The sequence below is a fragment of the Leisingera sp. ABM4_103 genome, from assembly GCF_056158685.1.
In genome coordinates, this window is the sequence record NZ_JBSWTU010000012.1 from 1 (window position 1) to 41014 (window position 41014).

Consider the following 41014-nt stretch of genomic DNA (forward strand, 5'->3'; position numbering starts at 1 on the left):
ATTTGCCTTGGCTTCGGCGGTCTCAAGCTCCGCCTGCAACTCCGCCACCCGGTCAGTCAGCCAGGTTGTCGCCTGTTCGGTGGCCTCGAATTTCACCTCGATCTGGTTGAGGATATAGAGGTCAACGATGGTGTCGGCGATCAACGCGGATTTGCGGGCGGATTCCGTTTCCACCGTGATCCGGAACACCAGTGTCTGCGGCAGGTTGCGCACCGATACCTTGTTCTGAAGGGCGGACACCACACTGTCCCGGATGAGCTGCTGCACTAGGTCTTGCGGCATTTCCGCAGGCGGCGGCTGCAGTCCAAGCAGCGATTTGATCTGCGATTTCACCGTCCAGACCAGTTTTCTCACAGCAGAGGGTTCAGCCAATGTACCGTTGAATTCCGGATCCTCCAGCAGGCTGAGCTTGTCCACGACCTTGCTCATCAGCCCGCGGGATCTTAGAACCTCCAATTCAGAGTTGACCTCAGCAAAATCGCCGGACAGGCCACTGACAACGCTTTGCAGATCGACCACACTTTGCTGCTTGGTCTCCAGCATCACCACGGCGCTGGAGGTATAGAGCGGCACCGATGCAACAAATGCATAAAAGCCGCCAATGAAAATGGTCGCTATGGTTGCCAGCAGCATGATCCACTTGCCGCGCCACAGGGTGGCGAACAAGGCACCGAGATCGATGACATCGTCTTCCGGCATTTGGGCGGTCGCAGAACGTTGCACCGGGAAAGAAGCTTCCTTCAAAGGCGTTTGTTTCATGAGTACTCGAATACCGTAATAATTGATGCGCGCCACGCGCGCGCATCATCCCCCGCATACACGCGGCGGCTTCAAGAAGAAAGGCCTGTAAACCGGTTCCGGAGCCGTGCGGGGCGATCAGCGGCCGGTTCTGCCCAGAACTGCTGCTCCTGTGCGGATGATGATTTTCATATCTTTGAGGAAGCCGCACCGGGTCAGATAGGCCACATCCAACGCCACCCGCTCTTCATAGCTGATGTCATTGCGGCCGGAGACCTGCCACAGACCGGTGATGCCGGGTTTCTGGGCCAGATAGGCCGGGAGGCTGCTGCCGTACTTGGACAGTTCTTTGGTGACGATGGGGCGCGGACCGACAAAGCTCATCTCGCCCTTCAGCACGTTCCAGATTTGAGGCAACTCATCCAGGCTAGTCTTGCGCATGAAATAGCCCAGCCGGTTGATGCGCGGGTCATTGGTCAGCTTGTGGTCGCGCGCCCATTCCGCAGCGGCCTCGGGGCTGGAGTCCAGATGGGCCTGCAGCCGTGCTTCGGCGTCCACCACCATGCTGCGGACCTTCCAGCATTTGAACGGTTTGCCGCCCCGACCCACCCGGGTATGGCCGAAAAAACCCGGGCCGCCATCGCGGCGCACGATGCCCCACAACAGCAGGATGACAGGCACGAGAACGGGCAGCAGAAACAGGGCAAAACTGACATCGAAGACCCGTTTCCCAATTCTTGAGTAAAAGCCGGGCAGGTGGTGATCAGTAGATCCATCAATGGGATACGCGGTCAGTGCAAAATCCTGCATCATCAAATACCCTGAAATTTAATACGTCTTTAACAGCCCCACCCGCCAAGCGGGATGGATAGGCATTCAATACACCCAAGTTGCAACAAACTTAAGTAATATTTTCTATACTTTTGAGACTTGGTTAATGCTTGTGGGCGAAGCAGGGAAGCAGTGCCCCGACGATTGGTGTAAGTCCCGACGGTAGCGCGGGCTGAGCGGAGCCTTCGTGTAGCGAAGCGAGACCTGCGCGGGCCGCTTGGCAGCTATGGCCGTTAGGTCACTCCGGCCCGCCGCCCGCATCGGCAAAATGCGAAAAACCGTCCTTCTGAAGTCAGAAGAGCCAGCCAAGTGTCAGTGCGCCGCGCAGGGATGCCTGTGGCACAAGGGGTTTTGTGGCGCCGGGGCTCAAGACCGCGGCCGCATACATGTCCAAGAACATTTGCGAAAACAAAAGCATAATTATTTCAATGTGTTAGCCTGATAAGAATACTCTTGCATCCCGCACGGGACCTTCCTATTGGGCGCCCTCTCGAGAGGAACGCACAGTGACCCAAGACCCTTCTGCAGACGACCTTCCAACCCCTCACCTACCGGAGTGGGCGCCCTTCGCCCGGGCGCTGATCGACCGTCTCCCCAAAAGTGCCGACCCGCCTGCCCATCCCGACGCACCCGATGATGCCAAAACTTCCGGCCGGGCAGGAAAGCAGCCAACAGACGATGAAGTCACGGCAGCTCACCCTGGCCGCCTCCTCATGCTGATCCGCTGGGCTGCGACCTGGAGCTCGGATCAGTCCTTTCGGGACCAGGTTCTCAGCCCCGGAGCCGTGACGGTGCTGACCGGCATCAAGCCACGCGAGCTGAGCAGTCTGGAGGTCCTTTTGAAAAGCAGTCTCGCGCCACCAGACATGCGTGTCTACACCCGCAGCCCCCTTCGACCGACCGAACCCGTTCTCCAACTTTGTGCGCCACAGCTCCGGAGCTCTGGATACCTCTCGGAGCCTGCACGCGACGGTTTTGAAGGCGCGATCCGGGAGACGCTCCCGTTTATGGCACCGGTACTCATCCTGGTGCCAGACGGGGTGGCGCTTTCTGAATCTCTTCGACGGGTATTGCCCGAAGCGCGGCGCCTTTTCCCTGTCGATCGTCAGGTCCTGCTGATGCTGCTCACCTCCCGCTACGGCACGACCTGTGAGGCCGAGTGTGCGGCCATCGCGCGCCTGCTGCCCGACGAGGCGGCCCTCGCGCAGCTCGAGTACCCGGCATTGCTCATGGCGCTTCGGGGGCCCACGGCGCGGGACGCGGCACGCAAGCTTCGAAAGGTGACACGGTCCGGTCGCCGTGGCCGGGGGGAGGCCATGACGCTGGAGGAGATTGGCGGCACGTCCGCAGCCCACCAGGCCGCGGCGGCCCTCGTCGCCGACGCGCGGGCCTGCATAGAGGGCACCGCAAGCTGGTCCGGCATTCCGCGCTCACTGCTCCTCTTCGGCGAGCCGGGGACCGGCAAGACCGAGCTCACCAGGGCTATCGCGCGTTCGGCCGACCTGCCGATCATCATCGCGAGTGCCGCTGAGTGGCAGGCGCGGGGACACCTTGGAGATATGCTTGGCGCCATGCTCGGGACATTTTCCGAGGCGGCCGCACAGCGCCCTTGTATCGCCTTCATCGACGAGATCGATTCATTTGGCGCGCGTGACAGTCGCGATCGGAACAACAGCAACTACCGCCGGCAAGTGATCAACGCGCTGCTCAAGGAAATAGACAAGCTGCTTGCGCTTGACGGCACCCTCCTCTTAGGCGCGTGCAACGACGTGGGCACGCTTGACCCGGCCATCCTCCGGCCCGGTCGCTTTGACCTCCACCATGAGCTCAAGCGGCCGCCCCTCGGGCAGATCGCTCATATGCTCCGGAAAGTGTTCCCGAAGCCCGGGGACGTGATGGCCCCGGCGCGCCTCTGCGCCGGCCAGACTCCAGCGGAGATCGACGCGATGGTCCGCGCGGCGAGGGCTGCGGCCCGTAACGAAGGTGTCGCTTTCGATGCCGGTTATTTTGCCACACACCTGAAATGCAGCCGACCGCAGCGCCCCGCCCTGGAGCAGCGCATTGCGCTGCATGAATCCGGCCACGCCCTGGTCACCGCATTGCTGCTCGGCGCAGCGGCCGTCGATCGCATCGTGATCAAGAAAGATTCAGGGATGACGACCCGGGGGTCTGCGATCATTGAGGGCACCACCCGCGAGTTCGAGGGCGAGATGACAATCCTCCTCGCCGGGCGTGCCGCGGAGCACCTGGTGCTCGGAAATATCAGCGCCGGCAGCGGCGGCGGTCCGGGCAGCGATCTCGAGCGTGCAACCCGCCTGCAGCTGCATTGTGATCGGGTGCTCGGTCTCGGCATCCATGGCCCCGCATGGCTCGGTGAGCCCGACATGGCGCGGCTTTCCGAAGCTGATTGGGACCGTGTGCGCGTCAGGCTCCAACAGTTCGAGCAACATGCACGAGACCTCCTCACGCCGCACCGGGATCTGCTCGAAAGCCTTGCCGGTGCGCTGATCCTCCAGCGCGAAATGAATGCTGAAGAGCTGCGGCCTTGGCTCAGCCAGCTCACCCGCCGCGAGTAGTTCCACCATCCTTTCTGTTCAAGAGCAGGAGCACACCGCGTGTCCTTCTATCAGGCTTTGCCCTTCAAACCTTTCCTCGACATTTATTGCATTCCGCGTCGATATCTTGACAAGTGGCGGCCTCGCGGGGCTGGCCTCTACGCATTTCACGCCGATTATCGAGTATACCTTGGAGAATCTGCGGCTCTGGCCGGACGGTTGATGGGCAGCCTGTGGCGACAGGGGTTCGGCGACACTATTATTTGCATACTGCTTAATCCGCAGTGGTTCCCGTCAAAAGAAGAGCGGCGCGATCTGGAAGCGCTGTGTATTTCGGCTCTCCACACCCTCGTCTGGGGGCACGGCACTCCTTTATTTCTGACAAACGAAAAGCATGTCAAAATACTAGAGGGCGTGGCATGGCACGCCGACCGCCCCGAAGATATTTCCATAGCGATCAGTATCGCGAGAACCATCCTCCACGCGATTGGCATGCCTTCGGCTTGGCTCGTCCTCCCATACCGTTGGGTGCTTTATACTAATTTCCCTGCGCTTCTTGCCGGTCGCAACAAGAAAGACTGGCCGCTCGTTCTCAACAGGGCGGCGTGTCACCGCCGGGGCAAATTCGAGCAAGCCGCCGCTCTCGCCGGTTCCCCACGGTATTCTCTGAATGCGGTTTTCGCCCAGTTTCATGCGGAAGACAGGGCAGCCCGGATGGGACATGCAGCGGGAGTGCTCTGCCCCTGAGCAACCATGACTGAGACAGGGTCATCTGTCTGGCACCCGGCCTGCGGAAAGCGCCCGGCCGGTCTGATGGCCACCGAAGCAAGCCAGTTAAAATCCGCAATCTCTGCAGCAGAATTCCTGTTCGCGGGAGAGCCTGTAGATGAAAAGGGGCGAGGCTTTCGCCGAAATCGACGCAGAGGAGACGGAACCCATTCTCAGCCTATCATCCCAAGCCGAATGACCATGACCTCAGGCCATCTGGGAAATTACACGAGCTTGACGGACGTGACCATAAACAGCGGACCGCCTGGCCGCCAAAAGCGGAAAAATGGAGGGGGCCACGGTGGAGTACTCCTGCCTGGGATACAGTACTCCTGTGCAGGATAATTCGGAGTACTCAAGCCTGGTTTGCTTAGAGACCTAACCTCGGCATATCACTCTGCGGTTGTTACCTGCGCTTCTTGCTGTCCCCACTGGACAGTCAAATCGAGCGTTGATAACCTATTGATGACACGGTGCTTAACTGCACCTCGGGTCCCGACACATAGTAACGAGCGGGTCGCCTTAAAGGTCATCTACTGATTGCAATAAGCGGATCATTTTCCGGCTGGAACTTGGTGCGAGCTTTGGATCGCAGTTCTGAGTGGTCCCGCGATATGCAGCGTCGATGCCCTAATCCTGTCCGTTTCCGGCCAGCCTGACCAAGCATCCCTGCAGTTCGCGTTCGTCAGCTTTTGAACACGGATCTGCCATGGATTTCTTCATTCCTGCCGCAAAGGCAGCCCAAGCAAACATCAGCGGAAGCACTTGCGAAAAAAGATCGGGACAGTCCCTGGGTTCAGCAAGGACAAAGCGAAACCGGGATGCGATCCGGCGAGCAATGCTGCAGGCAGCGGGTGGCGCTCATGACGCCGCCGCCCTAGCGGAGAAAGCTGGAAAACCCGCCCTGCAAGATCCTGCTGCTATCGGCCTCACGCTGCGGCAACTCGAAGATAACCGCTGGCGCATCTCGCCTGCGGTGGCCAAGGAAAAACTGCTTCAGACCGGTCTGCCGTACGAAGGTCGGCGAGCAGGCCTGATCTACAGCTGGGCTTCGATCTTCCGTGCGGAAGGTATCCCAGCAGAAATTGCGAAAAACACTACCCGGGAAGAATACCCCGATCTCTACTGCGACTTGCTGGATACATCTGGCGCGGCAGAGTTGCTTGGGTACCGGAACCCCTCGTCGATCCGGAAACTCGTCGGGTCAGGGGGCATCCCTGAAACCGCCTACATCACGTTCGGAACCCGGGGCGTCTACCGGTTCCGGCGCGGGCCTTTCATGTCGCTGCAGAAAGCAGTTTCTGCCGGACGGATCGTTTGATGCCGGGCCTGCGAAAAACAGAACCGGAGCTGCATAATTCGCATAAGCGTTCTCAATTCCCGCCAACGCAAAATAACACGAACAGTATAACTTGGTCCCCATGCACCACCAGATGTGGCTATTCATGTTATTTCTGCGTTCCAACCCGAATATACGTGCAAAAACTGTTATTTGCGTTCCAATCTGATCCCGAAATTTGAAGGGAATAACACATGTTCGATCAACAGAAATTTACCGCACAGAATGCTCTTGACCTGATCGAGACAGGCACGCCTCCGCTGCGGTTTGAGACCGGTGCAGCCGTCTATCGTGCCGCAGTGAAGCGCATCGCAAAAACCGCCGTTCCTGGGATGATCACCTGCGACCTCTCGACCATTCCGATGGACCTTGCCTTCGTAGACCTGCTGTTCGAACGCCTGAACCGGCAGCCCCCCGCATCGAAGAAGGAGCGGCAGGCCCGGGCTCAGTGGAAGAGCCGCCTCCGGACGATTGCTCGCCGTCTCGAGGACGTTCCGGTCGTTTGCACGACCGCCCCCTGGGAAAACTGCTTGGATGCCATCAGGCAACTGGCGGCAGGCCGCGGGATGAATGATCAGAGCCTGATCCCGATTACAAGCTCGCTGCGCGCAGCAGCCGTTGAAGATGGCCTCGAACCGTCCGGTCTGACGGGGCAGTGGCTGACCGCTGTCCTCAAAAGGTCCAGCCGGAAGCGGCGCAAAAGCCTCAAAAGCGCGGCACAGATCTTCGACGATTTTTGGCCTGAGCTGCCGTCCCCCCTGCGCCCGCTCGAGCGATTTGGCTCCATTGAGATCAATTCTAGCATGCGAAGAGGCCGCCCTTTGCCACCGCGCGTTGCCGAGGAGCTGGAAGCCTATCTGTCTCAACGCGTTGCGGGAAAGACTGCCGAAGGGTTCACGCGCTCGGTGACAGTCCAAGCCGGGATCAAGGAACAGGAAAGCACAAACATCTACCGCCAGGCCACGGGATGGCTCTTCGACGCTCTCTGCGAAGCGGGAGAACTGGACCCGGATGCCAACATCGGGATGGCCGACCTCGCTCGGCTGGACTGGCTGGGCAGGATCGCCTTTGAGGCGCTTGCAGATGCAAACACAGACGATGGGGAGCCACGGGCATTTTCTTGGCGGCCCATTGCGCCCAAGACGATCTACAACCGGACGGCAAGCCTCATCACAATGTTCCGCACGTTGCATCCTGATTTTCTAAAGCAGCAATACGAACTACATGACCCGAGCTCCCCTGCCCCGGAAGTTATTGGTGCCGAAGGCCTGGGAAAAATCCTGAGGGGGCATTTCAAGCAGGAAATGACCGATGCGCACCGCGCATTCTGCCGTACTATCATCCTCGATCAAAACAAACAGCGCCTGCTGCTGAACATGCACATGATCTGCTGGTCTGAAGCGCAGGAGCGCTGGAAAGGCTACGGCGCACAAAGGTATCACGAACAGATGCAGACGATGAACCTCTGCATCTTATCGGCGATCCTGGCCATGGTCGTTCACATTCCCTTTCGAGCCCGGACTGTGACCTCCATGGTTCTCGAGGGAAAACAACCAGATCTATCTTTACCTACAGGGCAAAAGCGGATCGAATTTCATGTGGCCCCCGCAAGGATGAAGGTTCCGAAAACCTTCGACGCAATCCTGGCCGATACCAAGCAAAGTCGACCCCGCCAGATCCTCGACTGGTTCATTGCGGGCCCGCGCCGGGAACTTCTGCATAACCCTCGGCTCCTTTGGCCTGAGAATAGAAAGCCAGACCTGCTCTTCTGCGGTATTGGCCGCGCCCGCTACAACCGTGTGCTGGCCGAATGGACGGAGGATGTCGGCCTCCGGATGACGACCCACCTGTTCCGCCATGCGCTCGCCTCCATCCTTATCAACTGTTGCGGCTGCCCCCTGGAAGATGCTGCTCGGATGCTGGGCAACTCGGTCGCAACGGCGGAGCGCCAATACGTTTTCCAGGATCTCATGCGCCGCCGGGAAGAAACCATGCGGCAACTGGCCGGATACCGGGAAAATCTGACTGAAACACACCATCCAGGACGAAAGCGGAAGCAATGACACGACAGAATTTGCCCTCAGACACGCCCATCACGAGATTGAGGTCCTATACCCGTAAGATCACTGAAGAATACATGCTTGTGCGCGGCGGGCTGGAACATATCACGCCCGAGCTGCTGCACATCTTTTCTGAAGGTAAGGCCGAAATCCTGCAGCGGGTGGCTGCCGGTCTCAGTGCAACATCTCCCGGGCACCCAGACCTGCCGATCATCTATTCCGTAGCACAAGAGATCAAGCAATCTACCGCCCCCCTGCGCGCTGTCCATGGCCCAGGAAAAGGCCGGACGCCCGTTTACTCAATCCCTCTGGATGCCGTGCCAGAATCACTTCTCGAAGTGATCAAACGCAGCCATTACAAGGCACGTCTCAAAAAGGACCTCACCTATGCACTGAGAGAGATCCTTGGAGCGGCCCAGCGGGCCGGGTTTCCGCAAACTCTGGACCGGAAAAGCTTGACTGCGTACAGCGCTGAACTTGAAGCTCGCGGGCTTTCCGCGAAATCCAGGGTTCGGAAGTTTCAGGATATCAGCCGTCTCGGCGGCCTGGTAGCACTGAATAAAGAGACCATGCAGGTCGTCAGGAATGAGCTGCGCTCTGCGAAACTAGAAGCGGCTCGTGAACCCTCACAGCGCAATGCCGCTTTTCGTGCAGAGCCTCTGTCACCACTGGACTATGCACGGATAGCGCGCATGGTTTCGGAAGAGGCGTATGCAACCAAAGGCAACCGGCAGACAGTACAGCGCCTTTTCATCACGGCGGCGGTTCTTTCTCTGCTGTCATTCCTTCCCGAACGGGTTTCCGACATTCTCGGGCTGGCGGTCGGAAGAGATGTGACGCGGGACGCCCGCGGGTGGTCTTCAGAGTACTTTTCAAGAAAGACGGGCGTTGATCGTTCTTTTGAATACCTACCGGACCAGCTGACGCCATATCTCGACGACCTGATCCTCCTCGGGGCGGAACCGGGGCCGCAAGGCCGTGACTTCGCCAGCCTCTATCGCCACCGGGTGACCGAGAGGAGCCCCCTGTTTGCACGGACCGACCTCCGCCGCGCGTATAGTACAAATCGCATCTGGGAATTGGTGAAAGAACGAACCGGTCACGGCCCCCATGCAGCGCGCAAGGCGATGACGGACTATCTGGCCGAGATTGGAAGCGACCCCAAGGATGTTCTGGATCTTCTTGGCCACCGGCAGATGTCCACATCGGAGGTTCACTACGCTGTTCGCGCCGCCGCGATGAAAAGGAAGCGGACCATGTATAAAATTGGGCATCTCAGGGAAGAACTGGCAAACACGGGCCAATTCCGTCTGCCAACGGGGCGGCTGATCGACCTCGACGAGATTGCCAAAGACTTGGATCGGGCGTGAGACAGTTACGGTAGCGCATGAATGGGATGGATCTGTCACGCTTACCTACCTCGATTATCGAAGGGCGTGTCCCTCCCTTGAAGCCGGACTCCTACGAACGCGGTCGGCAAGCCGCGCCAGGTTGGGACGTGCATTACCTTGAACGCGAATGGCGGGACTGGATCATTGAACCGCCACGCGATGCCGATGCGGCGTTTGTCGGTTTCTGCCGGAAGTGGTTCGAGAAGCGCGGAAGGCCCTAGATAAATCCAAGGTCCGCCAAGCGCTGGGTCCGTGGTTCCGAAAACGCACCAAGGCAGTAAAGCCAATGCCTTGGTGCTGCCGGCGTCCGGAAGGGGATCCTTCAACGGACGATTGACACGCAAGAACCCGCAGCGGTGTTTTCCGCACCATCCGGTTCTCATTTGACTGGTACGGTTATATTCTCATTGAAGGGGTCTTTTGCGTTGCACAGCGCGCGGAGGGGACGGCCGTTGGACAGGTCCGGCCCAGGGGAGGTGTTGATGACTGGTATCCGCATCGGATATGCCCGCTGTTCCACGGACAAGCAGGATCTGGCGGCGCAGCGCGCGGCGCTTCTGGGCCTTGATGTGCCGGGGGACCGGATCTACACCGATCATGGCCTGACCGGGACCAGCCGCGCGCGCCCCGGCCTGGCCCAGGCGCTGGCAGCGGTGCGCGAAGGCGACACGTTTGTGGTGGCCAAGCTCGACCGTCTGGCGCGCTCGGTCCCCGATGCCCGGGCCATCGCCGCGGAGCTGGAAGAGCGCGGGGTCAGGCTGGCGCTTGGCCGCAGCGTTTATGACCCCGCCGATCCGATGGGCAAGATGTTCTTCAACATCCTCGCAACCTTTGCCGAATTCGAGGCGGATCTGATCCGGATGCGCACCCGCGAAGGCATGGCGATCGCGCGGGCCAAGGGCAAGCTGAAGGGAAAGAGGCCGAAGCTTTCGCCGCGCCGCCAAGCGGAGCTGCGCCGGATGTATGACACCGGGAATTACTCTATCAGTGATCTGGCCGAGCTGTTCGACGTGTCCCGGCCCACCGTCTACCGCGTCCTGCAGCGGACAGCCGGAACGGATGAGCCGTAAGCGGACCGCCTGCCCCTGCCCTCTCTGGCGTCTTCAGCCGCTGTCCACGCGGGGACGCCTGGCGGCAAGCCATCCGGAGAGCCCCGTTTCAGGCGCGGCGGCGGTTCACTTCCCACGCGAGGATTAGGGCTGCGCCAACTGCCGCCAGCGCCAGCAGGCCGGCACTGGCATCGATTTCCGGCACATTATTCGCATTGCCGTTTCCCCATCCATTGCCGTTTCCGTTTCCGCCGTTGCCGCCGTTGCCGTTTCCCCACGCATTGCCATTACCACGCCCGGCAAAGGCGGCAGATAGTGTCATGCAGTTTGCAAAGATCGCGGTGCTCACGGCAGTCAAAAGAGATTTCATCAGCTTGGCCTCAAAGGGTAACGGGCAAATTCGCACTGAAGACGCGTAACACTTTCTCGACCGTTGCTCAACATGCCGCCCGGATCGGGCACATTTTGCCGTCTGGCTGTATCCTGGCAGCACCGCAGGCCGCGCTTCAGGCTGGCTGCAGACGCACGGTCAGGAACTGCGGCGCGCTGCCATCCAGGCAGACCGCAGACAGGTTTCCGGTGGCATAGGCGCCGGTATCAACGGCAATCCGGCCGCGCTCGGCCGCGGGCCTGTCGACGATGGTGTGACCATGCACGACCCAGATCCCATCCCGGCGTGGTGTGCGGAAGAACTCCCGGTGCCCCCACAGTAGCGCGTCCTCCTCTTGCTGATCCGCGGCCACGCAAGGGTCTGCTCCCGCATGAGCCACCAGCACGGTCCCTGACAGCACCGACGTCTCCAGACTGGCAATCCAAGCAATCAGCGCCTCCCCCATCGCCGCCTGCAGGCGATCGCGGCAGCCGCGCAATTCATCCGAACTCATCTGCTGGCGAGCGCCGCAGATGCCGAAGGATGCCAAGGTCTGCAGTCCGCCGTTCCTGATCCAGCGCCCGCCCTCGCCGGCGGGGTTCTGCAGGAAGCGCAGCAGCATGTTCTCGTGATTACCCATAAGGCAGGTCAGATCCGGGCGCGCGCTGAGATAGCGCAGCACCTCGGCGCTCTCCTCGCCACGGTCAATATAATCCCCGGCCAAGATGATCCGATAATCCTGCGGCACTTGTGCCAGCATGTGCTCCAGCAGCGGCAGACAGCCATGCACATCTCCGATCACACAGAGCGGCACCTCGGGGGCGGGGTCCGCAAAGGCAACGCCCTTTCCGAACTTCCGGAACAAGGATGACAGCACGATGAGCAGCTCTCCCGGTGGCCTGTTGGGCGCAGTACTCCCTGGCACGTGGCTAAGCGCCGGGGCATTTGCAGTCAGGCCAGTGATAGCCGCCTGCCCGCATTGGGGCAAGCAGGCCCGCTCAGGCGCTGCCGCAGGACTCCACACCCATTCGGATGATTTCGCTGCCCTTTATTTTGTAGATGCCGGAGATCCGGTTGCGGCCTTCCGCCATGAACCAGTCTTTCAGCGGCTTAGGATAGTGATCGGCCATCACCCGGCTGAAATAATCGAAATCCTTCTGCGCCAAGCGGCGGCCGCTGCGCGAGGGGCCGTGAAAGCCGAAGGTGGTGCTGGGGTTGACACAGGCCCCTGGCAAACCGAGGAACATGGTGCAGGTGGAATAGCAGACCCGGCCGCGGATCTCGACCCGCACACCGTTTTTTTGCAGGTTGTTCAGCTCGATCAGCCGGTCATGCAGATAGCCGCCGCGGTCGCTGCCCACCACATAGGTCTGCTGAGCGGCAGCCGCCTGCGGCTGCAATGGCAGCAGCGCCAGTGCAAGGGCGGCCGCTGCCCGGGCGCGTTTCAGCAAGACGGTGGCCGGGAAGGCGGATTTCAGTGCCGGCATGGTCAGATCTCCAAAGCAAAGGACTGGCGTTGGAGACCGGACTAAAGAACCCTCAAGGGGGCGCCGGGGAGGGGATGTGGCAAAAATTAGTACATTATCAATACTTTAGATCTTAGCTTAAATAAATTTTAAGGGTCTGTCCGGGGAGGCGCTGCCGGGGATGGCATGCCCCAGCCCCCTGCCCCTCCCGCCTCCGGAAGCGCGGCGAGACTTTTATGGTATCCAGCGGAATTCAAATTGGTACCACTGGGGCGTCAAGCCCCCGCTTCCGTGTTGCGGGGCATGCCGGAGCAGAGCCGGGTCAGATCAGCTCATAGTTCATGGTGGCCAGGGCCACGGCGGCAATAATGGCATTGGCCAGCATATGCGCCTGCACCGCGCCGCCCGGCTGGCGGCTGCGCAGATACAGCAGCCCGAAGGCGGCCCCGGCCAGCAGCCCGGCCAGCCAGCGGTCGTGCAATGCCGCAAACAGCAGGCTGCTGACCACAAGCCCTGCCAGCGGCCGCCAGGGCGCCGCGGCCGGGCCTCCGGCGATGCGCTCCAGCACATAGGCGCGGAAGAACAGCTCTTCGATCACCGGCACCAGCAGCACCGTGCCCAGCAGGCGGCAGAGGATCCAGAAGGGATCAGGTGCCGCGGCCGCGCTGGCGGCGCTCTCCGGCGCCAGCCAGAGCCACAGCACCGCCACGGCGGCTCCCGTCAGCCAATCGCCCGGCCCGGCCCGCCAGCCGAAGGCCTTCAGCGACGGCCAGAACAGCGCCAGCCCCAGCAGCATGAATGCCACCCGCAGCGGGTAGCCATCGGCGGGATTTTCCCAGAGCAGCGGGGTGAGTGTGCCGCTCATCATGAAGAGGATGAAAGGCACGATTCTGGCAAACAGCGGATCCGCCGCCAGGGGCAGGTCTGTCCGGGCGCCAGGCGCGGCAGTTCTTGCCTGGAAGAACGCCATGTTGTGGACGGCGGCCAGAACCGCAAAGGCCAGAAGCGAGAATAAAAGCCAGCCGGCATAGGAATGGAACCCGTCCACCGCCAGCTGCGGCGAGATATTGGCACCCAGCCAAATCAGAAGGGAAATGCGGAGGACATTGAAAGCCCAGCTTAGAAGAAGGGCGGCGGGGAACAGCAGAAACCAATAGGGTTTCATGCGTAGTGTACCAATGGAAAGCAGGGCATAGCCCCCCATGAAGAGAGTAATCAGCGCAAAACCTTCGACACCGGAGCATGGATCACCGACATGGACAGCAAAATCATTCAGAGCAAGAATGCGCTCTTCAGGCAAACTCGTAGCGTTTGCCTGGAATACTGACAGGAAATGCTCAATTGTAGAAAAGGTGAGCCAAGTCAGGAGTTGATTATCGCCCCAAAGGAAGCCGGTTGCATCGACGATATCGGGCAAGAAGAAAAAGGCCGCCACAGTGAGCGGCAAAAACGGTCCGTTCCCGAACAGCCCCCGCCACCAGTCCTTGAGCGGCATGAGCCACAGCAGCGCTCCCAATGCTGCGCAAAGAGCGCCCAGCAGAAGGGCAGATGCCACGTGTGAAAACTGGGCCTCCAAATCCGTGAATGGAACCCACCAAAGCGGCATGAATATGATGGCCAAGCCTGTGAAATGCAGCAAAGCAGCTTTTGGGCGGACTAATGAAGCGGGGGGATGGGAAAGGGAACCCCGCCAGAGCGACGGCTTCAGTGCGACAGAAAATACCAGAGCCAAGCTAACATAGACCGCGCGAAGAGGCAGAGTGGTCATCCAGAAGCACAGACCGGGGGCAGTGGTTCCGGCACAGGAAAAAAGCTCTCTGTACTGAAAAAAAGACCGGATAGCGTATACTTCGGCCAGAATGACGATCACAAAGACCGCAAGCCTGGGGAGAAACGGTCCTCTCAATATCACTTGCATCAAACACCTCTGCTCAACGGCACCTAGCAATACGGCCTCTGAAAGAGAGGGGCATAACCGTTACCCCCCTACTCCGTCAGAGATACTCCTTCTCAAGCAAGGCGACCGCATGTTCAAGGGTCTCACCTAGGCCCCAACCGTTTGCATCGGCCACCTTGTAAAAGGCCTCGATGGTTTCCGGCCGCGCCTTGATGTTGAACTGCGCATTGCGACCAGTGCGGCGGCGGCGCGGTAGTTTGGCTGCTGCTGGGGAGGCCGCGGGCTTGGGCTCGCGGCTTTGGAAACCGGCGGCCTCGGCCGCCCGGGCCGTCTGGGAGCTGTCCACCTTGGGGGCGGATTTGGGCTTGGGGGCGAAACTGCTGAGGTCGCCCAAGGCGTCGCCAAAGCCTAGGTCTGCACGGGTCTTGCTCATCAGGCGGGCACCTCCTGCTTCAGGCGGGCCACCACTTCGCCGGCAAATTCGCGGGCATTGATCCGGGCCTTTTCCACATTGCTGACCTGGGCGGGATCCAGGTCCGCCAGCGTGCCGCCATAGTCGAACAGGTCGCGGTAGGCGGCGCGTTCGACGATCGGCACCCGGCAGACCTCGATGCCATTGGCTTCGAGCTGCTCCTGCACATTCTTCAGCGCCCTGGAGCGCACCGCGGCGCTGGTGCGGGTCAGCACCACGCAATGGGGAATGGCTCGGCGCGCCATCTTGGCCTGATTGGCGATCAGCCGGATGGTCTTGGCCCCTCCCCTTGCATCCATCGAAGAGCCCTGCGCCGGGATCAGCACCAGATCCGACATGCCGATGGCGTTGGCCACCATCAGGCTGGCGGTGCCCTCTAGGTCGACGATGACGAATTGCGCCGCGGCCGAGGCCTCCTCGATCTGGTCGACAATGCTTTCCTCGGTCACGCCGCCGATGATGGTGATGCTGTCCGGCTTGCCCGGCAGCGCCCCCCACTGCGAGATCCAGCGTTCGGGATCGGCATCGATGATCGTGACGCTGGCGCCGTTTTCCGCCAGCTGAGTGGCCAGGATCAGGGCTGTCGTGGTTTTACCCGCCCCGCCCTTGGGGTTTGCAAATGATATTACCGGCATGTCTGCTCCGCCTCTTTTTTTCTTCACAGTATCAGATAGCAGACAGATATCTACAGGTACTATCCGACTATCTGAAAGCTATCTGATATCTATATAGTACCAGTTAACGCGGCCTGCTGGAGTTGCACGCCGCCCGCCAGCCCCGGGCGGCACCAGGAAGCTACCGGATAGCTGCAAGATATCCACAAGATACCACTCTGCCCGCGCAAGCCGCTCAAAGCGTTGCGGCAGAATGCCATCCGCCGCACGCCCGGTTTTGCCAGCCTTAATCCGGATCCTTCAGTATTCGGGCAATCGGAGGAAGCGGGACGCAGGTTTCAGCAGGTCTGCAATTTCTGGAGTACACACATGCCTCAAACCGATCCGTTCGCAAGCCATCGCCGCGGGCTTGAAAGCCCGGCTGCGACCCATTTTGAAATTACCCCCCAGGATGGTGCCGACCTGCCGGTGCGCCCGCGCGTGCTGCGGGTTGTCTCCGGCGGGGATCTGGCCGTCCGGGATGCTGCGGGGACGGTCGTTGTCTATCCGGTCGCGTCAGGCGAGACTTTTGCATTCTCCGCGGCCGGGATCGAAGCAACCGGCACGACGGCAAATGTCGCGGGGTGGTGCTGATGCTGGATGTTGGCCTTTCAATGACTGGTGCCGCCGTGCAGGGCCGCTGGTCGCCGCCTGCCGCCCTGATCGACCTGGACTTCCGGCAGGACCGGTATACCGTGGCGGGCGCGGCTAGACGCTTTGACGAGGTCTTCGCCTACAGCGGCACCGGCCCGCGCACCTTCACCGGGCAGGCGGGGGACTGCCTTTGGGCCGCGCATAACCTGGTGCTGAACAGCGAGACCCCGGCCAGCCAGACGATCAGCGTCGCCGCCGCGGCCGGCTATACGGTTGCCATAGAGGGGGATGGATCCGTCGCTTTGTCCGGTGCCGCCGCGGGCGTGGCAACGGAGGGCAGCCCGGCCGTTGTGACGGCAGGGTCCGCCGCCCTGACGCTGACTGTGTCCGGAGCCGTGACAAGAATGTGGGCGTACCGCTCCGATCTCGGCGGCATGGCGGACAATCCGGACAACCTCCTGGGGGCGGGGTTTGAAACCTATGTGCCCTCCGGCGGCACGCCGGCCTTCACCGCGCGCCGGAAGGCCTATGCGGCTGGCGCACCGGCAGGGGTGCTCATCGAGGATGAGGCCGCAGTGAATATCGTCGCGCAGAGCCATGACTTTTCCGATGCATACTGGCTCAAGAACAATCAGCTGGCGGTGGCAGCCTCCGGCACCATCGCGGGGGTTCCCGCATGGGAGCTGACGGACAACAGCGCCACGAACTTCGCAAACTGCATCGCAGACATCGGTGCAATCGCTGGTGTTCACACCGTCTCCTGCCTGGTCCGCAAAAACCCGTCCCAAACATCCTTGTTCAGCACGCGACTGTCTGTCGGGGCGAACCAGTATTGCGGCATCTCCTTCGATACCGTGACCGGCGTCATCAAGGACCACTGGAACAGCGGGCTTGCGGAGCACCCCGGCGGAGCCAAGATGCGGGGTGTCATCAGCATGGGAACATACTGGCTTGCCTGGTTCACCTATGACCCGTCCCTGCTGAGCGGCCTGAATGACACTGCCGAGTTGCAAGTGTTCCCGGCCCACGCTGCGGTGAACCTGTCATCCGGATCGCAAGTTACGGGATCGCATGTCTGCACGGCCATCCAAGTGACGGCGGGGTATACGCCCGGCTCCTTCATCCCCACAACCGGCACCGCGGCCGTCCGCCCGGCGGAGACGCTGGCCGTCCGCGCATCGGTGCTGCCTGCAAGCATGCCGGACGCGGTCTCATATACCCTGACGGGCCGCATCAGCTTTGCAGACACCGGCTCCAGTGCCGCGGCCCGGTTCTTCGACTGGCGGGCCAATGGCAGCAACTTCCTCAGTGCGGATCTGAACACCGGCGGTGCGGCAACCGGCCAGATCCAGGTTGTCAGCGAACAGTCCGGTGCCGCCAGTACGGCCGCCGGGGCGATTTCCGCCTATGCGCCCGGCCATTATGTGCCGGTCCGTTTCGCCGCCCGCCACCGGGCTGCCGTTCTGGAACTGGCGGTAGAAGGGAAGACCGTCCTGGCGGCGCCCGCGCCATCGGCCCTGCCGGATCTGGCGGCAGCCGGTCTCAGCCTTGCCCCGGCCTTCAACGGCAGCCTTGGCATAGAGCGAATACCGGTATGAGCATCAGCCTGGCTCCGCAGATCGCCGCATCCGGCGGCCAGGCTCTGCTTTCCCGGCCGCCGGATGAGGATACCAGATAGCTACTGGATATCCTGTTGATGCTGGACCCTGGCAACCGGGAATGCGCCGCGCCGCTCACTGCCCGCCCGGAGCCGCCGGATAATACCCCCGGTACCAGTCAACGAACTGCGCCACGCCCTCGGCCACCCCGGTCCTGGGCGTGTAGCCCGTCAGCCGCTGCAGCAGCGCCGCATCGGCCCAGGTGGCGGGCACATCGCCTGCCTGCATCGGCATCAGGTTGCGTTCGGCCTTCCGCCCGGTGGCGGCCTCGATGGCGTCGATAAAGTCCGTCAGCTGCACAGGCATTGAGTTGCCGATATTGACCACCCGGTGCGGCGCCACCGGCGACAGGCTGTCGCCTTCCTCCACCACGCCGTCCACCGGACGCTCCGGCACCGCGTCCAGCAGCAGCCGGACCGCTTCGACCAGATCGGTGACATAGGTGAAGTCGCGCTGCATGTTGCCGTGGTTGTAGACGTCGATCGGCTGGCCCGCGAGGATCGCCTTGGTGAATTTGAACAACGCCATATCCGGCCGGCCCCAAGGTCCATATACGGTAAAGAAGCGGAACATGGTGACCGGCAGATCGAACAGATGCGCATAGGAATGCGCCATGTTCTCGGTCGCTTTTTTCGAGGCGGCATAGAAGGACATCTGATGATCGGCCTTCTGGGTCTCTCTTTACGGCATGCCGGTATTCGCCCCGAACGCCGAGGAGGTGGAGGCCAGCAGCATGTGACGGGGTGGATGGGCGCGGGCGGCTTCGAGGATCTCGAAGCCGCCGGTGATGTTGCTTTCCAGGTAGGAGAGGGGGCCCGATCGAATAGCGCACCCCGGCCTGCGCCGCGAGGTGGATCACATAGTCCGGCTTGTGTTCCGCAAAGGCGCTCAGGACGACGCCGGGGTCCTCAACGCTGTGGTTGATGACGCTGAAGTCCGGATACTGCTCCAGCATCGCCTGCCGGTCCCGTTTCAGCTGCACGCTGTAGTAATCCGACAGGTTGTCGATACCCACGACGCGGAACCCGTCCTCCAGCAGGCGCCGGAACACCTGCCGAGCTTCTAGGAAAACCGGGCAAGGAAATTCTTGCCCCGGAGGTTCAACTCTGCAAAGCAAACGGGTAACTTGTGAGGAGACCGCATTTATCAGACGCACGGTCAGGCCACAGAGAAGACTCAGATAACGTGTTTTCACCCACCAAACGTGTTTTTACACACTTGGCAACATGTCTCTATACAGCATGAGGACCTGAAAACGCGTTCATATTTATCCGCTGCAAGCGACGCTGGCAAACTCAACCATGGTGGTGCCGATTTTCTGTTCCTACGGGAGCCCCCAGAGACCAGCGGAGTCTTAGGCGCGAGTGTTTCAGGCTGGTCCGCCCTCTAGTTCAGCGGGCGCCTAGGCATTCCGGTACGGTCCTTGCTTCTTACAGAAGGCTAGAAAGTGCTTGTCCGCATCTTTCACGTCGATCGCTTTTTCATACACCCAAGCCCTCCAATCGCTTTCCAGGGCATATACGTCCCAGCCCGGCGCCAATTGCTTGGCTTCATCGAGGGTGTCCGGATTGCGGAACCTGAGAGCCTGGAAGGGCAGAGAAACCACCGCTTCAGCAGTCTTGGGTCGGAAGACGACATTATGCCCTTCGATCATCATGGCATAATCCGGCAAATGGTTGTGGGCTGCGTCATCGGCAATGATTTTCGACAGCAGGCGCCGGAACTCCTTGGTGGTCGAGCCTGATCCGCATTTTTCCCGCAACAGCTCGAGGCCGCACTTCCATTGGGGCTGCGCCCCGCAGTGTTTACGCGCAAGCTCATACAACCGCCTTTCAAGCGGCTTGCGCAGGAAGAAGTACTGCTTGCTCAGAGTGAGAACATGATTGTTCGCGATGGCGTCAAAAACCCAGTCCGACAGGGTGATTTCAACATCCTGCATACGCCCGTCACGGGTTTCGCGCACAATTTCGGCAGACTCGATCAAGCCGAACACCCGGAAGTATTCCTTACCGCCTTGGCGGATGTTGGTTTCAATCTGTGTGCCCTGCAGCCGCCGCAGCGCATCCTTCAAAAGATGATAGCCATGGCCGGACGTCTGCCGGTTGGTTGCCACCAGGAGGTCATGTGCCTTGAACCGCATTGACCGGCTGACCTTGCGGCCTTCGTTGAGCGCGGCCATACACTGGCTGATGCAGTAGATCAGCACATCGCGATCATGCACCGTGGCCAAGCCATAGCGGGATGGCGAGACCTCAATGAAGTTTTCGCCATTCTGATACCGCCTGGGCTTCATGTCCGGCTTCGTGGACAGCGTGAACACCGGATGTTCCATCGAAGCCATATCCCCCTTTGGCACCGCATCCACGATATCGCAAACAAAAAGATCTTTTTGCGGATGGCGATCTGGCAAGAGGGGAGACCGCACATTCGTCATTTCACACACCATCCACTAAGGTTCGTCATTTCACACACCATTTATCGTCATTTCACACACACCCCGTCAAGACACGTCATTTCACACACCTGACGGCCTGTGGATAACTTTGCCTGCCTTTCGTCATTTCACACACCAGGATTCGTCATTTCACACACCAAGATTCGTCATTTCACACACCAGGCCGTCAGGAAGGTTATTTTAATTCAGATGCTTACCCGACATCTAGAGAGGCGTAACTAGATTCTAACTCTATTTAACTCCCAGCGACGGATCTTCATACACTTTGAGACCCCCTGTAGTTCCGGAAAACGGCCCGGCAATACCGGCAAGGAGGTTGATTTACTCGCCGTACTTGAACAGCCATCGCCCGGACGACATCTGCCGCCTCGTCACATCCCATCGTTTTGTCTTTTACAACAAAGCATCTGCAATGCAGAGCTTGAGCTCGCATTTAAACCTCATGATGAAATTTTTACTGCGGTACAGCTCTTAGGCTTGTCACCAAGAAGGTCATTCTCTAGGACCGGACTGCGACCGAACTTTGATCGAGTATTTAATCATGTTGATTACCCCCGTCCTCCTATGCGGAGGTTCCGGAACCCGTCTTTGGCCCTTGTCGCGGAAGAGCTATCCCAAGCAATTTGCACTAATCATGGGCGAAGAGTCCTTGTTTCAGGCCTCCGCCCGTCGTTTATCCAGCAAATCAGACAACCTGCGGTTTGCTGGACCGATGGTGCTGACAAATTCCGATTTCCGTTTCATCGTGACAGAACAGTTGCAGGCGGCAGGCATCGACCCAGGTACGATCCTTATCGAACCGGAAGGGCGAAATACCGCACCTGCCGTACTGGCAGCCGCCCTTCACGCATATGCTGAAGATGCAAGTGCAGTACTGCTGGTGGCCCCGTCGGACCATGTCGTCCCCGATACGGACGCCTTCCACGCCGCTGTTACCCGCGGCCTCGAGGCGGTGGCGCAGGGCCAGCTGGTGACCTTCGGGATCACCCCCACCCATGCCGAAACCGCCTATGGCTATCTCGAGCTTGCCACCGCACCGGAAGCAGTCGGCGCCGCGGTGCCGCTCAAGCAATTCGTCGAAAAACCCGACGCCGCCCGCGCCGCGGAAATGCTGGCGGCCGGCAATTTCAAATGGAATGCAGGCATCTTCCTGTTTCGGGCTGCGGATATCATCGCCGCCTTCAGAGCGCATGCGCCAGCGCTGATAGCTCCGGTAGAGGCGGCGCTGGAGGCCGCCAAATCCGACCTCGGCTTCCTGCGCCTGGCGCCGGATCCCTGGGGCAGGGCCGAAGACATCTCGATCGACTATGCGGTGATGGAAAAAGCCGCAAACCTTTCCGTGGTGCCCTTTGATGCAGCCTGGTCGGATCTTGGCGGCTGGGACGCGGTCTGGCGTGAAAGCGGTCCCGACGCAGAGGGCGTTGTCGCCACCGGCCGCGCCACGGCGATCGACTGCCGCGACACGCTGTTGCGTTCGGACAGCGAACGGCTGGAGGTAGTCGGCATCGGGCTGGACGGCATCATGGCGGTGGCGATGAATGACGCGGTGTTGGTCGCCGACAAGTCCCGCGCCCAGGACGTCAAGAAGGCGGCTGCCGCACTGAAGCAGAAGGGCGCCGCCCAGGCCACCCAGTTTCCCAAGGATCACCGCCCCTGGGGCTGGTTCGAAAGCCTGGTGGTGGGCGACCGGTTCCAGGTCAAGCGGATCCAGGTGCATCCCGGCGCGGCGCTGTCGCTGCAAAGCCATGTCCATCGCTCCGAGCACTGGATCGTGGTGAAGGGCACCGCAAAGGTGACGGTCGACGGTGAGGTGAAGCTGGTGACCGAAAACGAAAGCGTCTACGTGCCGCTAGGTGCGGTTCACCGGATGGAAAACCCGGGCAAGGTTCCGATGGTTCTGATCGAAGTGCAGACGGGCGTTTATGTGGGCGAGGATGACATCGTGCGCTATGAGGACGATTATGCGCGAGGCTGATCCTATGAGAATTGCAGTTGCAGGACTGGGCTATGTCGGTCTGTCCAATGCCGTCTTGCTGGCGCAGCACAACGCGGTCACGGCGGTTGATGTCTCGGAAAGCCGGGTCAGGATGGTCAACGCCCGCCAATGCCCCATCGCGGACCCTGAGCTGGAGGAATTCCTCGCCAACCGGCAGCTGGACCTCACCGCTACCTTGGATGCAGCAGCAGCCTACCGCAATGCAGATTACGTGATCGTGGCTACACCTACGAACTATGACCCCAGATCGAACTATTTCGACACCTCCTCGGTCGAAACGGTGATCCGCCAAGTGATGGAAGTGAACCAGAACGCCGCAATCGTCATCAAATCGACGATCCCGGTGGGTTTTGTGACCACGATCCGGGAGATGCTGAAGACTGATCAGGTGCTCTTCTCTCCCGAATTCCTGCGCGAGGGGCGGGCGCTTTACGACAACTTGCATCCCAGCCGCATCATCGTCGGCGAACGCTCCGAGCGGGCCAGTGTTTTTGCGGCCCTTTTGCGGCAGGGCGCGGAAGAGGATGACATCCCGGTCCTGTTCACCGGCCCGGATGAGGCCGAGGCGGTCAAGCTGTTTGCCAATACCTACCTCGCGATGCGGGTGGCCTTCTTCAACGAACTGGACAGCTATGCGATGGCAGGCGGCATGGACACCCGCCAGATCATCGAAGGTATCAGCCTCGACCCGCGCATTGGCGGCCATTACAACAACCCCTCGTTCGGCTACGGCGGATACTGCCTGCCCAAGGACACCAAGCAGCTTTTGGCGAATTACAATCATGTACCGCAGAACCTGATCCGCGCCATCGTCGATGCCAACCGCACGCGCAAAGATTTCCTCTCTGACCAGATCCTAATGCGGGGGCCGAAAACTGTCGGCATCCACCGCCTGGTGATGAAGGCAGGCTCCGACAATTTCCGCCAGTCCTCGATTCAGGGGATCATGAAGCGGTTGAAGGCCAAGGGCATCGAGGTCATCGTCTACGAGCCGGTTCTGGAGGAGGATTATTTCTTTCATTCCCGGGTGATCCGAGATCTTGCAGCTTTCAAAGAGGAAGCGGATCTGATCGTTGCCAACCGCATGGCTGACGAGATCAGGGACGTGGCCGAAAAGGTCTTCACCCGCGATCTGTGGGGAGCGGATTGAGGCACCTGAACTTGCCTTTGCGCCCGGTCACCGAAGTAGTCGGAGCAGTTATTCAGGAGCTGAAGGACAAACTATGAACGAAACACGTCAGCAAACCGCACTTGTCACCGGCTCTTCAGGGTTCATCGGATTCCACCTCTGCCACCGCCTGCTACAGGATGGCATGCGGGTCGTCGGCATCGACAACCTGTCGGATTACTATGATGTGAAGCTCAAGCGGGCACGCCAGGAAATGCTGATGCAGCATCCTGACTTTACTGTCATCAACGGCAACATTGAGGACCGCGGGCGGCTCATGCAGCTGTTTGCCGATCATAGTCCGGACTACGTAATCCACCTCGCCGCCCAGGCCGGGGTTCGCTACTCGATCGACAACCCGCGCTCCTACCTTGAAAGCAACATCGGCGGCACCTTCGAGCTGCTGGAAGCCGCTCGCGCGCATCCGCCGCGGCACATGCTGCTGGCCTCCACCTCCTCGGCTTATGGCGCCAATACCGAGATGCCCTACCAGGAGACCCAGAAGGCAGATTATCAGATGTCCTTCTACGCGGCGACCAAGAAGGCCAATGAATCGATGGCGCATTCCTATGCCCATCTCTACAATCTGCCGACCACCATGTTCCGCTTCTTCACTGTCTACGGTCCCTGGGGGAGGCCCGACATGGCGCTGTTCAAATTCACCAAGGCGATCCTCGAAGGAAAGCCCATTGACGTCTACAACTACGGCGACATGAAACGGGACTTTACCTATGTCACCGATCTGGTCGAGGCGATCCGGCTGCTGCTGAAGGCGGTGCCCGAGCGCCCCGAGGGCGGCGTGGTGCCCGAAGGCGACAGCCTGTCGCCGATGGCGCCCTGGCGGGTGGTCAACATCGGGAACTCCGGCAGCATCCAGCTTACAGCCTTCATCGAGGCGATCGAGGCCGCCACCGGCCTGACGGCCGAGCAGAACCTGATGCCGATCCAGGCCGGCGACGTGCCTGCCACCTGGGCCGATGCCTCGCTGCTGCAGCAGCTGACCGGCTACACCCCGAAGACCGAGGTGGCCGAGGGCGTAGCTCAGTTCGTCAGTTGGTACCGCACCTACTACGGCAACCTATCCGGTCAGGGGAGCGCGGAATGACCACCCGGCTGCTTTACATACATGTGCCGAAATGCGGCGGCACAAGTTTGGGCTCTGCAGTGCGGATGGCCTATTTTCATTCTCAGGCCACCATCAGCCTGCGGCAAACAAATCAGGTCCGGAACGCGCTTTATCCCGCTGTTGGCGAAACCGAGCGGGACCTGCGTAACCAGGAAATACGTCAGATCGTGCTGGCGGGCCTTATGGCCCGCAAGGTGAAATGCGTCTCGGCGCATGTCTATTACAACGCCAGGGTGCATCAGGAAATTGATCCTGAGCGCAAGGTGGTCACCATGCTGCGCGATCCGGTAGCCCGGTTCCTGTCGCATTACGCCTATGTTAAGCGCAACCATCCGGATCCCGGGCGTGCTGAAAGTCTTGAGGCGTTTCTGGAGACCGAAGCCGCTATGCGTTATGGCTCGACCTACCTGCTCTACTTTGCCAATACCTACCAGCATGTTACCCAGGATCTGGCGGCGGACATGGAGCTGGCCCGCCAGAATCTGTCCCGCTTCAGTGTGATCGGCAATCTTGATCGGGCCGGTGCCTACCGCACGGCTTTGCGCAAGCTGACCGGCCGTCCTTTGCTCAGCTGGGAGCGCAATAAACGGCCGGGCAGAAAGCCGTCGTCTGCCAAAGAGATCCCTGCTGAACTGCGGGCGCGGATCGAACAGATCTGCGCGCCGGATATCGCCCTTTACAACTTCGCCCAAAAGCTGCCGTCCAGCGTGTAAGACAGTAAAGGAAGCCCCATGCCGCATTCCGGATCTAAACTCGCTGGCGTGCAATACATGCGTGCATTGGCATCGGGGATGGTGCTGATCGGCCATGTCATCGCCGAGGCGGAGCACTACTTCAAGACCGACCTGCCTGCCAATCTCATTCCATGGACCCGGGGCGTCGACGTCTTCTTTGTGATTTCCGGCTGTATCATCATGATCTCGGGGCAGAAATACTTCGGCCGTGCAGGCGGTATGGTGCAGTTTCTGCGCAATCGCTTCCTGCGAGTGGTGCCGCTCTACTGGTTCTTTACCACGCTGATGCTGGCGGTGCTTCTGATGATGCCGGGTGGTGCCAAGGATACGGTGCTGGACTGGGGGCAGGTGGCAGCCTCCTATCTTTTCATCCCCTATGAGCGCTATGACGGGCGGATCGCCCCGGTGCTTTCGCTCGGCTGGACGTTGAATTACGAGATCTATTTCTACGCACTGTTCGGGCTGGTGTTCCTGCTGCCGCGCAAGAGCGGTCCGCTGCTGCTGATTGCTGCCATGGCCGTTCTCACGCTGGCTGGCCGGGTGGCGGGCTTCTCTGCATCCCCCCTCAAAATCTGGACCAATCCGCTGATCCTGGAGTTTTGCTTCGGGGTGCTGCTGGGCCATTTCTATGCCCACCATTGGAAAGGTGCATCCGGGCGCAACGGACTGGCGCTCTGTCTGCTGGCGCTCGGTCTTGGGCTGATGACTGCACTCAATACATTTGAGGGGCTGCACCGGACCGTTTCCAGCGGCCTGCCCGCCGCTCTGATGACAGGCGCGATGCTCTTTCTCTGGAAGCAAGACACCACGCAGAATAGACTGTCGCGTCTCGGTATGCTGCTGGGGGATGCTTCCTACGCGCTCTACCTGTCCCACCGTTTTGTTCTGCGTGCCCTTACAATTGTTATCCTGCCGCTACTGCCCGCAGGGGTTCTGGGCGGCTGGATCTTCGTTGCAGCCGCTTCTGCGAGTGCCTTGGCAGCCTCGTTCCTTGTCTACTTCTGGATCGAGAAACCGATGCTGCGGTGGAGCACGCGCCGGTCTCTGGCAGCACCGGCCTGAGCCATGTCTGGTAGCAAGGTGAAAGGTCAGGCACTCTGGTCGGTGTTGCTGCAGTTTTCCCGCTTTGGCGGCAATGCGGTGGTTTTTCTGGCCATGGCGCGCTTCCTGACCATTGAGCAGATCGGCGCCTTCGGAATGGCCTACGCACCGATCCGCTGGACCCAAGGCATCTACAAGACCGGCATTGCCCACGCTGTTGTCGTGACCCTTCGACAGCCCTCGACAGCAGGCAACGCCGCCGCACAGCGCGCTTTTACTGCGTTGTTCTGGGTCGCTCTGATGGCCAGCGCCGGAGTGATTGCAGTGGTTGTGCTGATTGCAGCGGCGTTGGCCCAATGGCACGGCAGCAGCCAGCCGGTGCCACAGATGATGCTGGCCCTGCTGCTGGTGCCGGTCTCCTTCGGTCTGGCCAGCGTCCCCGAGGGATTGCTGCAAAAGAACCTGCAGATCAAGGTGCTGGCCCTGCGTACGCTGTTCGTGCAGCTTACGGCTGCGGCGGCAGCAGTTCTGCTTGCACTTGCGGGGGCTGGTGCCTGGGCTCTCGCAGGATTTGCCATCGTCAACGCGCTTCTGTCGAGCGCGGTGTCCATCATCAAGGCGGGCTGGCGTCCCTCCGGCGGGCCGGACCTGTCGGAAATCCGGCAGCAACTGCCGCAGGCAGGCGCCATTACCGGCCGCATGCTGGTGGCCGGCACTACTTTGCCCCTTATGCAATTCACTATTGGCCTGGTTATCGGGCTAGAGGCCTCCGGCGCGTTCCAAATCGCACAGAGGGTATATCAGATTCTCGATGCCCTCTGCTTGGCCCCTGTCCGGTTTCTGGTGCTGCCGCTGTTTGCCAAAGCGCGCGAGACAGGCTCGCTTTCCGGCGAGACGGTTTTGCGCGGACTGCGGATGACAGGCGTGATTTCTGCGCCTTTCTACCTTGGCACGCTGATCATTTCAGGCCCTGCTCTGACTTTGGTTGTCGGTACCCAGAATGCGCCGTCAAGCGTTCCGCTTCTGCAGATCCTGTGCCTGATGGGAATAAATATCTCCAGCGTTACCATCCTGACCCAAGCGGTGACTGCTGCCGGGCGTGCCGAGCTTGCATTTCAGCGCGCGCTGTGGACGCTGGGTGCAGCCGGGCTGGTGCTAGGGCCTGCGCTGCTGCTTGGCACCTGGGCGGTGGCTGCCAGCCTGGTGGCCGCAGCCTATTCCGCGCTGCTGTTTTTTTACACCCGGCTGCATCCTGTGTTCGACATCTCACCGCGGCAGATGTTTGCGGCCGTGGCGCAACCCTACCTAGCTGGTCTTTTGGCGGTTTTGCCGCTGGCTTGGCTTGTCATCCAGGCGGAGGCGGAAGGATGGCTTTTGCTGCCGGCAATCATTGGAACCTGGATGCTCTACGCCGCTCTGCTGCCGCTGATGGCGCCGACGGCCTGGCAGGAAACCGCGGGCGCCCTGCGCCGGAAGCGGCGTGATTAAACGAAAAAGAGGTTACCCGGCATGAAGCAGTTCATCCTTGGCATAGGCGGCCAGAAATGCGGCACAACATGGCTTTATGACTACATCATCGCCGACAGCCGGTTCAAGCGGGGAGCCATCAAGCCCAAGGAGCTTCATGTCTGGGACCACAAGGAAATTCCAGAGTTTTTCCCAAAGAGACGCCGGCTCAGCCAGGTGCTCAACCTGTCCCGCTACCACCTGTGGCGGATGGAGCGTTCGGATGACTACTACTTCGACTATTTCGCCCGGCTGCTGGAAACCGGCGGCACCGCGGTCGACATCACGCCGTCCTATAGCGGCCTGTCCCAATCTACCCTGGAAAAAATTCAGGAGGGGTTCGCACGACGCGGCGTGCCGGTGAAATGCGTCTTTCTAATGCGCGATCCGGTGGCCCGCTGTGTGTCGGCATTCGGCCACAATAAGGTCCGCGCCCGACCAGGGGAAGTCCGGATGGGCGTTGATGATGCTAAGGAGATCGGCGTTGCCTTCCGCGCGTTCTTTGCCTCTGAGAGCTGCCGATACCGCACGCAGTACGAGGTGACAATTGAACGCGCGCAGGCGGCATTCGGGGCAGAGGATTTTGCCTCCTTCCTCTATGAGGAAATCTTTAGCGGAGAAGCGCTGCAGCCGTTGTCGGCATTCCTCGGCCTGTCTTGCCAGACCGAGCGCTTGGGAAAGAAGTCCAATGTGGCGCGGAAGTCCTACGACATGGATACCGAAGCGTTGCAGGACTGCGCGCGTTTCTATGAAGACACCTACCGCAGCATTGCTGCATTTCACCCGGCAGCGTTACAGCTTTGGCCGGGAATGCGCGGTCTGAACCTCTAAACCGCCCGCTGCTTAGACTGCTTTTCTGCGCAGCGCCTGCCGCGCCAGATGCCCCAGTTTGCGGGGGATGCCTGCCAGCACCCACTGCGCCCAGCCCACCGCTAGGCTGGGCAGCACTTTCAGCAGCTTGTAGCCGGTGCGCCGTCCGTCCGAGTACTGCGCCATATGTGTCCGGCATAGGAAGTTGATACTGGCAATCTCGGTGCTAGTCAGTTCGCTTTGCCAGGCTGAGAGCCGCTCTGGACTCGGCGGAGCCTTGGTCAGCGCGTGCTGCCACATCTCCTTGTCCGGAGTGACGGCGCTCTTGTAATAATCCAGCATCTGCGGATCAAACGGCACTTCCAGCCCGGAGCATAGGGCCCGCAGGCTGTTTTCAGTATCCGAAATCAAATCATGATAGCGCACCGCGAGCAGGCGGCTGTCCGCCTCGAACTGCGCCTGAGCCTGCACCGCCTTGTTCCAGCGGCGCGCCACCCGAATGGTGTTCAGGAAACTGTTGAAACCGCCGTCACGCTTAATGAACTTCTTCTTTTCCGAGGCTAGCACTGCCCGTGGATCGCGGATGATATGTATCACTCGGGCCTGCGGGAACAACGCCCAAAAGGCGGGCAAATGCTCGATCGAATTGGGGTTCTTAACTCCGGTAAGGCTTGCGCCGGGCTTGTATTTGCGCCGGTAGACGTCGCAAATCAGGCGGATAGATTCGGAAAAGCCAACCGGCCCTTCCGCGGTTTCGAACCCGGCGCGGATCTCCGCCGGGCTGAGCTCCCAGAACTCGAACCGGTTTACATCCATTAGATCTGTCAAAAACTGTTCCAGATGCACCCTGATGTCCCGGGTCTGCCCATAGGTCCCGGCGAGAACCTCAAAAAAGTCACATTCATACCCCACCGCAAGCTGCGAATGGGCGTTCAGGATGGTACGCAGGAGCGTTGTGCCGGAGCGCTGACAGCCCACGACCAGAAGCGGATCTTGGCAAGTGTCCCTGGGAATATCGCCGGTCATTTTGCTCTCTCGTTACAAGTCCGGATGCTGCGGCTCCGGCAGGTGGGAACAGATTGGATCAAAGAATATGCCCCAACAGCTGGTCGGCGCTTGCAGCCCAGGAATACCGCCCGGCCTGCGCCTTGCCAGCCGCAGCCAGCGCCGATTGTTCCGCCGGGCTGCGGGCCAGGAAGCCGCGCAGGCTGCGGGCGATGTCTTCGGGTTTTTCGGGGTCGAAGTAAGCCACCGAATCGCCCAGCACTTCGGGCATGGCGGTGCTGTTGGAGGACAGAACGGCGGTGCCCAGCGTCATCGCCTCAAGCGGTGGAATGCCAAATCCTTCGTAGAGCGAGGGCCATAAGAAAGCCTTGGCGTTGCTGTAAAGGCTCCGCAGCTCAGCGTCTGAAACCCTGCCCAGCAGCCGGATCCGCGACGAGGCGGCAATATCCGCCTGCGAGACACCAGGGGTAAATCCGCCCGCCACCACCAGAGGCAGAGATACGTTCTCCAGATGCGCGAGGGCATCGATCAGCCGGGCGATGTTCTTGTTGGGACTCTGATTGCCGGCGGCAAACAGATAACCACCCTCCTCCAGCCCGTGGCGGGTCAGCGTTTCCGCGTCGCCGGTCGCCGTCAGCATGTGTTCGGCGCTGTTGTAGATGACATCAAACCGATCGGCTGACACCCCTAGGCAGCGGCCCAGCTCGCAAGCTGAAAAGCGGCTGACGGTGGCAAGCTGCCGCACCCGCCGGGCCAGCAGCGGCCGCATGGTCTTATGAAACAGCCGGTAGCTTTTGGTGAAAGCTTCGGGGAAGGTCCAGATATTGGCGTCATGGATCACCAAGATCTGATCTCGGCACAGCAGCGGGCCGGATCCGCAGAGACTGATGAGCGTGCCTTTGCGGGTGCGGCGGCCCAAAGTGATCTGCTCCCAAGCATGCCCGGTCCCGCCTGCCAGCGGCGCTGGCTTCAAAACCTTCCATTCCGGAACCGCAACCAGCTTCTCCCCGGCCGGATACCACACCGGAACTGGCCCAAGCCGGGCGGCGAGTTCAGGGTTTTGCGCCAGCTTCTGATCCAGCGCCCCCAGCAGCTCGCGGGCATAACGCTGTACGCCTGAGAGGGGCTGCGCCAGAAAGCGGCCGTTCACATGAATGCTGCGATGGCTCATCTGGCGGCCTCCGCTACAGGCGCTGCCGCACCCTTTGCCGCTATCGCCCCCTCATATAACGCGGTCGTGCGGGCACCCAACCGGTCCAGGTCCCAATCTGAGACATCGGTTCCGCGGGCGCCTTGCGCCAGCCGCTGCAGTGCCGCGCGGTCTAGAAGAAGATCGCGCATCTTGGCCGCGGTGTCCGAAATGTCCTCGGGGTCGGAGACCAGGCCGTTGACACCGTCCTTCACGATTTCCCCGATCCCTGGCAGATCGGCAACAATTACCGGGCGGCCGGCCGCTATGTACTGTACAACCACCCGTGGCAGCCCCTCGCGTTTCGAGGTCAGGATACAGAGGTCGGCCAAAGCGACCAGCGCTTGGGGATCGCTGCGGAAACCGCAGAAAACCACATGTTCTTGTATCCCCAGCTCCGCAGCCGTGGCGCGCACCGCGGCCTCATGCGGGCCCTTCCCGGCAAGGAGCAGTCTGGTTTCCGGGATTTCCGAGCGCACCTCGGCAAAAGCGCGCAGGAATTCTTGGTGCCGCTTTCGCGGCTCGAAGGCGGCCAGCATCAGCACCACCGGCGGACGGCTCTGCGCATCCGGTGCGGTGCCGAGCAGCTTTGACCAGTCCTGCGGCAGGTCCGGACATCTGAACGGTGACAGGTCCATGCCCGAGTAGACGGCTTCGACACTGTTACAGATCCCTGCCTCCACGTAGGCCTGGCCCACGCTTCGCGAGACGGCAATGAACAGATCTGTGCGCCGCGCGGCCATCTTCTCGCTGGCAATATAGATTGCGCGCTTGAAAAGACCCACTCCGTCGAACGGTATGATGTGGATGCCATGCACAACCAGCGCGTTGGGGGTGGCTGAGGCGGCCAGCCGACCGATAATGCCGGCTTTGCTCTGGTGGGTGTGGATCACATCCGGCTGCAGGCGGCGCAGCAGCGCCTTCATCTGCCGCACGGCGCGCAAATCCCGCAGAGGCCGGATCGGATGCAGCAACTCCGGCATTTCGGTAAACTCGATACGGTTGCCGTATTTTTTTTGCCAATAAGGGTCAGGGCCAGGGCCGTGAACAATTGTGACTTGGTGCCCATTGCGGATCTGCCAGAGACAGGTTGAAATTGTATTTTCCTCAGAGCCCGCGCGGAGCAGGCGGGTTAAGATATGAACAATATGCATGACATCCCTGACGAGCTGAGAGTGAAATTAAGTTTTGCACTGGCCATGTTTCGGCCGCTGCGCAAATCCCATGAGTTTGGAACCCAGTGTGGCGGCCGGTACAATGAGACAGCCAGGCATTACCGGGACCTTGAAGATGCAAACGGGCGCGGGGGCTACCGCGTTGCCTTTCGCTTTGTCTGATGAGCGACGACCCAAGTGAAGATAAGTATTGCGGTAAAATTAGCATGGGCGAAATAGTTCGTATGAGTGGATAGGACAATAGCAGCGGCGAAATGACTGTAAGCGGCCGTCCAGAACAAGCTTTCCATCCCTCTGTGGTATACATAGCGGCTGAGCGCCCCCAGAGCGGCAACATAGATGGCTGCGCCTATCGCTCCAAAATCCACATAGGGCATTGTGAAAATCGACCAAGTGCCGCCGCCTCGCACCATGTTGATCTGCCGCAGCTTTTCGGCCATCAGGGTTTGAAAAAATCCCTCAGTCTGCGTGAAGAATAACAGGAAGCGGAAAGAAAAGAATCCGTAGGCATGCTCGGAACCCGGTCCTTGGTTCAGCGGCAAGAAGGAGTTCATCAGGTCGTTGGTGAAGTAGAAAACCAGTTTCTGCAGGCCGATGGTGATGGCGCTTGCGTTGATAGTGGCGTTGGAAAGCGACTCGCGCAGCGTCCAAGTTGCGAGGAATAGGCCAATCCCAACCGGTAAATACTGCAGGCCGACCAGCCGCCGATGCACCATGCAGGTCGAGATATAGGCTCCTATGATCAGCAGAACCAGCAGCAGGCGCTGCGACATCACGATCGGCAGGACCATCAGCAACACCAAGTCCAGCAGCAAGGTGAACAGGCAGAGCCTTCTGGCCTTTCCCGACATTCCACCGTTTTTGGAATTGGCGGCCATCAGCGCCGCAGCCAAGGTTCCGGTGCAGGGCAAGGCGCCGTAAAGCAGCCGCATCCCTGAGAACAACTTGTTGCCCAGAAGCTGCTCGCGGGCCTCCAGAACATCGAGCTGCACCATGAGGATGAGCGCCTTGAAGCCCCCCATCTGCCGCGCTGTCAGCAGAACCCAAAGCAGAACGATGGCGACGATTGCCAAGTTAATGGTGAAGGTGACCCGGGCCGCATGGTCCAGGTCTGTACGCAGATCCAAGGCCTTGGGGTGTCGCGGCAGGGAGTGTGCGGCCAGCATGCTCCCCATGACGAAAACCATCATCATGAGCAGGAGCCAGAGCAAGCCAAGCGGAGTGATCGCGTCGGCGACATCTCCGGAAAGCGCATTTTGACGGCGGATGAAGTATAGTGCCAGCTCCATGCTGTCGGGAAAGGCCACCGGTAGCATCCCAACCATGAAGGTAACCGCCCAGATCAAGGCTACCAAAGGCGCGGGCGAGATGAGGCGGAGCGTGAAATGGGCCATGTGCTAAACCTTGCTCCTACTTTTGCGTTACCACTGCACAGCCCCCCGTACAGCGTCAGGCGGGCTTTGGCGTCGAGACGATGCGCTCATACAGAACAGACCAGTCCTGCACGGCCGGATCGGAGGGGCCGCGCCGCATCCCGCCAAGCTGGTCCAGAGCAGCGGCCATACTGCCGCGGGACCCTGGGGCATAGCCTACCAAGCGCGGCACCTCCGGATCGCAGATGCGGTGCGGGCCAATCATAGGCAAGCCGAAATAGCGGTACATCAGCATTCGGTTTGACTGCTCTGTTTGGTATTCGGCTCCGGGCTTGTCCAGATAGGGCGCCAGGCCGGCATCAGCGTGCTTCACATAGGCTGCAGCGGTGCTGAACGGAACCTCCCCGTGCAGGATCAGGTTGGGCGGAGCATCCGGCAGCGCAGTCTTCAGCCTCCCCAGCACATGGAAGGTCCAATCCGGGCGCAGCGCCGCCATTATGTTTATGCTGCTCGCATCAAATTGCGTGGTCCCGGCGCAGACCGCTTGGTACCTGCCTGGCTGGTCAGCTGCAAACGGGTTGGGCAGATCACTGTCCAGAAAGCTTTTGGCGACCCCCATAGGATCAATGCGCAAGCTGTCCAGATGCGCAAAGCGCCGGGCCAGAAACCGGCTGGCGACGCTGATGCGGTCAAACAGAGGCGCATGCGCCATCTCCGCGCGGGCCAGAAACCGCGGCGCATCATGCACATGGATATCGTCACTCACCCGGTACACGAAAGCTGCGCCAGGCGCTGCGCGCCGCACCTGCGGTGCCAGCATCACCGGCGGACCGCTTTCCAGAACCACGAGGTCCGCCCCGTTCAGATAGCGAGGCAGCTTGCCGGACCAGTACCACGGGAAACTTTGATGCAGCGGGCGCAGCAGCGCGTCCAAAAGCGGCTTGCGGACGCTGAAGGGATGCAGTGGCGAGAAGGCAAAAAAGGAAGTGAGACTGTCGTCATGCCTCGTTTCCCCGGGAACCGGGGTGCCGCCCTCCAACTGCTCAAAACGGCGGTCGCCGCGCAGCTTGGACACCCAGCTGTAGCCAACCGTGATTATGCTGACATGCCAGCCGTTGGTCCGCAGGCTGTCGCTCAACCACAGGATGTTTCCCTGCCGCTTCTGAACCGGAAAATGGCCTGTCAAGATGACTGCGCGCGGTTTTCTCATGCAGCCGTCTCCGGTGTCGAATGGAAGAAGAAATCTCTGCCGACCATCATAGAAACCGTCCTTAACTCAAAATTCCCCAAAAGCCCCAGGCGTCTTAAGCGGCACCTCGGTCGGCCTCATAGCCGGTCCTTAATCGGCCACCGCATTAATCGATCCGCTGATCAGCGATGGCGTGATCTGATCGATCGTGCGGCCCCAGCGGGTGACCGGGTTTTCCGCCACGAAAACGATATCATTCGGGCGCAGCTCGAAGCGGGCAGCCATCGCCAGATGCGCGGCGTTGCGGATATCCAGGTGCCAGGCGGTCACCGCGCCGAACTCGCGGACATCGTCCGAGGCGCGCAGCACGTAGACTTCCGAGGCGTCGCCAGTTTCCTTGGCGATGCCGCCGCCGGTGTCAAACAGAGCGTCTGCCAGCGTGGCCTTGCGCGCAAAGGGCAGCGTGTAGCGGCCCTGGGTGCGGACCTCGCCGCTGAGGTAGACATAGTCCCGGTCCACCGCGTCCAACTCCAGCGCCTGGGCAAAATTCTCGCGGCGCTCATTGAGGTCGGCACGGCGCAGGGTGAGCGCCGCGGTCAGCTCCTCGACGGCCGCCTTGCGGCCCGCCAGCGTGGTTTGCTGCAGCTGGATCTGCTGGGCAAAGTAGCGCTCGGCGCGGCTGAGATCGTAATCGGTGTCCACAAACACCGAGTCATCTGCCAGGAGGTTGAGGCGCTGCAGCTTGGAACGGGAATAGAGATCCTCGAGCGGGATCTGGTACATGGTGCCGTCGCGGTAGATCCGGACCGAGCTGGTGTCGATATCGGCCACCGAAACCGATCCCGCCGCCGCCAGCGCCTCGCCCAGGGTGAGCGGCGTCAGGGTGATGGGCAGCACGCCCGGCTGACCCACGGCGCCGCCGACCGAAACCCGCCGGGAATTGAATTCGGAGACTTCTAGGCTGAAGGTCGGGTCGATCTGGCTTTCCACCAGGCGCTGGAACAGCAGCGCTTCGGCCTCGTCGACGGTGAGGCCGGCAATCCGCACCCGGCCTACGTCCGGGATGTTGATCGAGCCGTCATCCTGCACCGTATAGCCGTTGCGGCTGTTCTGCGCCGCTAGCAGGCCGGACAGCTCCGCCACCGTGCCTTGGGTCGAGGGAGTGGACAGCACCACCACATCGCCGGTGCCGATAGTATAGGGGCCCGGGTCCACCTGCGGCGGCGGGTCCAGCAGCAGCCCTTGGCGGCTGCCGTCCTGGGTGGAGGGCGCGTCGGGCAGCCGGCCCATGCCGCGCGGGCTGGCGCCGGCGCCGCTGCCGGCAGAAATCCGGAACACGGCGGGCAAGGTCTGAGGCTGATAGGCGGTGCGGTTGGCGACCATCAGCGTTTCCGGCGTCACCGCCACCACCCGGACCTTTCCGGCGTCTGACACGCCGGGCTTCACGGCCGGGCTGCGGTAGATGGTGGAACAGCCGACGGCCAGTCCGGCCAGGGCCAGGGCGCTGAGAGCAATGGAAATGCGGCGCACGATGCGTCCTCCAATCAACTTAAACTCAATTCTCATCCGGCACCGCCTTCATGAAGAGGTTGCCCAGGAAGCGGCCGGTCCACTGCGAGGACTGCACCAGCCCAGGTTCTCCCTGCCGCACCCAATAGGTATTTGTGAAGCTGTCCGCCACCCCGTGGCAGCGCTCCTCCAGCTTTTGCGCGGCAACCGGCAGGCCGCGCACGAAAATGCTCTCCGGCCCCAGGCGCGTCACCGCGCATTTGTAGGCGTGCAGCTCGATCTGGTCGTTGCCGTTCAGGAAGCTGTGGAACCGCTCCGCGGTGCCCTCTTGCCCGGCCAGTACCAGATCCGCGCTTTGCTGCACATCCGAGGCCGCCAGGCCGGAGCCGAAGCCCTTGGCGGAGGTGAGGAAACCCTGCTTGAGCGTAATGGTGGCGCCGTCGGCGGTAAGCCAGGTCTGCACGCCTGCGCGTTCGGTCTCCAGCAGCATGACACCGCTCAGATCGCGAGTCGGGAAGGCCACCTCCAGCCGCGGCGGGATCGGTCGGACAGAGGCCAGCGCATTGGCGCGCGGGTGGAACCGGGGCGCGTCGGGCTGCAGCGCGCCGCGCAACAGATCAAGATCGTCTTTTGCTTCGCCGCAGGAGAGGAGCAGCAGGCAAAGAAAGCCGGGCCAAAGCCGTTTCATCGCAGGAACCTCCCCCAGCCGCGCATCAGCTGCTGGGCGCGCGCCTCGCGGGTGACGCCATAAAGCCGGTTGCGCACATTGAGCCGCGCGCCGCCGTCGCGCAGCACCGGGCGGATCACCTGCGCCAGCCGGTCGCGCGACGGGCGGCCGGTCAGCCAGGAAACCGGGATTTCCAGCCGGATCCCCTTGTCGAAGCTGCCCTCGCCGAAGTCGCCAAAGCCGACATCGGTGAGCGTGAAGAAGGCGCCGACCTTGAAGCCATTGGCAAATTCCCGGTCGAGCGTGACGGTGGCGCCGTAGTCGCCGGCCAAGTAACGGCCCGCGTCCACCTGGGCGTGGTAGTCGCCAGGCAGATCGTAATAGGCCGAGACATGGCCGGTGGCGACGGAATAGTCCTGGAAGCCGAACAGCACGTCAAAGTCGCGCTGCTTGACGTAATTCGCCTCTACCCCCAGAGCCAGGCGGCTGCCGGCCGGGAACCAGAGCAGCTCGGCCGAGAACCCGCCATACATGGTCTCCAGATAGCCCGCCGTGGTGCGGGCATAAAGATCCGCCCCCGGTCGCCAGATGTATTCGGCGGTCAGATGCTCGATGCGCAGATCGGATTGCTGCGCATAAAGCCCCCAGTCCGAGCGCACCCTCTGGATCACTGAGTTCGACTGGCGCTGGCTGTCATCGAGGTTGCCGGCGGCCGGCTGGCGCAGCCCGGCCGACAGGGTCAGCCCCGGGGCAGCCGTGTAATCGAGCCCCAGCTGGGCGCCGATCTCATAGCGCAGCGGCGCGTCGGGGTCAAAGAAGGAGGCCTGCATATAGGGGCCGAACCGGTAACTGAAATGCGGATAGGCATCGCTTGTGAAGCCGCCCTTGATCAGGGAGATGCTGTCGGAGACCTCGGCGCGGGCAAAGCTGCGCCAGGCGCCGTCCGGGTCATGCTCCAGCTCGTAGAGATCGGCCCGGCTGATGCGCACGGAACTGAGCGGCACGCCGTTCGACATCAGCACAATATCAAAGCTTTGCACCTGGGCTGGCTGGGTATTGGCCAGCACCCGGGCGGTGCGCCCGACGGCCTGTGCCGCCTGGCCGTAAGCGCCGTTTTCGACCCCGATGCGCAGGCTTTCCCGGGTGTCGTCAAGATAGACCAGCCGCAGCCCTTCCTGCTCCAGCCTTTGCGCAAGCACTTGCTGGCGGCGGTTTGGCGCGGCGGGATCATCCCGCAGGTTCCAGCTGGCCAGAGCCACCCGGTCAACGGGCAGCAGGGGCGGCGGCGAGGCCCCCTGCCCGCCTGGCGCCACGCTTTGGCGCGGATCGATGTAGTAGCTGTAGCCGAGCCCCAGGGTGGTGCCGTACATGTAGGCGGCGGTCAGCTGAGATCCGTTCCGGAAGCGGTACTGGGCGCCGAAGTTGACCGGCGATCTGGCCTCGAAACCGACGCGGTCGCGTTCCTGGGTATAGAGATCCGGGGAGTATTCCGCGATCAGGGTCAAGCGGTCGCTGTAGGTCCAGCTGGCGCCGCCGAAGAGCGCGGCCTCGCCCCGGAACCAATTGCCAAAATCCAGCTGGCCGGTTTCCGCAATGCCGCCGGCATTGGCGGCGGCCCGTGTCTTGAACCGGTTGGACAAAAGCCCCAGAGGGTTCGAAAAACTGCCCCGCCCGGCTATCCGGCCCCAGCCAATACCGCCGGACAGCTTCAGCCCGTCCCGGATGGTCTTGGTGGCCACAAGATACTCTGACGCGTAGATCCCGGTGCCGCCGAAGTCACGCAAGCCAAGGGCCAGGGCCGGCGTTCTTGCGCCTTCCTCGCGCAGCAGGAAATGGAGGTCGAAACTGCGGTCGTAGCGGTTCAGGGCACCGCCGCGGTCGAAATCCTCAATCACCGCGTAGCGGAAACTGCCATGCACCCAAGGCAGCATCTGAAAGGTCAAGGTGGCCCGCAGGGTCTGATCCAGCATGCCGCCGGTAAAGGCCAGGGTGCCATCGGGATACATTTCGGCCGTCGGCGTTTCGATAAGCCCCGGCGTGCCATAATTCGAGGTGCTTTGCGCCTGGGCCAGTGCCGGAGGGGCAACCATCAGTGCTGCCAAAAGCAATTGCCGTCCCTGGAGTATCAGTTTCTTCATAACGTCTAAAAATGACTGTGGCCTGGCCTTCCCATATCCGTTTTTCCGCGGACTGTCCCGCAGGCAGGCGGAAAGGCTCGAAATGTCTCTCTCCTGTGGCGAATCTGCCTGTCTCATTTCGTTTTTGAGCCGACAGTGCAACCCTTGCCGGAGCAAAAGGGCCGCCTGCAATGCGGTTGCCGTTTACGGCAGCCGCATTGCAGGCGGAACGCGGCAGAAAAATGCTGTTTTTTGGGACACTGATACAGCTTTGCAGCGGCGCAGCATTCTCAGAGCAGATCGGGCATGTTAGCTTGGCGCCGAATAGGTTTAGGAGATTGACGATGATCCGGATTACCCTTTTGGCTCTGGCCCTGTCCGCAACCGGCGTTGCCGCCCAGACCGTCAGCCCGGCAAACGGGCAGGATGACTGCGAAGACGCCCAGAACAATAATAATGACGAGTGCATCGGCGCGCTGGCGGATGCTGCCGCCGCAGCGGAAGCGGAAGGCGTCACCGGCTTTGTGCCGCTGGTGGCTCCAGCGCTTGGGGCTGCTGCAGCCGCGGCCGGGCTTGCCGCCGCGGCAGGCGGAGGCTCGACCCCGTCAACCACAAGCACCGTCAGCACGAACTGATGCGGCCGCGGCCTTCCCAATGCAAAAGAGACCGGCGCGCCCATATTGGCGCGCCGGTCTCTTTTTGAAGCTGCCTGCCCCGGCCCGGGGCGTCAGTTGGCGTAGTATTTCGACCCGTAATCGCCGTAGCTGTAGCCGTACTGCTTCATCCGGCGGGTGTTGATCTGGCCCAGGATCAGCCCGGTCAGGCGCTGGTTGTCGGTGTGGAACAGGCGCAGGGTTTCCGTCACATCCTGCTCTGCGGTGTCATCCCATTTCACCGCCAGCAGCACCGCATCCGCGTTGCGGGCGATCAGCCGGGCATCGGAGACGACAAGCACAGGCGGCGTGTCGATCAGGATCACGTCATAGTGCTGCCGCATCCTGTTCAAGAACTCCCGGAATTGCTCCGAGGCAAAGAGATCGGCGGCATTGGCCGAGGTCTTTTCCCCCGCTAGGATGTCGCAGCCCAGAAGCGGGTCCTGGAAGACGGCTTCCTCGGCCGGGATATCGCCTGCCAGCACCGAGACAATGCCCTGCGGCGGCACATCTTTTAGCTGGGCGGTCAAGGTCCGGCGCCGGATGTCGCCCTCTACCAGCAGCACCTTCTTGCCAATGCCGGTGAAGTTCTGGGCCAGCGCCAGCGCGTTGGTAGTCTTGCCCTCCCCCGGCAGCGAAGAGGTCATGACCACGACCTGCGGTGTATGGTCGACATTGGACAGCATCAGCGAGGTGCGCAGGTTGCGCACCGCCTCTGCCGTGGCCGACGAGGGTTTCTCGGCCAGGTATTCCAGCACCTTGCGGCGGCCGCTGGCCGGAAACACCGGAATCTGCCCCAGCACGCTGTAGCCAGTCTTGCGCTCAAGCTCTTGGGCCGAGCGGTAGCCCCGGCGCCGGGTTTCTTGCAGCAGAACAATGCCGACACCAAGTATCAGTCCGAAGATGCCGCTCATGGCGAGGATCAGCGATTTCTTCGGGGCCGAGGGGGTGGTTGGGATAACAGCCCGTGACAGAAGGCGACTATCTGCCTTCTGGATCCCCTCTTGGGCAGAGGTCTCCTTTAGGCGAGTGAGGAAATACTCGTATAGCAGCCGGACTGCTTCGGCTTCCCGGGTAAGCTGCTGCAAAGTGATCAGATCCTGGCTCTGTTGAGCAATCTGCTTGGCCAGTTCCGCTTCCGACTGCACCAATGTCTTTGCCTGCTGGGTGGCGCGCCGGGCGTCGAGTGCCGCGCGAGAAAGCAGGCGCTGAAAGGCAGTGTCAAAGGCGGCGGCGCCGGCAACGGTGCCGGCCTGCGCCAGCAGGCGCTGCAGCTGCCGGTCCTGGCTGGCTTCCGCCTGGTCCTTGCGGGTTTCTGCCGTGCTCAGCTCCTCATAACGCGCCTGCGCCGCTTCCTCTGCGGTTTTGGCCTGGGCGATACGCTCACGGAGGTCCTTCAACTGCACCTCCTGCGCCTGAAGGGCCTCCGGCGAGATCAGGGTGGTGGAGGCGTTGAACTC

34 protein-coding genes and 1 pseudogene are annotated in these 41014 nt (G+C 61.1%); 16 read left to right on the forward strand and 19 right to left on the reverse strand.

What is annotated here, in order from left to right:
* Nucleotides 1-795, reverse strand: a 795-nt coding sequence (locus tag ACXAED_RS25775) for a GumC family protein (RefSeq protein WP_475054712.1), incomplete at its 3' end; no start/stop codon positions are given.
* A gap of 81 nt (nucleotides 796-876) precedes the next feature.
* Nucleotides 877-1548, reverse strand: a complete 672-nt coding sequence (locus ACXAED_RS25780) for a sugar transferase (RefSeq protein WP_475054791.1) — start codon at nucleotides 1546-1548, stop codon at nucleotides 877-879.
* Between the two features lie 734 nt (nucleotides 1549-2282).
* Between ACXAED_RS25780 and ACXAED_RS25785 the strand changes: the two genes are divergently transcribed.
* The 6 genes from ACXAED_RS25785 (at nucleotide 2283) to ACXAED_RS25810 (ending at nucleotide 10752) form a co-directional block, all read left to right on the forward strand.
* Entirely contained in the window at nucleotides 2283-4145 is a 1863-nt protein-coding gene (locus ACXAED_RS25785) for an AAA family ATPase (RefSeq protein WP_475054713.1), read from the forward strand.
* A gap of 39 nt (nucleotides 4146-4184) precedes the next feature.
* Complete coding sequence (locus ACXAED_RS25790) at nucleotides 4185-4871, forward strand: hypothetical protein (RefSeq protein ID WP_475054716.1); 687 nt, start codon at nucleotides 4185-4187, stop codon at nucleotides 4869-4871.
* A gap of 730 nt (nucleotides 4872-5601) precedes the next feature.
* A complete protein-coding gene (locus tag ACXAED_RS25795; RefSeq protein WP_475054717.1) occupies nucleotides 5602-6213 on the forward strand; it encodes a hypothetical protein in 612 nt (203 codons plus the stop codon).
* A 212-nt stretch (nucleotides 6214-6425) separates the two neighbouring features.
* Nucleotides 6426-8294 (forward strand): site-specific integrase, encoded by a 1869-nt coding sequence (locus tag ACXAED_RS25800; RefSeq protein ID WP_475054720.1) that lies wholly within the window; start codon nucleotides 6426-6428, stop codon nucleotides 8292-8294.
* Nucleotides 8291-9661, forward strand: a complete 1371-nt coding sequence (locus ACXAED_RS25805; RefSeq protein ID WP_475054722.1) for a hypothetical protein — start codon at nucleotides 8291-8293, stop codon at nucleotides 9659-9661. The genes ACXAED_RS25800 and ACXAED_RS25805 overlap by 4 nt, the downstream gene beginning before the upstream one ends.
* Nucleotides 9662-10164: 503 nt before the next feature.
* Nucleotides 10165-10752 carry a recombinase family protein gene (locus ACXAED_RS25810; protein ID WP_475054725.1) on the forward strand — a complete coding sequence of 196 codons (588 nt, stop codon included), beginning with the start codon at nucleotides 10165-10167 and terminating at the stop codon, nucleotides 10750-10752.
* Between the two features lie 88 nt (nucleotides 10753-10840).
* Here ACXAED_RS25810 and ACXAED_RS25815 read toward each other — a convergent pair whose 3' ends face one another.
* The 6 genes from ACXAED_RS25815 to ACXAED_RS25840 all read right to left on the reverse strand — a co-directional run bounded on the left by ACXAED_RS25815 (nucleotide 10841) and on the right by ACXAED_RS25840 (nucleotide 15571).
* Nucleotides 10841-11101, reverse strand: coding sequence for a VPEID-CTERM sorting domain-containing protein (locus ACXAED_RS25815; RefSeq protein ID WP_475054726.1), 261 nt, complete (start codon nucleotides 11099-11101; stop codon nucleotides 10841-10843).
* Nucleotides 11102-11237: 136 nt separating this feature from the next.
* Nucleotides 11238-11978, reverse strand: coding sequence for a metallophosphoesterase (locus ACXAED_RS25820; RefSeq protein WP_475054728.1), 741 nt, complete (start codon nucleotides 11976-11978; stop codon nucleotides 11238-11240).
* A gap of 121 nt (nucleotides 11979-12099) precedes the next feature.
* A complete protein-coding gene (locus ACXAED_RS25825; RefSeq protein ID WP_475054730.1) occupies nucleotides 12100-12588 on the reverse strand; it encodes a hypothetical protein in 489 nt (162 codons plus the stop codon).
* A 301-nt stretch (nucleotides 12589-12889) separates the two neighbouring features.
* Complete coding sequence (gene xrtE / locus ACXAED_RS25830) at nucleotides 12890-14515, reverse strand: exosortase E/protease, VPEID-CTERM system (protein ID WP_475054732.1); 1626 nt, start codon at nucleotides 14513-14515, stop codon at nucleotides 12890-12892.
* Nucleotides 14516-14561: 46 nt separating this feature from the next.
* The gene (locus ACXAED_RS25835) at nucleotides 14562-14897 is read right to left on the reverse strand and encodes a hypothetical protein (RefSeq protein WP_475054735.1); all 336 of its coding nucleotides are present in this window, start codon (nucleotides 14895-14897) and stop codon (nucleotides 14562-14564) included.
* Complete coding sequence (locus ACXAED_RS25840; protein ID WP_475054738.1) at nucleotides 14897-15571, reverse strand: division plane positioning ATPase MipZ; 675 nt, start codon at nucleotides 15569-15571, stop codon at nucleotides 14897-14899. The genes ACXAED_RS25835 and ACXAED_RS25840 overlap by 1 nt, the downstream gene beginning before the upstream one ends.
* A gap of 348 nt (nucleotides 15572-15919) precedes the next feature.
* Between ACXAED_RS25840 and ACXAED_RS25845 the strand changes: the two genes are divergently transcribed.
* Together ACXAED_RS25845 and ACXAED_RS25850 are read left to right on the forward strand one after the other, a co-directional pair.
* Entirely contained in the window at nucleotides 15920-16183 is a 264-nt protein-coding gene (locus tag ACXAED_RS25845; RefSeq protein WP_475054741.1) for a spike base protein, RCAP_Rcc01079 family, read from the forward strand.
* Nucleotides 16183-17781: a phage head spike fiber domain-containing protein gene (locus ACXAED_RS25850; RefSeq protein WP_475054744.1), complete on the forward strand. Its 1599-nt coding sequence runs from the start codon at nucleotides 16183-16185 to the stop codon at nucleotides 17779-17781. The genes ACXAED_RS25845 and ACXAED_RS25850 overlap by 1 nt, the downstream gene beginning before the upstream one ends.
* 135 nt (nucleotides 17782-17916) lie before the next feature.
* On the opposite strand, the pseudogene ACXAED_RS25855 reads toward ACXAED_RS25850, so the two are convergent.
* Both ACXAED_RS25855 and ACXAED_RS25860 read right to left on the reverse strand, forming a co-directional pair.
* A pseudogene (locus tag ACXAED_RS25855) lies at nucleotides 17917-18892 on the reverse strand (NAD-dependent epimerase/dehydratase family protein).
* A 351-nt stretch (nucleotides 18893-19243) separates the two neighbouring features.
* Nucleotides 19244-20275, reverse strand: a complete 1032-nt coding sequence (locus tag ACXAED_RS25860) for a replication initiator protein A (RefSeq protein ID WP_475054747.1) — start codon at nucleotides 20273-20275, stop codon at nucleotides 19244-19246.
* A gap of 562 nt (nucleotides 20276-20837) precedes the next feature.
* Between ACXAED_RS25860 and ACXAED_RS25865 the strand changes: the two genes are divergently transcribed.
* From ACXAED_RS25865 to ACXAED_RS25895, 7 genes are all read left to right on the forward strand, one after another.
* Nucleotides 20838-22271: a mannose-1-phosphate guanylyltransferase/mannose-6-phosphate isomerase gene (locus ACXAED_RS25865; protein WP_475054750.1), complete on the forward strand. Its 1434-nt coding sequence runs from the start codon at nucleotides 20838-20840 to the stop codon at nucleotides 22269-22271.
* A gap of 4 nt (nucleotides 22272-22275) precedes the next feature.
* Nucleotides 22276-23442: a nucleotide sugar dehydrogenase gene (locus ACXAED_RS25870; RefSeq protein WP_475054753.1), complete on the forward strand. Its 1167-nt coding sequence runs from the start codon at nucleotides 22276-22278 to the stop codon at nucleotides 23440-23442.
* 73 nt (nucleotides 23443-23515) lie between these two features.
* Nucleotides 23516-24565 carry an SDR family NAD(P)-dependent oxidoreductase gene (locus ACXAED_RS25875; RefSeq protein WP_475054756.1) on the forward strand — a complete coding sequence of 350 codons (1050 nt, stop codon included), beginning with the start codon at nucleotides 23516-23518 and terminating at the stop codon, nucleotides 24563-24565.
* A complete protein-coding gene (locus tag ACXAED_RS25880) occupies nucleotides 24562-25299 on the forward strand; it encodes a sulfotransferase family 2 domain-containing protein (RefSeq protein WP_475054758.1) in 738 nt (245 codons plus the stop codon). The genes ACXAED_RS25875 and ACXAED_RS25880 overlap by 4 nt, the downstream gene beginning before the upstream one ends.
* 18 nt (nucleotides 25300-25317) lie before the next feature.
* Nucleotides 25318-26382 carry an acyltransferase family protein gene (locus tag ACXAED_RS25885; RefSeq protein ID WP_475054760.1) on the forward strand — a complete coding sequence of 355 codons (1065 nt, stop codon included), beginning with the start codon at nucleotides 25318-25320 and terminating at the stop codon, nucleotides 26380-26382.
* A gap of 3 nt (nucleotides 26383-26385) precedes the next feature.
* Nucleotides 26386-27849, forward strand: coding sequence for an oligosaccharide flippase family protein (locus ACXAED_RS25890; RefSeq protein ID WP_475054761.1), 1464 nt, complete (start codon nucleotides 26386-26388; stop codon nucleotides 27847-27849).
* 21 nt (nucleotides 27850-27870) lie between these two features.
* The gene (locus tag ACXAED_RS25895) at nucleotides 27871-28698 is read left to right on the forward strand and encodes a hypothetical protein (RefSeq protein ID WP_475054762.1); all 828 of its coding nucleotides are present in this window, start codon (nucleotides 27871-27873) and stop codon (nucleotides 28696-28698) included.
* 12 nt (nucleotides 28699-28710) lie between these two features.
* On the opposite strand, the gene ACXAED_RS25900 is transcribed toward ACXAED_RS25895, so the two are convergent.
* The 8 genes from ACXAED_RS25900 to ACXAED_RS25935 form a co-directional block, all read right to left on the reverse strand.
* Complete coding sequence (locus tag ACXAED_RS25900) at nucleotides 28711-29703, reverse strand: sulfotransferase family protein (protein ID WP_475054765.1); 993 nt, start codon at nucleotides 29701-29703, stop codon at nucleotides 28711-28713.
* Between the two features lie 58 nt (nucleotides 29704-29761).
* Nucleotides 29762-30853, reverse strand: a complete 1092-nt coding sequence (locus ACXAED_RS25905) for a glycosyltransferase family 4 protein (RefSeq protein ID WP_475054767.1) — start codon at nucleotides 30851-30853, stop codon at nucleotides 29762-29764.
* A complete protein-coding gene (locus tag ACXAED_RS25910) occupies nucleotides 30850-32025 on the reverse strand; it encodes a glycosyltransferase (RefSeq protein ID WP_475054769.1) in 1176 nt (391 codons plus the stop codon). Before ACXAED_RS25910 ends, ACXAED_RS25905 begins: the two co-directional genes overlap by 4 nt.
* A 155-nt stretch (nucleotides 32026-32180) precedes the next feature.
* On the reverse strand, nucleotides 32181-33440 hold the full coding sequence (locus tag ACXAED_RS25915) for an oligosaccharide repeat unit polymerase (RefSeq protein WP_475054772.1): 1260 nt from the start codon (nucleotides 33438-33440) through the stop codon (nucleotides 32181-32183).
* Between the two features lie 55 nt (nucleotides 33441-33495).
* Nucleotides 33496-34629 carry a GumK N-terminal domain-containing glycosyltransferase gene (locus ACXAED_RS25920; protein ID WP_475054775.1) on the reverse strand — a complete coding sequence of 378 codons (1134 nt, stop codon included), beginning with the start codon at nucleotides 34627-34629 and terminating at the stop codon, nucleotides 33496-33498.
* 129 nt (nucleotides 34630-34758) lie between these two features.
* Nucleotides 34759-36138 carry a polysaccharide biosynthesis/export family protein gene (locus ACXAED_RS25925; RefSeq protein WP_475054778.1) on the reverse strand — a complete coding sequence of 460 codons (1380 nt, stop codon included), beginning with the start codon at nucleotides 36136-36138 and terminating at the stop codon, nucleotides 34759-34761.
* Nucleotides 36139-36163: 25 nt separating this feature from the next.
* Nucleotides 36164-36805: a YjbF family lipoprotein gene (locus tag ACXAED_RS25930; protein WP_475054780.1), complete on the reverse strand. Its 642-nt coding sequence runs from the start codon at nucleotides 36803-36805 to the stop codon at nucleotides 36164-36166.
* Nucleotides 36802-38874 carry a YjbH domain-containing protein gene (locus ACXAED_RS25935; RefSeq protein ID WP_475054783.1) on the reverse strand — a complete coding sequence of 691 codons (2073 nt, stop codon included), beginning with the start codon at nucleotides 38872-38874 and terminating at the stop codon, nucleotides 36802-36804. Before ACXAED_RS25935 ends, ACXAED_RS25930 begins: the two co-directional genes overlap by 4 nt.
* Nucleotides 38875-39245: 371 nt before the next feature.
* Here ACXAED_RS25935 and ACXAED_RS25940 point away from each other — a divergent pair, with 371 nt between their 5' ends.
* Nucleotides 39246-39536, forward strand: coding sequence for a hypothetical protein (locus ACXAED_RS25940; RefSeq protein ID WP_475054786.1), 291 nt, complete (start codon nucleotides 39246-39248; stop codon nucleotides 39534-39536).
* Nucleotides 39537-39628: 92 nt separating this feature from the next.
* Here the strand turns inward: ACXAED_RS25940 and ACXAED_RS25945 are convergent.
* Nucleotides 39629-41014, reverse strand: a 1386-nt coding sequence (locus tag ACXAED_RS25945; RefSeq protein ID WP_475054788.1) for a polysaccharide biosynthesis tyrosine autokinase, incomplete at its 5' end; no start/stop codon positions are given.

What these genes read in the sequence shown, in the direction of transcription:
- ACXAED_RS25780 (WP_475054791.1), bottom strand. Translation starts at nt 1,548, where the DNA reads ATGCAGGATTTTGCACTGACCGCGTATCCCATTGATGGATCTACTGAT.
- ACXAED_RS25785 (WP_475054713.1), top strand. Translation starts at nt 2,283, where the DNA reads ATGCTGATCCGCTGGGCTGCGACCTGGAGCTCGGATCAGTCCTTTCGG.
- ACXAED_RS25795 (WP_475054717.1), top strand. Translation starts at nt 5,602, where the DNA reads ATGGATTTCTTCATTCCTGCCGCAAAGGCAGCCCAAGCAAACATCAGC.
- ACXAED_RS25800 (WP_475054720.1), top strand. Translation starts at nt 6,426, where the DNA reads ATGTTCGATCAACAGAAATTTACCGCACAGAATGCTCTTGACCTGATC.
- ACXAED_RS25805 (WP_475054722.1), top strand. Translation starts at nt 8,291, where the DNA reads ATGACACGACAGAATTTGCCCTCAGACACGCCCATCACGAGATTGAGG.
- ACXAED_RS25810 (WP_475054725.1), top strand. Translation starts at nt 10,165, where the DNA reads ATGACTGGTATCCGCATCGGATATGCCCGCTGTTCCACGGACAAGCAG.
- ACXAED_RS25815 (WP_475054726.1), bottom strand. Translation starts at nt 11,101, where the DNA reads ATGAAATCTCTTTTGACTGCCGTGAGCACCGCGATCTTTGCAAACTGC.
- ACXAED_RS25825 (WP_475054730.1), bottom strand. Translation starts at nt 12,588, where the DNA reads ATGCCGGCACTGAAATCCGCCTTCCCGGCCACCGTCTTGCTGAAACGC.
- ACXAED_RS25835 (WP_475054735.1), bottom strand. Translation starts at nt 14,897, where the DNA reads ATGAGCAAGACCCGTGCAGACCTAGGCTTTGGCGACGCCTTGGGCGAC.
- ACXAED_RS25840 (WP_475054738.1), bottom strand. Translation starts at nt 15,571, where the DNA reads ATGCCGGTAATATCATTTGCAAACCCCAAGGGCGGGGCGGGTAAAACC.
- ACXAED_RS25845 (WP_475054741.1), top strand. Translation starts at nt 15,920, where the DNA reads ATGCCTCAAACCGATCCGTTCGCAAGCCATCGCCGCGGGCTTGAAAGC.
- ACXAED_RS25850 (WP_475054744.1), top strand. Translation starts at nt 16,183, where the DNA reads ATGCTGGATGTTGGCCTTTCAATGACTGGTGCCGCCGTGCAGGGCCGC.
- ACXAED_RS25860 (WP_475054747.1), bottom strand. Translation starts at nt 20,275, where the DNA reads ATGACGAATGTGCGGTCTCCCCTCTTGCCAGATCGCCATCCGCAAAAA.
- ACXAED_RS25865 (WP_475054750.1), top strand. Translation starts at nt 20,838, where the DNA reads ATGTTGATTACCCCCGTCCTCCTATGCGGAGGTTCCGGAACCCGTCTT.
- ACXAED_RS25870 (WP_475054753.1), top strand. Translation starts at nt 22,276, where the DNA reads ATGAGAATTGCAGTTGCAGGACTGGGCTATGTCGGTCTGTCCAATGCC.
- ACXAED_RS25875 (WP_475054756.1), top strand. Translation starts at nt 23,516, where the DNA reads ATGAACGAAACACGTCAGCAAACCGCACTTGTCACCGGCTCTTCAGGG.
- ACXAED_RS25880 (WP_475054758.1), top strand. Translation starts at nt 24,562, where the DNA reads ATGACCACCCGGCTGCTTTACATACATGTGCCGAAATGCGGCGGCACA.
- ACXAED_RS25885 (WP_475054760.1), top strand. Translation starts at nt 25,318, where the DNA reads ATGCCGCATTCCGGATCTAAACTCGCTGGCGTGCAATACATGCGTGCA.
- ACXAED_RS25890 (WP_475054761.1), top strand. Translation starts at nt 26,386, where the DNA reads ATGTCTGGTAGCAAGGTGAAAGGTCAGGCACTCTGGTCGGTGTTGCTG.
- ACXAED_RS25895 (WP_475054762.1), top strand. Translation starts at nt 27,871, where the DNA reads ATGAAGCAGTTCATCCTTGGCATAGGCGGCCAGAAATGCGGCACAACA.
- ACXAED_RS25900 (WP_475054765.1), bottom strand. Translation starts at nt 29,703, where the DNA reads ATGACCGGCGATATTCCCAGGGACACTTGCCAAGATCCGCTTCTGGTC.
- ACXAED_RS25905 (WP_475054767.1), bottom strand. Translation starts at nt 30,853, where the DNA reads ATGAGCCATCGCAGCATTCATGTGAACGGCCGCTTTCTGGCGCAGCCC.
- ACXAED_RS25910 (WP_475054769.1), bottom strand. Translation starts at nt 32,025, where the DNA reads ATGCATATTGTTCATATCTTAACCCGCCTGCTCCGCGCGGGCTCTGAG.
- ACXAED_RS25915 (WP_475054772.1), bottom strand. Translation starts at nt 33,440, where the DNA reads ATGGCCCATTTCACGCTCCGCCTCATCTCGCCCGCGCCTTTGGTAGCC.
- ACXAED_RS25920 (WP_475054775.1), bottom strand. Translation starts at nt 34,629, where the DNA reads ATGAGAAAACCGCGCGCAGTCATCTTGACAGGCCATTTTCCGGTTCAG.
- ACXAED_RS25930 (WP_475054780.1), bottom strand. Translation starts at nt 36,805, where the DNA reads ATGAAACGGCTTTGGCCCGGCTTTCTTTGCCTGCTGCTCCTCTCCTGC.
- ACXAED_RS25935 (WP_475054783.1), bottom strand. Translation starts at nt 38,874, where the DNA reads ATGGTTGCCCCTCCGGCACTGGCCCAGGCGCAAAGCACCTCGAATTAT.
- ACXAED_RS25940 (WP_475054786.1), top strand. Translation starts at nt 39,246, where the DNA reads ATGATCCGGATTACCCTTTTGGCTCTGGCCCTGTCCGCAACCGGCGTT.